The 57,671-nt window shown below is 56.3% G+C and carries 47 protein-coding genes and 1 pseudogene (2 of these 48 cut by a window edge); 28 read left to right on the top strand and 20 right to left on the bottom strand.

All coding sequences use genetic code 11. The features are described from left to right. The 3 genes from NTX17_02275 to mazG all read left to right on the top strand — a co-directional run. Positions 1 to 2,092 carry the 3' portion of a T9SS type A sorting domain-containing protein gene (locus NTX17_02275; protein ID MCX5800204.1) on the top strand. The gene continues 1,166 nt to the left of window position 1, outside the view, so the window shows 2,092 of its 3,258 coding nt (coding positions 1,167-3,258); its start codon lies off the left edge, out of view; the stop codon is at positions 2,090 to 2,092. 180 nt (positions 2,093 to 2,272) lie between these two features. Next, complete coding sequence (locus tag NTX17_02270; GenBank protein ID MCX5800203.1) at positions 2,273 to 4,300, top strand: DUF885 domain-containing protein; 2,028 nt, start codon at positions 2,273 to 2,275, stop codon at positions 4,298 to 4,300. Positions 4,301 to 4,309: 9 nt separating this feature from the next. After that, positions 4,310 to 5,134: a nucleoside triphosphate pyrophosphohydrolase gene (gene mazG, locus NTX17_02265; protein MCX5800202.1), complete on the top strand. Its 825-nt coding sequence runs from the start codon at positions 4,310 to 4,312 to the stop codon at positions 5,132 to 5,134. Between the two features lie 141 nt (positions 5,135 to 5,275). Here mazG and NTX17_02260 read toward each other — a convergent pair whose 3' ends face one another. The 7 genes from NTX17_02260 to NTX17_02230 form a co-directional block, all read right to left on the bottom strand. Next, positions 5,276 to 6,829: a thrombospondin type 3 repeat-containing protein gene (locus NTX17_02260; GenBank protein MCX5800201.1), complete on the bottom strand. Its 1,554-nt coding sequence runs from the start codon at positions 6,827 to 6,829 to the stop codon at positions 5,276 to 5,278. Between the two features lie 198 nt (positions 6,830 to 7,027). Beyond that, the gene (locus NTX17_02255) at positions 7,028 to 8,209 is read right to left on the bottom strand and encodes a class I SAM-dependent rRNA methyltransferase (protein ID MCX5800200.1); all 1,182 of its coding nucleotides are present in this window, start codon (positions 8,207 to 8,209) and stop codon (positions 7,028 to 7,030) included. Between the two features lie 44 nt (positions 8,210 to 8,253). Continuing rightward, positions 8,254 to 9,141, bottom strand: coding sequence for an agmatinase (speB, locus tag NTX17_02250; protein ID MCX5800199.1), 888 nt, complete (start codon positions 9,139 to 9,141; stop codon positions 8,254 to 8,256). Between the two features lie 43 nt (positions 9,142 to 9,184). Further along, a complete protein-coding gene (locus tag NTX17_02245; GenBank protein ID MCX5800198.1) occupies positions 9,185 to 10,231 on the bottom strand; it encodes a deoxyhypusine synthase family protein in 1,047 nt (348 codons plus the stop codon). 58 nt (positions 10,232 to 10,289) lie between these two features. After that, positions 10,290 to 10,469, bottom strand: a complete 180-nt coding sequence (locus NTX17_02240; protein ID MCX5800197.1) for a hypothetical protein — start codon at positions 10,467 to 10,469, stop codon at positions 10,290 to 10,292. Positions 10,470 to 10,657: 188 nt separating this feature from the next. Then, complete coding sequence (locus NTX17_02235; protein ID MCX5800196.1) at positions 10,658 to 11,590, bottom strand: hypothetical protein; 933 nt, start codon at positions 11,588 to 11,590, stop codon at positions 10,658 to 10,660. An 86-nt stretch (positions 11,591 to 11,676) separates the two neighbouring features. Further along, positions 11,677 to 12,507, bottom strand: a complete 831-nt coding sequence (locus tag NTX17_02230; GenBank protein ID MCX5800195.1) for a hypothetical protein — start codon at positions 12,505 to 12,507, stop codon at positions 11,677 to 11,679. A 440-nt stretch (positions 12,508 to 12,947) separates the two neighbouring features. Between NTX17_02230 and NTX17_02225 the strand changes: the two genes are divergently transcribed. The 5 genes from NTX17_02225 (at position 12,948) to nth (ending at position 21,396) form a co-directional block, all read left to right on the top strand. Then, the gene (locus tag NTX17_02225; GenBank protein MCX5800194.1) at positions 12,948 to 17,273 is read left to right on the top strand and encodes an acyl-CoA dehydratase activase; all 4,326 of its coding nucleotides are present in this window, start codon (positions 12,948 to 12,950) and stop codon (positions 17,271 to 17,273) included. 147 nt (positions 17,274 to 17,420) lie between these two features. Beyond that, positions 17,421 to 18,458, top strand: a complete 1,038-nt coding sequence (locus NTX17_02220; protein ID MCX5800193.1) for an acyl-CoA dehydratase activase — start codon at positions 17,421 to 17,423, stop codon at positions 18,456 to 18,458. Positions 18,459 to 18,528: 70 nt separating this feature from the next. Next, entirely contained in the window at positions 18,529 to 19,512 is a 984-nt protein-coding gene (locus NTX17_02215) for an acyl-CoA dehydratase activase-related protein (GenBank protein ID MCX5800192.1), read from the top strand. 55 nt (positions 19,513 to 19,567) lie between these two features. Beyond that, positions 19,568 to 20,677, top strand: a complete 1,110-nt coding sequence (locus NTX17_02210) for a hypothetical protein (GenBank protein MCX5800191.1) — start codon at positions 19,568 to 19,570, stop codon at positions 20,675 to 20,677. Positions 20,678 to 20,733: 56 nt separating this feature from the next. Next, positions 20,734 to 21,396 carry an endonuclease III gene (nth, locus tag NTX17_02205; protein MCX5800190.1) on the top strand — a complete coding sequence of 221 codons (663 nt, stop codon included), beginning with the start codon at positions 20,734 to 20,736 and terminating at the stop codon, positions 21,394 to 21,396. 148 nt (positions 21,397 to 21,544) lie between these two features. Here nth and NTX17_02200 read toward each other — a convergent pair whose 3' ends face one another. The 11 genes from NTX17_02200 to NTX17_02150 all read right to left on the bottom strand — a co-directional run bounded on the left by NTX17_02200 (position 21,545) and on the right by NTX17_02150 (position 33,719). Further along, positions 21,545 to 22,063, bottom strand: coding sequence for a ferritin (locus NTX17_02200; protein ID MCX5800189.1), 519 nt, complete (start codon positions 22,061 to 22,063; stop codon positions 21,545 to 21,547). Positions 22,064 to 22,195: 132 nt separating this feature from the next. Next, positions 22,196 to 22,768, bottom strand: a complete 573-nt coding sequence (locus NTX17_02195) for a class IV adenylate cyclase (protein MCX5800188.1) — start codon at positions 22,766 to 22,768, stop codon at positions 22,196 to 22,198. Positions 22,769 to 22,821: 53 nt separating this feature from the next. Then, positions 22,822 to 23,733 carry a hypothetical protein gene (locus NTX17_02190; protein ID MCX5800187.1) on the bottom strand — a complete coding sequence of 304 codons (912 nt, stop codon included), beginning with the start codon at positions 23,731 to 23,733 and terminating at the stop codon, positions 22,822 to 22,824. An 83-nt stretch (positions 23,734 to 23,816) separates the two neighbouring features. Then, positions 23,817 to 25,106, bottom strand: coding sequence for a DUF362 domain-containing protein (locus NTX17_02185; protein MCX5800186.1), 1,290 nt, complete (start codon positions 25,104 to 25,106; stop codon positions 23,817 to 23,819). Positions 25,107 to 25,167: 61 nt separating this feature from the next. After that, the gene (locus NTX17_02180; GenBank protein MCX5800185.1) at positions 25,168 to 25,689 is read right to left on the bottom strand and encodes a (2Fe-2S)-binding protein; all 522 of its coding nucleotides are present in this window, start codon (positions 25,687 to 25,689) and stop codon (positions 25,168 to 25,170) included. Continuing rightward, positions 25,686 to 26,630 (bottom strand): xanthine dehydrogenase family protein subunit M, encoded by a 945-nt coding sequence (locus tag NTX17_02175; GenBank protein MCX5800184.1) that lies wholly within the window; start codon positions 26,628 to 26,630, stop codon positions 25,686 to 25,688. The genes NTX17_02180 and NTX17_02175 overlap by 4 nt, the downstream gene beginning before the upstream one ends. Further along, complete coding sequence (locus NTX17_02170; protein MCX5800183.1) at positions 26,627 to 29,128, bottom strand: xanthine dehydrogenase family protein molybdopterin-binding subunit; 2,502 nt, start codon at positions 29,126 to 29,128, stop codon at positions 26,627 to 26,629. The genes NTX17_02175 and NTX17_02170 overlap by 4 nt, the downstream gene beginning before the upstream one ends. A 37-nt stretch (positions 29,129 to 29,165) precedes the next feature. After that, positions 29,166 to 30,023: an FAD binding domain-containing protein gene (locus NTX17_02165; protein ID MCX5800182.1), complete on the bottom strand. Its 858-nt coding sequence runs from the start codon at positions 30,021 to 30,023 to the stop codon at positions 29,166 to 29,168. Between the two features lie 34 nt (positions 30,024 to 30,057). Then, complete coding sequence (locus tag NTX17_02160; GenBank protein MCX5800181.1) at positions 30,058 to 30,594, bottom strand: (2Fe-2S)-binding protein; 537 nt, start codon at positions 30,592 to 30,594, stop codon at positions 30,058 to 30,060. Continuing rightward, positions 30,591 to 33,062, bottom strand: a complete 2,472-nt coding sequence (locus NTX17_02155; protein MCX5800180.1) for a xanthine dehydrogenase family protein molybdopterin-binding subunit — start codon at positions 33,060 to 33,062, stop codon at positions 30,591 to 30,593. The genes NTX17_02160 and NTX17_02155 overlap by 4 nt, the downstream gene beginning before the upstream one ends. Before the next feature lie 21 nt (positions 33,063 to 33,083). Then, complete coding sequence (locus NTX17_02150; GenBank protein ID MCX5800179.1) at positions 33,084 to 33,719, bottom strand: nucleotidyltransferase family protein; 636 nt, start codon at positions 33,717 to 33,719, stop codon at positions 33,084 to 33,086. A 358-nt stretch (positions 33,720 to 34,077) separates the two neighbouring features. Here NTX17_02150 and pyrB point away from each other — a divergent pair, with 358 nt between their 5' ends. The 14 genes and pseudogenes from pyrB (at position 34,078) to NTX17_02080 (ending at position 49,159) form a co-directional block, all read left to right on the top strand. After that, the gene (gene pyrB / locus NTX17_02145) at positions 34,078 to 35,058 is read left to right on the top strand and encodes an aspartate carbamoyltransferase (GenBank protein MCX5800178.1); all 981 of its coding nucleotides are present in this window, start codon (positions 34,078 to 34,080) and stop codon (positions 35,056 to 35,058) included. Between the two features lie 18 nt (positions 35,059 to 35,076). Then, the gene (locus tag NTX17_02140; GenBank protein ID MCX5800177.1) at positions 35,077 to 36,057 is read left to right on the top strand and encodes an ornithine carbamoyltransferase; all 981 of its coding nucleotides are present in this window, start codon (positions 35,077 to 35,079) and stop codon (positions 36,055 to 36,057) included. Positions 36,058 to 36,181: 124 nt separating this feature from the next. After that, positions 36,182 to 37,186, top strand: a complete 1,005-nt coding sequence (gene arcC, locus NTX17_02135; protein MCX5800176.1) for a carbamate kinase — start codon at positions 36,182 to 36,184, stop codon at positions 37,184 to 37,186. A 68-nt stretch (positions 37,187 to 37,254) separates the two neighbouring features. Continuing rightward, positions 37,255 to 38,526 (top strand): threonine synthase, encoded by a 1,272-nt coding sequence (gene thrC / locus NTX17_02130; protein MCX5800175.1) that lies wholly within the window; start codon positions 37,255 to 37,257, stop codon positions 38,524 to 38,526. Between the two features lie 16 nt (positions 38,527 to 38,542). Further along, entirely contained in the window at positions 38,543 to 39,922 is a 1,380-nt protein-coding gene (locus NTX17_02125; GenBank protein ID MCX5800174.1) for a pyridoxal-phosphate dependent enzyme, read from the top strand. 339 nt (positions 39,923 to 40,261) lie between these two features. After that, complete coding sequence (locus tag NTX17_02120) at positions 40,262 to 41,290, top strand: hypothetical protein (protein MCX5800173.1); 1,029 nt, start codon at positions 40,262 to 40,264, stop codon at positions 41,288 to 41,290. Positions 41,291 to 41,422: 132 nt separating this feature from the next. Continuing rightward, positions 41,423 to 41,689 (top strand): zinc ribbon domain-containing protein, encoded by a 267-nt coding sequence (locus NTX17_02115; protein ID MCX5800172.1) that lies wholly within the window; start codon positions 41,423 to 41,425, stop codon positions 41,687 to 41,689. 268 nt (positions 41,690 to 41,957) lie between these two features. Next, complete coding sequence (locus tag NTX17_02110; GenBank protein MCX5800171.1) at positions 41,958 to 43,826, top strand: P-loop NTPase fold protein; 1,869 nt, start codon at positions 41,958 to 41,960, stop codon at positions 43,824 to 43,826. Between the two features lies 1 nt (position 43,827). Then, positions 43,828 to 44,691, top strand: a complete 864-nt coding sequence (locus NTX17_02105; protein ID MCX5800170.1) for a hypothetical protein — start codon at positions 43,828 to 43,830, stop codon at positions 44,689 to 44,691. Continuing rightward, entirely contained in the window at positions 44,688 to 45,962 is a 1,275-nt protein-coding gene (locus NTX17_02100; GenBank protein MCX5800169.1) for a hypothetical protein, read from the top strand. Before NTX17_02105 ends, NTX17_02100 begins: the two co-directional genes overlap by 4 nt. Beyond that, complete coding sequence (locus NTX17_02095; GenBank protein ID MCX5800168.1) at positions 45,959 to 46,720, top strand: TatD family hydrolase; 762 nt, start codon at positions 45,959 to 45,961, stop codon at positions 46,718 to 46,720. The genes NTX17_02100 and NTX17_02095 overlap by 4 nt, the downstream gene beginning before the upstream one ends. Before the next feature lie 274 nt (positions 46,721 to 46,994). Continuing rightward, positions 46,995 to 47,240, top strand: coding sequence for a ribbon-helix-helix domain-containing protein (locus NTX17_02090; protein MCX5800167.1), 246 nt, complete (start codon positions 46,995 to 46,997; stop codon positions 47,238 to 47,240). After that, positions 47,185 to 47,325: pseudogene (locus tag NTX17_02085) on the top strand (type II toxin-antitoxin system PemK/MazF family toxin). Before NTX17_02090 ends, NTX17_02085 begins: the two are co-directional and overlap by 56 nt. Positions 47,326 to 47,482: 157 nt before the next feature. Beyond that, on the top strand, positions 47,483 to 49,159 hold the full coding sequence (locus NTX17_02080; GenBank protein MCX5800166.1) for a hypothetical protein: 1,677 nt from the start codon (positions 47,483 to 47,485) through the stop codon (positions 49,157 to 49,159). A 94-nt stretch (positions 49,160 to 49,253) separates the two neighbouring features. Here the strand turns inward: NTX17_02080 and NTX17_02075 are convergent, their stop codons facing one another. Continuing rightward, positions 49,254 to 49,466 carry a hypothetical protein gene (locus NTX17_02075; protein MCX5800165.1) on the bottom strand — a complete coding sequence of 71 codons (213 nt, stop codon included), beginning with the start codon at positions 49,464 to 49,466 and terminating at the stop codon, positions 49,254 to 49,256. Between the two features lie 122 nt (positions 49,467 to 49,588). Continuing rightward, positions 49,589 to 50,230 (bottom strand): hypothetical protein, encoded by a 642-nt coding sequence (locus NTX17_02070; GenBank protein ID MCX5800164.1) that lies wholly within the window; start codon positions 50,228 to 50,230, stop codon positions 49,589 to 49,591. A 321-nt stretch (positions 50,231 to 50,551) separates the two neighbouring features. Here NTX17_02070 and NTX17_02065 point away from each other — a divergent pair, with 321 nt between their 5' ends. The 6 genes from NTX17_02065 to NTX17_02040 all read left to right on the top strand — a co-directional run. Beyond that, positions 50,552 to 53,143: an FAD-dependent oxidoreductase gene (locus NTX17_02065; protein ID MCX5800163.1), complete on the top strand. Its 2,592-nt coding sequence runs from the start codon at positions 50,552 to 50,554 to the stop codon at positions 53,141 to 53,143. A gap of 162 nt (positions 53,144 to 53,305) precedes the next feature. Then, positions 53,306 to 54,634: a putative aminohydrolase SsnA gene (ssnA, locus tag NTX17_02060; protein ID MCX5800162.1), complete on the top strand. Its 1,329-nt coding sequence runs from the start codon at positions 53,306 to 53,308 to the stop codon at positions 54,632 to 54,634. A 183-nt stretch (positions 54,635 to 54,817) separates the two neighbouring features. Next, positions 54,818 to 55,057: an HgcAB-associated protein gene (locus NTX17_02055; GenBank protein MCX5800161.1), complete on the top strand. Its 240-nt coding sequence runs from the start codon at positions 54,818 to 54,820 to the stop codon at positions 55,055 to 55,057. 2 nt (positions 55,058 to 55,059) lie between these two features. Then, on the top strand, positions 55,060 to 55,878 hold the full coding sequence (arsM, locus tag NTX17_02050) for an arsenite methyltransferase (protein ID MCX5800160.1): 819 nt from the start codon (positions 55,060 to 55,062) through the stop codon (positions 55,876 to 55,878). Between the two features lie 147 nt (positions 55,879 to 56,025). Then, positions 56,026 to 57,669, top strand: a complete 1,644-nt coding sequence (locus NTX17_02045; GenBank protein ID MCX5800159.1) for a GAF domain-containing protein — start codon at positions 56,026 to 56,028, stop codon at positions 57,667 to 57,669. Then, positions 57,666 to 57,671 carry the start of a response regulator gene (locus NTX17_02040; protein MCX5800158.1) on the top strand. Its footprint extends 576 nt past the window's final position, so only the first 6 of its 582 coding nucleotides appear in the window; it begins with the start codon at positions 57,666 to 57,668; the stop codon falls past the right edge of the window. Before NTX17_02045 ends, NTX17_02040 begins: the two co-directional genes overlap by 4 nt.

Here is a 57,671-nt window from a genome sequence, read left to right as displayed (position 1 = left end):
GTTGATGACGTGCGAGAGGTTTGGGTACTCGCCGCTCGCCATGTACATCTTCTTCGTCTTCGAGACCAGGTATGCGCCTGCGTGCGAGTCTGGCGGTTGGAGCAGGTGGTTGAGCGACGGTTACGTGTACTACACGGGAGAGACCGCGACATGTCGTGCGGTGACCTTCGACCTATCGACGTTGATACCGCCGAGTGCCGAGAAGGCGCAGATTGCTTACGGTGTGGTCAACTACTGCGAGGAAGCGATGGATGAGCCTGTGTGTTCGTACACGTGCAACGTAACGCCGTACTTTGACAACGTGTCGTTTGGTTTGTACGGGTCGGATGTAGCTCCGTACATCAGCATGAGAGAGCTGGATTATTTCCAGGATCAGTTTGCTGAGGACGGAACGCTCAACCCGGCGAGCACGGCCGATACCAGGGTGGCGGGTTACTTGGGCGACTACCTCCTCAACCCTCCGATCTTTGGGGACACGATGGTGTGCCATGGTGGTGCGGATAACATGGAGGTTTGGCTTACCTTCCGTATGGCGGCAGTAGGGCCACAGCAGCCTGTTACCCATGCGTTCTTCACTACGTGGTTTCCGACAGCGACTGCGGGTGCATGGCAGTCTGCCAGGATGGACACGGCAAGGGTGACTGCTTCTCCCACAACGACTACCACGGTGGCGAAGACCTGGATGACGGCGTTCCACGAGGCAGATCCTGTCAGGATAGCTAACGGGTTGGCGGAAGGTACGGAGATACTTCCGAACAATTTGTTTGTACCTGGTACGAGGATTGAGTTCTTCCTCAAGGCTCGTTACACGGGTTCTGGCGACTGGTTCTTGCTTCCTGACACGGCGGGTGGAGTTGCCGAGGAGTTCGAGATTCTGCCGATGTACAGGGACGACGGTGAAGGTGGCGTGCAGTGGCCGTGCTTGATAGTTGCAGATCATTTTGGTCGGAGAGGTAACGCGGGTTTGAGGAACTCTGACAGGATCGGTCAGCATCTGACGGCTAACGGTTTCTACTACGACACGTTCAGCAAGTTGGGTCCGACGAGTGATTTGAGGAACGGTATCGGTCGTTGGGCAGCTAACGCAGGTCAGGTTGGTGGACCAGGGACCGACAAGTACAACTGGGGTCCTGGTGCCACGCTTAACCAGATGCTTGCCTACACGCACTGCATGTTGAACGCCGGTACGCAGCTCAACTACAGTATGTATCAGCAGGACGTTAACCTGATCAACAGCTGGTTGGTTACATACTCGAACATTGACACGCCCAGGTTCTTCTGGATGAGTGGTGACTGTGTTGCGAGGAATCTCTATAACAACTCCACTTGGGGTAGACCGTTCCTCAACAACATCCTGGGTGCTACGAGCTTGTACAGCAACTACGCGTCGAAAACGAGTGACTACACCTACTGCTTGCCTGTGAGAGGCGTAGCGGGCGGTGCGTTACCAGACACGACGTTGTTTGTGGCTCGTACGAACGGGTGTTTGAGCACGTTCAACGTGATCGGACTTTCTGGCTCTGCACCCAATGCGAAGACTGAAAGGAAGTACGATTCGCAGGCGACGATCAGATACGCGGTCGTCAGCAACGCTGTTAGCGTGGTTGGTGGTCCATCCTACCAGACGTTGACAGAGGGATACGACAACTGCGTGATCAGGACCGACGGCTCTCTCGGCTACCCGCTCTGCGGTAACGACAACGTCATGACCGGCTGGTTTGCTACTGTACTTGGGTGGGCAAACTATTCGGCGTCGAGCTGGTGCGATCCGTCACTCGTTGACGTCGATCCTATCAGTGGGACACCGCCGGCCGTGAGGACGTCGTTGGCGCAAGCGTATCCTAACCCGATGAACCCGACTGCGACGATATGGTACACCGTAGGCGCACCTGGCAAGGTGAGTCTGAAGGTGTTTGACGTTAGTGGTAGGGTGATCAGGACGCTGGTAGAGAAGGCAGAGGCGACTGGTCGTCATTCGGTGATTTGGGATGGTACGACGGATCGTGGAGAGAAGGTAGCTAGTGGTGTGTTCTTCTATCAGCTTAACGCTCCTGGATACAGTGGCGCTAAGAAGATAGTGGTACTCCAGTAATTAGCGACGATCCGAGCCTGCGTCTGCTCCGAAGCTGAGCGCGCCCGACGTCGCTCTGTTTCCACTGTTTCTACTGTTTGTGCTGCATCTCTTTGAACCCCGGATTCGGATATGCTAAGCTCTCCCGGCGAGTAACGATCTACACGAAAGGTCACTGTGAAATGTTGTAAGGAGGTCCCGATGATTCGGAAGAGTGTCCGCCTGATTCCGCACCATCTTTACGCTCGTAAGAGGCTTGTCGCGCGAAGGCCACTCGCTCGCGACTTCGCACTAAACCTTCGGACTGCGGGTCTGCCGGCGCCGGCTCTGCTCACGCTGGGTCTGCTCGCAGTGAGTCTATTCGCAGCCATTAGTCCATCCATCGTCCCGAGCCTCAGCGCTCAAGGGGCTGTCAGCTCCGTCCCCACAGCTTCTGAAATCGCCATCTCCTCTCGGGCGGTCCCAGAGGCCATCGTCGCCTCTTCCACGGCCCCTGAAGCTATTCTCGCCTTTCCTACGGCCGCCACGGTGACGAAGGCCGACAGCTATTTTGTGACGCTTGCCAAGGACTACTTCGCGTGGGACTGTGAGAACCACCCTGTGCACGCCACTTACATCGGCGTACACGACTTCGACGGAGAGCTTGACGACGTTAGTCCGGTGGCCATCAAGAAGGAAGAAAAGGCAACGGCCGAATTCCTGAAGAAACTCTTGTCCTTCGATCCCTCGGAGCTGAGTGCCACGCATCGCTACGACTACGTAATTCTGAAGGATCACCTCGAGTACGAACTTTTCTCGATGAGGGAGCTCAAAGAGTGGGAGAAGTCTCCGCTCGCCTACACCGACATCGCGGGCGGCGCCATCCGCTCTCTCTTGAGCAGAGACTTCGCGCCACTGGACGTCAGACTTAGAGCGGTAATCTCGCGCTTGGACAAGTTCCCTCGTCTTCTTGAGGAAGCAAAGGCGAACATCAAGTCATCTTCGCGGGTAGCCACCGAGACGGCCGCGAGGCAAAACGAAGGGCTCATATCCTACATAGAAGAAGACGTGAGACGCACGGCTTCGCTCGCACCGGCTCTGGAAGAGTCAGTCAGAGTCGCGTCCGACGTCGCAACGGAAGCGCTCGAATCCTTCGGAACTTATCTCGAGAAGGATCTCCTTCCTCGTTCGACGGCAGATTATCGTCTCGGCAAGGAGCTCTACGCGAAAAAACTGCGCTACGCTCTGGGAGGAGATGTCACCACCGACGAGCTGGTGGCAAAGGCTCGAAAGAGATACGAAGAGGTGAGGAAGGAGGCCATACAGCTCTCGCGCAAGATCCACGACGACATGGTGCGCGAAGGGCGTCTGAAAAATCATGTTCACGGCCAGGGAGTTGCGGCTGACGAGGAGATCGCCAGGGAAGTTTTTTCTGAACTTGCGAAAGACCACGCAGAGGCAGACGGGCTGCTCGATCAATGCAAGCAATACTGCGCTCAACTCGAGAGTTTCATTCGCAAGAAGGACATCATTGCGTTGCCTGCGAACCAGAAGCTGGACGTGGAGTGGACGCCGGAATTCGAGAGAGGCGTGGCGGACGGAGGGCTCGAGTCTCCGGGACCGTTTGACGCAAACCAGAAGGCATTCTTCTACGTGGCTCCTGTCCATGAAGAGTGGACAAAGGAAGAGAAAGAGTCGTTCTTGAGGGAATACAATGACTACCTCGAGATGATATTCTGCATGCACGAAGCGCTTCCGGGGCACTACGTCCAGGGCTGGTACGCCAATCGCTTCCCCTCTCTAGTGAGAGCGATGCTTGAGAACGGTGCATTTGTGGAGGGCTGGGCCGTCTACTCCGAGCAGATGATGCTCGACGCAGGCTACGGAGCTGGTGACCCCAAACTTCAGCTTTCGGAGCTCAAGTGGCTCTTGAGGGTGATCATCAACGCCATCATCGATCCGGAGCTTCACACCGGCGCCATGACCGAGAAGGAAGCCATTGATCTCATGATTCACGGCGGTTTTCAAGAGGAGAGAGAGGCCAACGGAAAGATCGTGCGCGCTTCTCTCACATCGACCCAGCTCACCACGTACTTCGTGGGGGTCGACGGAATCCGTGACATAGAGAGACTCTACAGAAAGAAGATGGGTGAGAACTACAGCCAGAGGGAATTCAACGAGAAGCTCTTGAGCTTCGGCTCTCCACCTCTCAAGTATCTGAAAGAGATGATGCTGGAAGAAACTCAATAAGAGGAAGAAATGGTCAGACGGAGACCTAGCACCAGTAAGATCGACAAACGGAAAAGCGCCGGCCTCACTCTCGACAGTCTTTTTTCTCTCTCCAGGCGGTTGCGCGGAAAGGACGGTTGCCCCTGGGACAGGAGTCAGACGATAACGTCGTTGACCCCGTACGTTCTCGAGGAGACGCACGAGCTGATCGACGCCATCGCGGCCGAAGAGAACGACAAAGTGAAAGAAGAGCTCGGCGACGTGATCTTCCTTCTCATCTTCTGTATAGAGATTGCCCAGGAGCAGGGGCTCTTCACCCTCGCCGACGTCGTCAAGAGCACCGACGAGAAGATGAAGAGGCGGCACCCGCACGTCTTCGCAAGAGAAAATCTCAAGGAACGCGAGGAAGTGCTCAAGCAGTGGGAAGAAATAAAACTCCGAGAAGAGCCGGAGCAGACGTCCTTGCTCGAAGGGGGTTCTCCGACTCTCTCTCCTCTCGTGGCCTCTTTTCGGCTTCAGGAGAAGGCGGCCGCCGTCGGATTTGATTGGCCTACCACGAACGAGGTGGTCGCCAAGATAAGGGAAGAACTCAAAGAGCTCGAGGAAGCTCTCTCCAAGGGACGCGAAGAAGAGGTAAAGAGTGAAATCGGAGACCTGTTATTTTCCATCGTGAATGTGGCGAGAAAAACCGGAGTCAATCCGGAGATATGTCTCAGGGGGACCATGGAGAAGTTCCGGAGGAGATTCGCCTCCATCGAACGCGCACTCCGAGAGAGAGGAAAGAGTCCCACCGACTCCACGCTCGAGGAAATGGACGCGCTCTGGAACTTGGCCAAGGAAAACGAGAAAAGCTAGGGTTCAGAACGACGCGCTCGGCGCGATCTCCGACGCGGTCTCTCACAACGTCCGGCCTGTCGCGCCAGCGCTCCCTCAATCTCACTCGCCGCTTCATCCACGCACCGCACCCGCCGGATCGCAGCGACTCACCTGTAGTCGCTATTTGGGACAGCCGCCGTTACTCTCCGGACCGGGCTGGTTGGGGCACTTGTCGTCCGCGTCTATGATTCCATCAGCGTCATTGTCGATGTCGGGACAGCCGTCATCATCCTGGAACCCATCTCTGTCTTCGGCGAGCGTTGGGCACTTGTCCCTCGAATCCGGCACGCCGTCATTATCGGAATCGACTTCTTTCGCCGGCGCCGGCTTCATTTCCGCCGGTTGCACGGGCTGTTCCGGCTTCACCTCACCGATCGAATCCGGACAGCCGCCGTTAGCCGTTGACCCAGGCTGATCCGGGCACCTGTCCAGCGAATCTACAATGCCGTCACGGTCGTTGTCGAAGTCAGGACAACCGTCGGAGTCTTGGAAGCCGTCCAGGTCTTCAGGCTGATTGGGACACTTATCGACCAGGTCAGGCACTCCATCATTGTCATTGTCGGGGTCAGGACAACCATCTTCGTCCTGGAATCCGTCGAAGTCTTCTCTTTCCGTCGGGCAGAGATCTTGGGCGTCGGGGATTCCGTCCCCGTCAGCATCGTTTCCGAAGACCGCGGGTGTGAAGTCAAGACCCAGGGTAATTCCCCACTCCGGGAAAGCCTCGTCGGGATTGAACACGGTATTGCGGTCGTCCACTGAGAGCCGTATGTCAACGGCTGCAGTGGCAACTAGATCAAACGGAAGTTTCACCTTCGCACCGGGAGTCAAGAAGACGGGACTCTCTTTTCTTCCCGCCACGCCGGAACCTTGAACGAATTGCTCCGTGTACAACTCCGTGAACAGGGTCACACGAGAAGACGGAAACACGAGGGCCAACCCGCCCGAGACTACGTCGTTGTTATCGAGGCTTCCTGGAATCGAGAAAAGATATGATGGAAAGCGTGCGCCTCCCTCTTCGCCGTTGATCTGGTAGCCGGCGTTCGCAATCAGTTTCAAGGGAGACAGCGCCCTCACCTGGCTCAGGTCGACGCTTGCGCACAGGCGGGCGAACAGATTCGTAGAACCGCTGGTGAACAGTTTTTCGCCAGTGGCGTTGCCCGGCAACCACAGCACCATGTCATTCCCTGTCGGCAGAGACGCTCCAGCTTCAAAGCCGAGCGAGAATACGTCACTCTCGAGAGGCAGCTTCATCTTGAGACCCAATCTGGCGTCACCCACCCCGCCATGATTCACACTCTGTTCGTCCCTATCGGGAAGCTCCTTGTACTGCCACAGCGTGCCGTTTCCTGGCAGCACCGCGAAAGCTTCGAGCACCTCGGCGAGTCCATATCTTAGGCTCAGGTCGCCCACGGCGAAGTGCTCCGTCACAGAGTGAGCGGTCGGAGACATCCTGCGATAATAGTTCCCGAAAAGCCCTACCGACCAACCACCTTGGGGCAAGATCTCAGGCGAGGAAAGCCGCGCCAGGCCATCCGTGCCTTGCAGATTGGCTCTCGCGGTCCCGGCAAAGGGATGCAGCGAGAACGCAAGGCAGGCTAGAAAGACGCACGCAAGGAAAAAGGTAAATCTCTTGGGGCTCACATTTCTTCCGGAAACTAGAGTGGATGACTTCATGACCAACTCCTTACGCCGACTCTCTTCGTGCTCCACTTTCCTCGTGGCCACTTCCGTGGTCTGGCTTTCGGACGATCTTGCTTAGCCGGACGACGCAATGCAGATGTCAGACCAAGCGATGCAGTGCCGGTGACAAACTAGAGGCTGGAACTGGAAAAGTCAACAGAAATAGGTGATGTCGACCGCCGCCGTCACCCGTTACCACACCTTTAACGTGACACACTTGAGGTATTCGCTCACGCGACCGGGCAGTTGCATCGGGTGGTCCTTCGATTGCGAGCGTATCTCAACGATCTGCACTTCCCTTCTCGCCTGGCTCGCGGCCCTGGCCAGAAGGCTGAGAAACATCTCTCTGTCAACGTTGTGCGAACACGAGCAAGTAACAAGCACTCCCCCGGGATTCACTAGCTTCATGGCGGCCGTGTTCAGCCTTTCGTAAAGCTCGACTCCCGCCCTGAGTTTCCCTCTGCTCTTCACAAGTCCGGGAGGATCAAGAACCACTACGTCGAATCTCTCTCCTGCAAAATGAAGCTTGCGAAGATAGGAGAAACAGTTCTCCTGAACAAAGGAACACCTCTCCGGCACGCCGTTCAAGAACGCGCACTGCTTGGCCATCTCAAGGGCGCGCGGTGAGGCGTCAACAAGTACGCTTTCGACGGCGCCCAATCTTGCTGCGTCTACGCCCCAGGCTCCACCGTAGCAAAAACAGTCCATCACTCTCTTGCCAAGAACGACGTCTTCGAGGACCGAACGATTCTCACTCTGATCAAGGTAGAGACCGGTCTTCTGGCTGTTGAGCAAGTCCACGATTGTTAGAAGAGACATGTCCTTGAGGAGAAGAGGGGCGCTGCAGGAACCTCTGGCCACCGTTTTTTCTTGAGGAAGTCCTTCTTGTATGCGCGCCGACGTGTCATTTCGCAGGACGATGGCAGCGGGGTTCAGCAACTCCTCGATCACGTCAAGCAGGATTTCCGTCTGCCTTTCCATCCCCAGAGTAGTTATCTGCATCGCTACGCAATCCAGGTAACTGTCCACGACAAGGCCTGGCAGGAAGTCGCCTTCACTGAAGACGAGTCGCAACGCGTCTCGCCCTGCCGCAAAGGTCTGCCTGTACTCGATTGCCCGTCTCATGCGCTCGCGGAAGAACGCCTTGTCGATTTCTTCGGGTTCGCGGGTGAGAATTCTGATCGAGATCAGGGACTGCCTGTTGATGTGTCCCCTGCCCAAAAAAGTGCGACCGTGGCTGTAGACGTCGACGAGGCCGCCGTCTTCGATAGTTCCCTCGGATTTCTCGATCTCGTTACTGAAAATCCAGGGATGGCCTATCCTCTGTCTTCTGTCCTCGTTCTTCTTGAGAAAAACTCTGGGTAGTTGGGGCACGAGTGGCCGCCTTTCCCTTTGTCTTCAGGAGAAGACTGCGGGTTTCAAGACCGCACAAAGAGACCGATGAGTCTGTAAATGAGTTTCGCCGCCAGAAAGTCGGGCGACACAAGACCAGGTATCGGCCTGAGCTCAGTCACGTCAAAGCCAACAACGTTCTTCCTGCGAGCAAGCGTTCCCATGAGGCTTACGACCTGCTCCCATGACAATCCGCCTGGTTCGGGCGTCCCGGCAGAGGGCACGATAGAAGGATCGAACACGTCAACGTCCACCGTAACGTAGACTTCGTGCGGGAGTTTGTCGAGGCATCGGGAGAATTCACGGACGCGTGAAGGCCGCAGCGAGAATACTGGCGAGGATTTTCTCGAAGATTTCAAGAAGTCATCCTCTTCCTCAGACATAGACCTTATACCAACCTGAAGCAGAGGACACATTTCTGCTAATCGTCTTCCGGTGCAGGCGTGGCTCAGCTTGGTTCCCTGGTACGAGTAGCGTAAGTCTGCGTGCGCGTCGAATTGAACGACCCCCATGGATTTCCATTTCTTCTTGAGCGCCCTGACTCCGCCCACCGATAATATGTGGTCACCCCCCAGCAGAATCACGAACTTGCCCAGCTTGACGTATTGGCTGACCGTGTCCGCGACGTCGCTCAGCATTTCTTCTGGGCTCGAAGTCACAGGATCCAGAAAAGAAAGCGTGTGGATACCGACGGAGCATGGCGAAAAGCCAAGTTCTTCGTCGAAAAGCTCCATGCTTCTTGACGCCGAGATGATTGCCTGGGGCCCCTCCCTGCTTCCGGACAAATAGGTGGAAGTGGAGTCGTACGGAACCGGAAGTATCACAATACGTGACTTCTCCAGAAGGGACAGGTCGCCCTCGAGGGCGCCGAAATTGAAAGGCACGAAGTGAGGCTCTCGTTTTTTCTTGGTCATGGAAACCGATGTCCTTGACGTGAAGGCCTGCCCTGCTGGCAGGTTACACTCTACGGCTCATGCCTAGAGTGTGACCCATTTCGAACTGCGGCTTTCTGCGTTTCTTGAGGTTGCCTTTTCTTCTGGTGGCAAGAGCCGTCGCTATGAGCGGAAGCGCTATGGTTGCGTCTGAATAGACGGTCGTCTTCAGCGCCTCGGTTGCAATTTTTCCCCAGGATTGCGCTTCCTCGAACGTGCAACCGCTCAAGCCTCCCCAGTGCGGCGGATCGGTTATGATCTGTACGGCATATTTGTGCCCCGCGGCTTCCTCTCCCAGAATGGAAATCGTGACCTCGGTCTGCTGGATGAAGTTCTTGGGCACTCCTCCTCCGACATACACGACGCCGGTAGACGAGCATGCGGAAAAAGAGGGAGTCGCCAGCCTGGCGGTTTCGAGCACGTCGGCCGCTATGTCGAACATAACCTTATTCTCTCCCCTGCTTCTGCCCACGGCCACCGCGATGCCTATGGAAGAGTCTCCGAGGGCAGGACAGTATACGGGAACTCCGGCCTTGAACGCCGATGTCAGAATGCCCTCGTTATCGGTTTTTTCTGCCAGCTTCTTGCCCAAAAGGTGAAGAAATTCGCGAGTTGTGAGTGGTTCTTCCCGCCGAAGTTCCGCTGTAAAGCGAGTGATGAAATCGTCGGTAAGCCTGAATTCGTTTTCGGAGGCGAAAGTGTCGTATATTCTGTCAATGCTACTTTCTTTCAAAACCAGATCGTCTGCCTGGTGGCTGCCTCGCCAGTGAAAGTAACCAAGAGTCTCGTGGCAATCGTGAAACAGGTTGGCCCCAGTGGAAACCACGCAGTCAACAAATCTGTTTTTCACAAGAAACGAGACGATCTTTCTCATTCCCGCGGGAACCATCGCGCCTGCGAGGCCGAAGAAGATCATTGCCTCATCGTCAAGCATCTTCTCCCATATGTCAACTGCCGTTCCGAGATTTCGTGCCTGAAATGAGACTTCGGAAAGCTGTGTCACAAACCTGTCAACCGTCGCGTCCGCCTCTACGCTGATGGGATCGACGGGCTTCTTGGAAAAACGCTTCATACGGGCTCCCTCGTATCTACCCCTTGGAACGACGAAATATCGCCATCGTCAAGGTTTCCTATTCGTATTCTTCGTAGTCTTCCTCGTCCATGAATTCTTGATTGAATTCCTCCTCAAAATCCTCGTCCACCTCGAGTTCGTCTACCCAATCCTTTTCGTCTGCCATTTCACGAATTACTCGTAGCTTCCGATTCGGACGCTCATCCTCATTATCGTAGTATCTCTTGCGCCGATTCATTGACTCTCGGACCCTCCACGATTCTTATAACTACCCATAAGCGACTTGTCGTTGCCCTGTTTCAGAGAGTTAGATGAGCAAGAAGAATCTGAAGTAGTCAACTGCTGATGGCTCGCCTATCCGGTACGGCACCCCCTTTCTCTGTCGTGAACTCGAACCCCCCTCCCCCGACTTGAACCGAAGCGCGATTAGGCTATGATGGCTCCGTTTGACACGGCGTCATCGGCCTCAAGCGTCATGAGACGCACGCCGACCGCGGCCCGCCCGGTCTCACGCACGTCTGCACTCGCGAACCTGATGACCTTTCCGTGTTTGCTGCAGAGTATGATTTCCGCGGTGCGCAACGTGCCCGCAAATGCCACCTTGCCCGTCTTATCGTTGAGCTTGGCTCCGGTCACGCCGCCAGCTCCGCGGGCCGTTTTCCTGAATTGTTCCTGCGCGGTCAGCTTACCGAAGCCCTGCTCACTGACAACGAGGACGTTCAGGCCCTCCGAGGCCGGACAGACGGCTATGGCAGCGTCCTCTGGAGACAGCCTCACTCCTCTCACACCCTGTGCGGTCGTGCCCATTACTCTGACGGCGTTTTCGTCAAAGCGAACCGCCTTGCCCGAGGAAGTAATGATCATCGTTTCGCCGGGGTTGGCCGAGACGTAGCCCGCGCGTATGCTGTCTCCTTCGGCCAGAGACATGGCGACAGTCCCGCCCACCCTGGATTTCTTGAAGTTTGATAGAGCCGTCCTCTTTATCATGCCCTTCTTGGACAAAAGCACCAGCGGCTGTTCCTCGAAGGGGCCACCGTGGGCAAGCATGAAAGTGACATGCTCTTCGGGCGTCAGTCCGAGGAGACTTGCCGCCTTCGTCCCTTGCGCATAACGTGACATCACAGGAATCTGATCGGACTCGACGAAGTAACATCTGCCGAGGTTTGTGAAGAACAACACTCTGTCCCGAGGGTGTGCGGGAGTAATGCTGAATATGGCATCCTCTTCCTTGGGTTTGCCACCGACAATTCCCTTTCCTCCCCTTCTTTGGGTCTCAAACTCATCGAGCCCCACTCTCTTGAGAAAACCACCGACGGTGAGAACTGCAAGTGCGTTGTCCACATTGGCTGTCTCTTCCAACGGCATCTCCTGTCTCCTTTCCCTGTCTGACCTCTCTTGGGTCTCGCTCTGGACTTACCCGGTAACGGCCGGTCCGGCCGTCCTCCTCAAAAAACCGACTTCTCTTGCCTGGTGTCCAAGTCATACACCATCAGGGCTCCCCCGGTTGACTCGCAGATGAGTTCCTCCATCTTGTCACCGTCTACGTCACGCAAAGCAAGCCTCGTCCCGAAGAAATCCGTCTGCCACTCGATGTTGAGGGTCCTGGCATTGAGGACGAATCCAGAATTGAGCACTATCTCTTTTTCGCCGTCGTTGTCAACGTCTCCGACGACCATGTATTCTGTCGCGTCAAACGCGTCCGCGCTCTGGTATTCCCTCAGGAACTTCTCTCCGTCCATCACCAAGAGTTTTGAATCCGCAAGAAGTATCAGTTCCTTGGCGGGATCTCGATCCAACTGCTCGATGACAAGCGTGCTCACGCTCTCAAAATCATTGCCGGTGTTTTCCCAGACCATCTGGTGAGTGTTGGTGTCAAAAACGAACATTCTACCGGCGGTGGTGATCACCACAAGGTCGACGAAACCGTCAGCATCAATGTCGTCGGCCAGAACCTCCTTCACCGGCGCGCCGAGGGAGAACGTGCTCCACGAGGGAACGAAACCCGGCCCCTTCTTCTTCAACACATGCACGTATCCCCTCACGTCACCAAATGCGATGTAACCGTGCGGAATCGAGTCGGCGGTGAAGGCGGCCATCGCTCTGAATCGGGCCGCGAACGGCTCTATGCTGAAAATAGAATCTGGGGGAGGCGTTCGCGGAGGGCTCGCGTCAGGCCGCGCCGGGTAAGAAAGAAAGACCGCGAGAAGAAGGAGCGAGGCAAAAGAACAGCGAAAAAGCCGAGTAAGGGAAGAGCAGACGCGAAAAGTTGATTCCATTTGAACCCCCAGTGCCGCGACGAGTTCGGAAGATGTGCTCTTGCCTGAAAGAATCCCGAGCTTATGAAGAATCATCTGTGCCATGGCGTTAGCTAACCCAAAAGTCAGGTTAGACTAGGCCTTATGTACGGTCAACAAAAAAGAATCTGCTGTCTCGGAGTGTGCGCCGACGAACACGAGCCTGACTGTCTCGCCGATCGAAGGCAGGCAGACGCCCGACGACAGGCCAAATTTCGTTGACAGTCCCAAACGTGATTGATAGACTCTAGGCTCAATTTTGGTAACTGATTCCAGGGGCGGTGCTCCCCTCATGTAGCACGGTGCTGGTGCCGCAGCAGACGCTCCGTGCCGCCCGGTCCAATTCCCAGTCCAGCAAGAAGCCTCAAGATGTATGACGTGGCCCCAGGGAATTCTGGGACGAGGCAGCGAGGCTGAGATGTATGGGGAAAGCCCTGAAGCACAAGAGGGAAGAACGTCGGGAAATCATGACAATCGAGGATAAGCAGAAACAGCCACCTTCGGGCGCAAGAATGAACGCTGGATCGGAAAAGGTCTGCGTAGGGATCGACGCAGGCTCCGTGAGCGTAAACATTGCAGTGGTGCGGCCTGACAAGCAGGTTGTGGAAGACAGCTACGTTCGTCACAAAGGCCATCCCGTGGCCGCCACACTCGATGCTCTCAAGGATCTTCTCAAGAAATACCCTCCTTCGCGGATAAAACTGGTGGCAGTGACGGGAGCCGCCGGCCAACTCTTCTCGGATCTCTTGAACGCTCATTTTGTAAATGAGGTCGTCGCCCAGACGGCGGCCGTGGTGCACTTGCATCCCGAAGTGCGTACGGTCATCGAGATTGGCGGCGAAGATTCAAAGCTCATCTTCCTGAAGGAGGATCCTCGGAGCCGCAGGACCGAGATGGTTGATTTTGCAATGAACACGATATGCGCCGCGGGCACGGGGTCGTTTCTTGATCAGCAGGCGCACAGGCTGGACCTCTCGATAGAGGAGTTCAGCAAGCTTGCCCTCGAATCAAAGACTCCCCCAAGAATAGCAGGCAGGTGCAGTGTCTTCGCAAAGAGTGACATGATACACCTTCAGCAGAAGGGCACTCCTCCCAAGGATATAGTGGCAGGCCTTTGCATCGCCATGGCCAGAAACTTCAAGAGCACGGTCGGTGCCGCCAGGACTTTCGTGAGGCCCATTTCCTTCCAGGGAGGTGTGGCCGCCAATCAGGGAATGATACGCGCATTCACACAGGTGCTTGAACTTGAACAAGGCGCCCTCATCATCCCCAAGTATTTCGCTTCCATGGGAGCAATTGGCGCGGTCTACAACGCGCTGGAACAGAACGTCGAGACTGTCTTTCCTGGACTTCAGAAGATCGAGGAGTTTCTCGCCAAGCAGGCCGCGGGAGACAAGGACAAGTTTCTGGATAGTCTCTCCACGGCGGAGGGTGGAAGGACGCTTCCATTCGGGAAAAAGGGCGAACCAAAACGCGATACCGACGGCAAGGTTCCTGCCTACCTCGGCGTCGACGTAGGTTCGATCAGCACGAACGTCGTGGTCATGGACAGTGAGAAGAGAGTGTTGGCGAAGTGCTATCTCATGACTGCTTCCCGTCCGATAGAGGCGGTACAGAAGGGGCTCAAGATCGTAGGCGACAAGGTAGGCCACGTAGTCGAGATTCGCGGAGCCTGCACGACCGGCTCGGGCCGCTACCTCACGGGTGACTTCATCGGCGCCGACCTGGTCAAGAATGAGATCACGGCCCAGGCTCGCGCCGCAGCCGAGATAGATTCTACGGTGGATACGATTTTTGAGATCGGCGGACAGGACTCCAAGTACATAAGTCTCGAGAACGGCGCCATAGTTGATTTCGAGATGAACAAGGTCTGCGCCGCGGGCACCGGCAGCTTCCTCGAAGAACAGGCCGAGAGACTCGGCATAAACATCATCGACGAGTTCAGCAAGATGGCCCTGGAGGCCGAGAACCCGGTATCGCTTGGGGACCGGTGCACCGTTTTCATGGAGACGGAGCTCGTACGCCACCAGCAAGGCGGCAGTGACACGAACAGCCTCGTCGCGGGTTTGAGCTACTCCATAGTCCTCAATTATCTCAACAAGGTTGTTGCCGGGAAAAAGGTTGGCAACAGGATTTTCTTCCAGGGCGGAGTCGCGGCCAACAGGGGCGTGGTCGCAGCCTTCGAGAAGATCACAGGAAAGCCTATCACGGTGCCGGAACACCACGAAGTGACCGGCGCCATCGGATGCGCAATCCTCGCCATGGAGAACGACGCCGGCAAGGGGAGCAGGTTCAAAGGATTCGATCTCAGTGACAGACCCTACGAGGTCACGTCTTTTGAATGTACGGACTGTGCCAACAGATGCGAGATCAATTGCGTGAAGGTTGAGGGTGAGAAGCCACTCTACTACGGCAGCAGGTGCGAAAAATACGACGTCGATCGCGGGGCATCGAAGGGCGAGGACCTACCCGATCTTTTCAAGGAAAGAGAAAGACTGTTGCTGGAAACGTACAAGGACTCCGGCGAAAAATCAAACGACGCGCCCAAGATCGGAATGCCAAGAAGCCTCATCTTTCACGACCTCTTTCCACTCTGGAAGGCCTTCTTCTCGGAGCTGGGATGCAAGGTAATACTCTCGGGGACAACCACAAAGAGCGCCATCCATCGTGGCTGCGAGGGTTCGGTCGTGGAGACGTGCTTCCCCATGAAAGTCGCTCTCGGTCACATAATGACGTTGGTCGACAGCAAGGTTGATTACATCTTCCTTCCCAGCGTCATAAATCTTCCCAGCAACGACGACAAGTTCACGGACAGCTTTGTGTGCCCATACATCCAGAGTCTCACTTACACGGTGCGGGGCGCCATAGATTTCGACTCGAAGGATTCGAAGCTTCTCACTCCTCACGTCTGGCTTGGCATGGGGCCGGAGCATCTGGCCGACGCGATGATGGACGTAGGAAAGCGACTGGGTGCCGATCACCGGAGTGTAAAGAAGGCCGCTCTAAAGGCATGGGGAGCCTACGAGGAGTTCCAGGAAAGATGCAGAGAGCGTGGCAGGGAGATTCTCTCGTCTTTGAGAGAGGGCCAGAAGGCCTTTGTCGTGGTCAGCCGTTCGTACAACGGATGCGACCCCGGTGCCAATCTCGAGATCCCGCGTAAGCTGCGCGGCATGGGAGTCCTCCCCATTCCCATGGACTTTCTTCCTCTGGACAGCGTAAAAATCAGCGACCAGTGGCCCAACATGTATTGGAGATACGGCCAGAAGATATTGTCCGCCGCCGAGATTATCGCCAACGATCCGAGACTCACCGCGCTCTACATCACCAACTTCGGATGTGGACCGGATTCTTTCGTCTCGCGCTTCTTCAGACAGAGAATGGGTGACAAGCCATTCTTGCAGATAGAAGTAGACGAGCACAGTGCGGACGCGGGAATTATCACAAGATGCGAGGCCTTTCTGGACAGCCTCGAGGGAGCCTCCGACAGAAGGACGGCGCCTCCGTGGAAGTTTGAGACCGTGAACATCTCCAAGGGAAATCAGCGCATCGTGCTGATACCGCGAATGGCCGACCATGCCCACGGAATCGCGGCTGCCTTCCAGGCCTGCGGTATGCCCGCAGAGGTGCTCCCCGAGCCGGACGACGAGACGCTCCACTGGGGAAGAAAATACACGACCGGCAAAGAGTGTTTTCCCTGTATCGTCACGACCGGCGACATGGTGAAGATGGCCATGCGGCCGGACTTCGACAGAAACAAGTACGCCTTCTTCATGGGAGGCTCCGGCGGTCCCTGCCGCTTCGGCCAATACAATGCTTTGCAGAGAATAGTGTTGGACGAAATCGGTTTTGAAGACGTACCCATCTACGCCCCCAACCAAGCCTCCAGCTTTTACGATGATCTCGGACTCGTCGGAAGGCGTTTCCTGGAATTGGGCTGGCTTGGAATCGTCAGCATAGACGTGCTCTACAAGTGGCTTCTTGAGACCAGACCTTATGCCAAGGACAAGAAACTGATCGAGAGGGTCTATTGGCAGCAGGTCGAAGACGTATGCGACGTGATCAGAAAGAACGGGAGTCGCAAAGACATACTGGGCGCGATTGGAAGAAGCAGAGTCGCTTTTGAGAAAATAAAGGTTGACCGTTCAGAACCGAGGCCCCTCATAGGTCTTGTGGGCGAGATATACGTGCGTTCGAACGACTTCAGCAATAACAATCTTGTCGAGCAAATCGAAGGGCTCGGGGGACAGGTGCTGATGGCCCCGGTCTACGAATGGTTCCTGTACCGCAACGTCCGGCGCCACATGCGAAGCCGTCTCGACGGTGACTACAAGCTCCTCGTGAAGAATCTCCTCAAGGACTACGTCATGAGGCGCGACGAGCATTCGTTGTCCCATCCGTTCAAGGGTCTCATCGAAACCTGGAGCGAACCTTCGTCGAAGCAAGTGTTGGACATGGCGGCTCCTTACCTCCATCCCAGTTTTGAGGGAGAGGCCATACTCACTGTCGGCAAGTCGATCGATTTCATCAAGAAGGGACTCGCGGGCGTGGTGAGCGCAATGCCCTTCACGTGTATGCCTGGAACCATCTCTCATGCTATACTCAAGTTCGTCCAGAAGAACGAGGGTGGCTTCCCGTTCCTCAACATGGTGTATGACGGCACGGAGCAGGCGAACACGTTGACCAGGCTTCAGGCCTTCATGTACCAGGCAAAAGAGTACGCGAAGAGGAAGCGAGACACCTCGCAGTAGTCGCCGAATCTCCAGAGAAACACAAAGCTAATGGAAACCGAGGCGCCGCACGAGCGAGGGTCTCTCGTAGGCCGGGCCTCGTACTTACCGGAGTACTATTCTCATTCTTCAAGGCATTCGCCGGCAATTTGACCCATCCTAAGAACTATGAACGTGTTTCTGGGCATAGACGTTGGCTCCGTGAGCACAAATCTCGCCGTTCTGGACGAGAACCTGAAAGTTCTCTACGACGCCTATTTGAGGACGTCCGGTCGCCCGATCGATGCAGTGCAGAGGGCGATTTCGCTCGCAGCCGAGGCCTTGCCCTGCAAGTCCCACGTGCTTGCCGCGGGCGCGACCGGAAGCGCAAGACGGCTCACTGGCGAACTTGTAGGCGCCGACATAGTCAAGAACGAGATAACTGCGCACTCTATCGCCGCAATTCACCTGGAGCCCGACGTCCAGACCGTGATGGAGATAGGCGGCCAGGATTCGAAGATAGTCATTATTCGTAACCAGGTCGCCGTCGACTTCGCGATGAACACGATATGTGCCGCCGGCACAGGCTCCTTCCTCGATCAACAGGCAAACAGACTCACGGTGCCCATCGAGGCCTTTGGACGGCTCGCCCTTTCCTCCAAGAATCCCGTGAGAATCGCCGGGCGCTGCACGGTGTTCGCCGAGAGCGACATGATTCACAAGCAACAGGTAGGACACAAGGTCGAGGACATTGTTGCGGGGCTCTGTCAGGCCCTCGTGCGCAACTACTTGGCCAACGTCGCCAAAGGAAAGGAAATTCTTCCTCCCGTCGTCTTTCAGGGAGGGGTAGCGGCGAACGAGGGAATCAGAAAAGCGCTCGCCGACGAACTCAAAATGGAGATCGTGGTGCCCGAGAGATTCGGAGTGATGGGAGCGATCGGCGCCGCCCTCTTGGCCCACGAGTGGAAATCCGAAACCGAGGAGACGACGCGTTTCAGGGGTTTTGCCCTGGGGAAAGTGGAGTACAAGACGACCAGCTTCGAGTGCAAGGAATGCCCAAATTTGTGTGAAGTAATAGAGGTCCTGATGAACGATACCAAGATTGCAGGATGGGGAGACAGATGCGGCAGGTATCAGACAGAGCCAAAGGAGCTATCTAAGGAGCCACCCGCGTGTGAGGAGTGCCTGGTCACGGGGCAGGGCGTGGAGATCTCGCCCCGAGCGTAGTTCCTGCCTCGAGCGGGGTGTGAGAATCCGCCTGTCTGCAAGGAATACTTGGCCGCGGCGACAAACGATCATGGCAAGAATCGGGATTCCGCGTGCGCTTCTCTACCACAAGTATCATTTGATGTGGGAGACTTTTTTCAGGGCACTGGGAGAGGAAGTTGTGATCTCCCCTCCAACCAACAAGGGCATCCTACAACTGGGCGTGCAGTATTGCTTGACTGACATATGTCTGCCCGTGAAGCTTGCGTGCGGACACGTGGCCGCCATAGCACCGAAGGTCGACTATCTGTTTCTGCCGAGAGTTCTCAGCGTCGAAAAGAACGCGTACACCTGCCCGAAAATCGTTGCATTTCCCGACATGGTGAGGCTCAACCTGCCGGGCATTCATCGAATACTCGATCCTATCATCGACCTGAGAAAGAAAGTAGTCAGCCATGAGAAACAGTTCCGCGACCTGGCTCGGGAGCTGGGCAAGCTCCAGCTCCTCAAGAAGGCTTGTCGCGAAGCGCTGGGAGCTCAGAAAAACTGGTTCTCTGCCGAACCTGAGGCCGAGAGCGAATCCAGTTTTTTGTTCAGGGAAGTCGGCAGCGCCAACTGGAAGGGTCTGAGGATCGCACTGCTGGGTCACCCTTACAATCTCTTCGACTCCTTCGTGAACTTCAACCTTCGTGAGCGACTTACGTCACTGGGGGTAGACGTCGTCACTGCCAGACATCTCGACCCATCCACAGTCGAGAGAGAGGTCAAATTGTTGGAGTGCCCTCCGTACTGGACGGCGGCCAAAGAGCTTCTGGCCGGCGCAAGATTGTTTTTCAAATCGAAATCCGTGGACGGCGTGATGTATCTTATCGCCTTCGAGTGCGGACCTGACGCCCTGCTCAAAGTGTTGATAGATTCGGAAGCAAGAAAGCATCCCGACGTTGCATACATGTCTCTCGTGCTTGACGAGCACACCGGTGAGGCCGGCGTGGAGACAAGGTTGGAGGCGTATCTCGACGCCATCGCGAGAAGAAAACGGAAGCACGCGACAGAGCCGCTGGGGAGTCCGGCGTGACGGCGGGGGAACCGGCTCGGGCGCGGCGCCGGCCGACGCGGCTGAGGTACACGAGATGATAGTAACATTCCCGCACATGGGGCCGCTCACTGTGGCAATGAAGTCGGTCTTCAAACGCCTGGGGCAAGAGATCGTCGTCCCCCCTCCAACGAGTCACAAAACCATCACGCTCGGCGCCAGGTACGCCCCCGAGCTCGTGTGTCTCCCCTTCAAGGTCACGCTCGGAAACATGATAGAAGGCCTGCGGATGGGAGCCGACACCGTCGCGATGGCCACGAGTCACGGCAATTGCAGGCTCGGTTTCTATTGGCCCGCGCAGGAGATAATCCTGAGAGACCTCGGCTTCCAATGCAAGATGATACCCGTCAACTACGACAGGCCTCTCGAATTCCTGGGCCACTTCCGTCAGTTCGGTAACAAAACCGGATGGAGAGACGTGGTGCAGGCTTTCCTCTTTGGAATCAGAAAGCTTCTCGCCCTCGAAGAACTTGAGGTTCTTTCAATGACGACTCGACCCAGGGAGAAGCTGCGAGGTCAAACCGCAAGACTCTTCAAGACGTGGCATGCCACGCTTGACTCCGCAACCGACAACAAAAGCGTGAGAAAAACGATGGAACAGGCGAGAGCCGCTTTCTCCAGCGCCAGGGCCGTCGAGAAGGAACCGTCGGCCCGGATACGAATCGTCGGTGAGGCATACATGATGGCCGAGCCCAACGTCAACTTTCACGTGCAGGACAAGTTGGGAGAGATGGGCGTGGAAGTGGAAAGATCATACTGGCTCGGGAAGAAAGTTGTGAGGGTATTGAGGTTGGACAGAAAGGGCAGACGGGAGCACGAATTCGCCATGCGCGAAGCTTCGTTGTACATGCGTTATCCTGACCTGTGCACAGGATGCCAGAGCATAGGTGAGACCATTCAGGCCGTTCACCGGGACTTCGACGGCGTTATTCTCATAATGCCCTTCACTTGTATGCCCGAGGTACTTGCGCAGAGTGTCATGCACAAAGTGTCGGAAGACTACGGCATACCCGTGCTACCTCTTCCGATAGACGAGCATTCTGACGAAGGCGGAGTGAGCACGAGGCTCGAGGCCTTCGTGGATCTCATAGTGAGAAGAAAACGTCTCGGATTCAGAAAACCTGAGTCAAGCTTGGCGAACGCGTAAGTCCGGTGGAGAGTGCAAGCTCGTCGTGGCAGACTCAGTCGGGGGTGAACAGGACAATGGCTAAGCCGGCCGAGAGAAACAAGAAAAGTCGGAGAGAAGGAAAGAGAGCGTACAAGATAGCATCGCTCATGCTAAAAGAGTACCCAGAGGCCAAGACGGCTTTGAAACACAGGTCGGCTCTCCAGCTTCTCGTCGCAACGATTCTGTCGGCTCAGTCGACGGACGTGCGCGTGAACATCGTTACGAAGGGGCTTTTCAGCAAGTACAAGACCGCGGCCGAGTTCGCTAAGGCAAACCATAGTGAACTGGAACAGGAAATCCGGTCGACAGGCTTCTTCAGACAAAAGGCCAGGAGCATAATCGAGTGTTGCAGAGACATCGTGGAGAAACATGGCGGTCGAGTCCCCGACACGATGGAAGGACTTATCGCACTCCGAGGAGTCGGAAGGAAAACCGCCAACGTTGTCCTCGGAAATTTCTTCGGCAAACCTGTAGTCGTCGTAGACAGGCACGTGAAACGGCTTTCGGAACGACTGGGACTCACGAGCAATGCGAATCCCGACCTCATCGAACAGGATCTCATGAGACTCCTGCCCGAGGAGCTTTGGAGGCCTTTCTCCGACGCCTTGATTCTGCACGGAAGGGCCGTGTGCGAGGCCAGGAAGCCCAGATGCTGCAAATGCGTTGTGGCAAGTCTGTGTCCCTCCGTAAACTGTTGAGGCAGCTTCCCAAAGGATTGTGCTTTGAGGCGAATTGGGCAAGGTGGCGTGTCGGGAAATGCTCGGAGGGCCTGCTCGAGAAGGATCGGGCCGATTTGGGGCAACTCGTGAGGCGTAGCGCTAACCCACCTGGGCTGATTGCCCAGGTCTACATTTTTTTCGTAGTAACAACTAGGTGGTCTCTCTCGATTTCTGTAAGAGCAACAAGGACTTCCCTCACTCGCTTCTCGCCGGCCTGCTTGGCAGATTCTTCATAAAAAGCCACACAAATTTGTTCTTTGCGCCGCGCTTCTGCCAGGTTTTGGGTGTCCGTCGGGTGGCAGCGCCCTTCGTGCTCGTAAGGGTAGGACCTGGGAAGCCCCAGCATCTTGCGCATTGTGGAAGCATGCTCCGCCTCTATCTTCGCCAGTGCCGAGAACATGGCCTTTACTTCTTCTTCAACGGCCACCCTTGCGGCGCAACGATAGAAACCTGAGACCTCTATCTCTAACTCCAAAGCTTTCTTGAGGTTTTTCTCCGAGACGTCGGTGAGCGTGGAGATCATGTCCTCTTTCCAGTTCTTGGCCAGAATGATGTACTTGTCGGGTGCGCCGCAACACGGGCAATTCAACGGCTTTCCCCCGCCTACGTAAGCCTCCCCACAGACACGACATCTATAAATCTTCATGGACATCCTCCTTCAGAGCCAGCTTGCGAAGAGTAACGTCGTGAGATGAGGATAGCTCCGAAAGCGACTCGTGTCAAACAGGATTTGTGGGTCACGCCCGTAACTGCATTGTTTTTGGCTGGTTGCGGCGACTCAGCTTTCGCGTGCCGCCGACTTCGCGAGGGTGCGCCGACCTGGCGAGGAGTGTTTGGCTTGACGGAGCATCATGTCGCAGTATGAATGCTTGACCAGATCGTCGGAGCGAATCCCCAGCAGGCCCATGAACTCTTCGCATTGCCTGCGAAGGACCTCCTGTCCGATGATCCCGCTTGAGTCTGTTGCCTCGATCTCGACGAAAGTGCCAAGTCGTTCTACCGCGTCCACGTGGAACTTGACGTTGTCGATGAAGTATATCTCTCTCGTTTTCTCCACGGCGACAAGAACGCCCAGAGCGTTCGTCAGAGTCTCCTTCAACGCCGAATTCGCAACGGGACCGTACAGAGTCACGATTGACTTCTTTGGGCCGGCCTGATTCTTGCGACTGTAGTGGATGAGGCAACGTTCAATGTTGCCTTCGCGGAGTTTCAACCTGCCGTTGGAGACATTGAAATACGTATCGACTTGACGATCTACACCCTTGAAGGTCGCCTGACGCTCTTTCAAAACCCGTCTAACGGCATCTAAAGAACTACACCGGGCCTTGATTTCAATGTTGATGAAGCTCACTCACGCCTCCATGAAACTCGCCCTTCTCGCTTGTCCGGCTCCTCTGAACGTTCTCATCTCTCCGTCGTCTCTGGCTTCTCTGGCAAATTGATCTTGATTTCCATGACGTCGTTCTTGAGTTCCACGGTCCCGAACTTGTCTCTGTAGTCTCTGAACGTGAATCCGTTCTCCAGCCTGCTCACTACTTCCAAGTAGGGATCCAGGTTGTTCGAGAGATTCTCAAACGCCGACAGTGCAGCCTTCGGCTCCGGATACAGGATGAGGAGTCTCGTGTAGACGCCGCCTTCGGGTCCCGCGTAGTCTCCGGTCACGCCGAAAACGTTCCCGCGTAACTGAAGAACGTCGCCACTGCCAAAGGTGAAGATCGATTGCAGCGCGTAGGGGCCGCGGAAAATCAAACCGGAGCCGGAAATGAAGTCCTTCTCCGGCAGGCGACTCAGCAACGTCACCGGAGGGCCCTTTGGAATGCTTGCGAGTGTTCGCTGCGTCAGCTTCAGCATGACCGGCATCAGTTTCCCGTCGCCGCCAAAATTGTTTACCTGGATGAAACAGTCTCCCTTGACTATGCTGAACTGATAGCGATCACCGGAGTTTCTTTCCTTTATGCCCCCGACGGGCGTTTCCTTGCCGCACTTGGTCAGGTATATTCCCAGCGCCGCTTCGGCGCTCTCCATTTGGTAGATTTCCAGCGCAATCTCGTCATCTCCCTTCGCGTTGCTTTCTTTGTAGCGCTGGACGAGTAACACGTCGAACCCAAACTCCAGGAACAGCTCAGCACCGCCGTCAATGTAGTCGAAAAGATTGCTCCTTTCGAAGCGCAGCGTCCGTTCGGATCTCACCCAGCCTGCCACATAGTTGTCTCGCGGGAAGGCGGGACCGGCTTTCGCCCCGGAGACCACATCGGCAGACGAAAGAAGAAAGACAAACAAAACTGCGACGGAATTCAAGAGCGGCGGTCTTCTCATCGTAATCCTAAGGCTGCTTACAAAACTACAACTAGCATCGTGTGCTCCCGGCACGCACCCATTCACCGCCGTCCCACCCGCCCTCAAATCCGAACGTGCTCAATCTTCTCCGGATCGGCAATGCCGAGCCCGAGGCGCTCTGCGTAACGGAAATAGTCCGTAAAGATCGGGTGCTCGTTCACTTTGACCTGCATGCTCTTCCGTTTTTCGACCATGAGACGATGACAGGTCATGTCGAGTGCAAACGGATCGGTCGCAAAGAAGAGCGTGCTCATCGGATATGCAAATTCTGCGACAGGCATGGGACCGCCGTCATACTGTGCCCTGAGGCCGTCGGTGATATTGAGCACAAGCTTCGTTCTTATTACGGGAAACGCCAGGACCTCCGTGCACACGTCGAAGAAGAGCGGATTGTGCAGTCGATTGGTGTTGCAGATCGAGCCGTACCCGAGGTTCTTCGTCGCCATTGAGATCCCGTTGCCGCTGTTCTTGAACACGGGGATATTTACAATCTTCGTCAGTCTCTGTGTGAGAAGCTTGCCGAAGTAAGAGTACTTTCCGTTGAACACGTGCTGGTTGAGATAAGCCTTGTCCTTTGGACCCTCGACGTCGGCCCAGTAGTACACATCCATGTCGAAATTCCCTGCACTAACGTGATTACCATTCTTGTCCAGCCAGCTGCTGGCGCCTTCATTCTTGCCTTCGCTCGTTGATTCGCCCTGAGTCCGGCCTTGCCCTTCACCTTCTGCCTTGCTTCCACCTTCACTCTGACCGCTCTCTTCTTCAGTCTCTCCCATCGTCTGAAGCCCGACGATCCCGACTCCGGGATATCGTTCCGAAGTGAAACCGGCTTCCTTCAGCATGAAATCGTAGCGATCCCAGATCACAATATTATCCGGCTTGATGCCGTTCTTGGTCAGCCATTCAATGGTGGCGTCCACGACTTCGAGCCGCGTATTGATGAGACCCGCGCCGACCGGGTTCACCTTTATTCCGACAACGTCTCCCTTTTCAAAGAACATCCCGAAACTCTTCTTGAGGTTCTTGCCGGTCAACTGCCGCACACCCTTCTCGAACATCGTGCGCACAACTTCCGGAACCGGCCTGTCATTCGCCATCGCCTTCTGGTCACAAACTTCTACGACCCTCCCGGGAAAGGGACCCGGCAAAGAACGCCCGGTCGTGAAAGTCTTCAGAGCGTCGTCAATGTTCGTCTTGATTTTCGCGGGCGGAGCGACCTTCTGATTCTCCTGCGCCCACGCCGACGTGTTGCCCAACAGAAGCCCGATGCCAAACGCGCCTCCGATCCTGAGGAAGTCGCGCCTGTTCAAGTCGAAACTGCTCTTCATTGAGTCATAGCTCTGGCTCTTCACACCCCTCTCCTTCTTGACGGCGGCATCCGGCCTAGATTTCTTGATTGAGGATCCTCCTACGCTACGTCTCCCGCTTCTTCCCGGAGACGAACTTCTCCAAATCCCTATCCGTGACAACTGAGGCCGCCGTCTTCACGGCCTCGATTATCTGAACGTATCCGGTACAGCGGCACAGATTGCCCGCCAGGGCGCCCTTGATCTCACTTTCGCTCGGATTCCGATTCTTCAGGAGCAACCCCACCACGGACATCACCATTCCGGGGGAACAAAAACCGCAATGAACGGCGCCGCAATCGAGAAAGGCTCGCTGTATCGGATGCAATTGTGAACCGCCACTCGGAGCCACGCCTTCGATTGTCCAGATGTCCGCACCGTCGATTTGCGACGCAAGGATGAGGCACGAGTTCATTGCCTCACCGTCGTAGAGCACCGTGCAAACGCCGCACTCTCCGATCTCGCAGCCGCACTTGGTACCGTAGTAGCCGAGGTCGTCACGCAAATAGCGCAGCAAGGTCCATCCAGAGGGTACGACCTTCTTGAATTCAACTCCGTTCAACCGGAAGCTCAAGCAGACCGTGCTCATTCCGCGGTCACCCCGCTGTTTTCTGCCGCCCGGTGTAATGCTCTTTCAAGCAGACCCTTGAGGACCGGCATCTTGTAAGGTGTCGACCAGCGTATTCCCGTTTCCTTCACGAGTAGCTCGGTGGCGAGAAGACCGGCCTCTTGGAAGAGTTTCGTCGACACAATCTGTCCGGCCAGCAATCGCTCCACTTCGAGCATTCGCTTGGCAACGGGAAAAACTGCTCCCGCCGAGACACGAGCAGACCCGATCCTACGGTCTGCTCCCACTGTGAGCAGCACTGCCAGGCTCATCCTTGAAATGTTCATCGCATTTCTCCGGCCCAACTTGAGGAAACAAGTGCCGACTTCTAATCCTAGCGCCGCGCTCGGGGCGCCACCCGGGGCACCACTCGGGACCTCACCCGCCGCGCGGGCGGCCACAACGGCCGTCGCCCCCGACGTCTTGCACACAATAGAAGTCAAGAGCTCTCCGGGTTTCCTGTCCGTAACGTAAGGCCGTTTGACGAACTCTTCCAGTTTCATGCGTCTCCTGCCGGCCTTGGAAACAAGCACGACTTCAGCGTCGTAATTCAACAGCGCGGGCACTGTGTCGGCCGAGGGTGAGGCGTTTACTACGTTGCCGCCGATAGTTCCCCTGTTTCTTATCTGGACAGCGCCGATCACGCCGGCGGCACTGGAAAGGAGCGGCAGAAACCGTACAACGTCGCGATCACAACACAGGTTCGAATGGGTAACGCAGGGACCGATCTCGAGCGCCCCCTCGGCGACCCTTACGTAGTTGAGACCGAGGCGAGCCACGTCGATCAGCGCTCGCGGCTCGCCGTCGCGCATCTGAGGGACAAGATCTGTCCCGCCTGCAATAGGTGTGAGCTCTCTCGACGCCATCAAGTCGAGAGCTTCCTCCAGAGATGCAGGATAGTAATGTGAGACTACGTTGATCATTGGTCCCTGTCCCGTGCGTTGGCTGGATCAGATTCCCCTGTCAGAGTTTCCTTCGCCTTCACAGAGCCGCGTTCTTCTTTCCTTGAGAGCTTCCTTCCGAGAAGCACTCTCTCCAGCGTGAGGGGCAACGCTCTGATTCTTCTCCCTGTTGCGTTAGCGACTGCATTTACAATCGCCGGCGCCGCCAGTTCGCAGGCGGGTTCTCCCAACGATTTTGCGCCGTGAGGGCCGAGCTTGTCAGGGTTCTCGATGAAAACGACATCCACGTCCGGCGTATCGCCCGCGGTCGGAAGAAGATATTCGTCAAGATTCTCAAGCTGGGGCACCCCGGCTTCCTCCGCGTACTCTTCGAGCAGAGCGTAGCCGAGTCCCATGGCCACGCCTCCGCACACTTGTCCCCTCGCGCCGTGGAGACTTATCACACGGCCCACGTCGTGCGAACTCACGACATTGGTTACGGCGACCTTGCCCGTCACGGCATCCACTTCCACCTCCGCCAGATTGGCGCCGTATACGAACGTGTAATAGGCAAGACCTTGGCCGTTCTCCTCGTCCCACGACGTTGACGGAGCTTTGTACCAGCCGTGAGCGTAAAGGGAAATCCCCTTCTGGAAGCAAAGGGTGGCCAGCGCAGCCAGCGACATGCCTTCCCCCTTGCGTTCACCGCCACCGGTACTTGATTCCCCTCCGCCGGCATAAACGAAATTGTCTTCAAACACAACCGAGCCCGGTGAACACTTCAGCGTCTCAGCCGCTATGGGCTTAAGCCTCTCGAGAAGCTCGTGGCAGCCCCTCCCTGCGGCGTTTCCCGCCATGAAACTTGTCCTCGAGGCAACAGTGGGGCCCGAATCCGGAAGACGCGACGTGTCTGCGTTGAGGAAAACGACCCTGTCAATCGTGACGCCCAGCTCTTCGGCCACAAGAAGCGAGATTGTGGTTGAAGCTCCTTGACCCATGTCAACAAGACCCGACGATACGATCACGGTACCGTCCGTCTGAAGCGAGACGACAACACCCGCGGCGTCCACTCCTTCCGCACCCAACGACACACCCCGGTAACTGCACGACAAGCCTATCCCCTTCTTTATGCAAGACCCTGCCCGAGGTTCAGAACCCGCCGTGGTCACGGAGTCGTGGTCACTTTCGCCCGTCGTACCCTCAGCGCTTCCTTTGCTCACTGCGCCCCCCTTGTTCTGTTCCAGACAGGCGTTCCATTTTTCTTTGAAGTTTCCCTTCCTGGCAACGTTCAGTAAGGCCTGCTCCACGCTAACCTTGTGATCCAACTTCTGCCCGGTGGCCGTTTCACAACCGTCCTTGAGCACGTTCTTCAAGCGAATTTCCAATGGACTCATGCCGAGCTCGAGAGCCAATTCATCCATCAGAGACTCTGCGCCGAAGCAAATCTGCGGCGAGCCGAATCCTCTCATCGCGCTGGTGTAACAATTGTTCGTGTATGCGGCGTAAACATCCGTCTTCACGTTGGGGACGACATACGGCCCCGTGGCCTGTACCACCGAACGCCAGGTGACGAACGGAGACATCGCGGCGTAGGCGCCCGCGTCGGCAAAGATCTCTATCTGCATCGCCTGCAACAAACCTTGCTTGCTGGCCCCCACCTTGTATCTCATCTTGTAAGGATGACGTTTGTACGACTCCCTCATGGAGTTCTCGCGAGTGTTCACCATCTTCAAGGGTCGTCCGGTAGCCAGGGCGAGCAGAGCGGCCCGGCAAGCCAGTGCGCTCATCACCTCATCTTTGCCGCCGAAGGAACCGCCGAGCGTCGCTTGCCGTATCCGTACGCGGTTCAGCGGCAGGGCAAGGACCCTGGCCAGCGCTCGCCTGATCGAATAGAGATTCTGAACCGAACCAGTAATGGTAACGCCGCCGTTCTCCCCGAGTTCAGCCAGAACGGCCTCGGGTTCCATGTACGCGTGCTCAACCTTTTGAGTGGAATATTCCCGCCTCAGAACAACATCACATTTAGAAAAGGCTTTGTCCACGTCACCCTTTCTTACTTTGTGATGAACGCAGAGATTTCCGTTCGGATGAACCGGCGGAGAGCCCTCGCGCAAAGCTTCTACGGGGTCGGTCACTACGGGAAGAGGATTGTATCTGATTTCGACAAGTCCTACGGCCGTCGACGCGACCTCTTCCGTATCCGCAGCGACTATCGCCACGACGTCACCGAAATATCTGACCTTATCGGAACACAAGACTACTTGGTGCGGAACCACACCGCCGAAGCAGTTCTGGCCTGGGATATCGACGTGAGTCAATACGGCGCGGACGCCGGGCAACTCTCTCGCACGGGTTGTGTCTATTGATACGATCTCGGCGTGGGGATAATCCGAGTGTCTGGCGGCTCCGTACAGCTGACCCTTCTGATTGTAGTCGGCGCCGTACTTTGCGCGGCCCGTCACCTTGTCGAGAGCGTCCACGCCGGGGACGGCCGAGCCAATTACGTCAAATGAGTTCTTGTCGTTCACGCAATCAGCCATGAGAGTCCTTCTGTCGTCCAGCCGATCAGCCACGCCATCAAGCCCGGGTCCCTGTGTGTGCGATTCGCGCGAGACCCCTTCGCAATAGAACGGCCACCATTCCTCGCCTGTACTCTGCGTCGGAACGTATGTCCGTTATGGGCGTTGCTTCGTTCTTGGCAATGGAACACGCGACTGAGATGGTGCCGTCCGTCAACTCCCTGCCCAGCAAGTAATCTTCGGTCCGCAATGCCCTCACCACAGTTGGAGCCACCGCACCGAGGGCAACCTTTATTCTGTCCACTTTCTCCCGTCGCACGGAGAGATTCGCAGCCACCGAGACCTTGCTGATGGCCAAGGCCCTTCTGGCCGCAAGCCGAAGATAGAACCCGTGGCTTCCGCATTTCTCAAGGATTATGGACGTGATCAGCTCGTTAGCCTTGAGAGCGGTCAATCCCGGCCCCTTGACGAAGTCTTCGATTGATACGTAGCGTTTGCCGTTGACGGACGACAATTCAAGTCTCGCCGAAAGCACGAACAGAGGAGGGATTAGATCGCCGGCCGGAGAAGCGTGTGCGACATTCCCACCGATCGTGCCGCGATTTCTTATGAGGACCGACCCCGCCAGCGAAGCCGCCTCAACGAGTTGTGGCGCGAACTTTCTCAGGCCGGCCGATTTCGCAATGTCGGCGAAGGTGAGAAGAGGCCCCAGCAAGATGCGGTCATCTTTCACCGTCATTCTGTGGAGCGGCTTGACCCCTTCCAACACAAGCAGCCTGGGCCATGGACGATCGACGACGTCGTGCAGTCTGACAAGCACGTCGGTTCCACCTGCCAGAGCGACGACGTTCTTCTGTGCCATTGCCTTGAGAGCCTGATTCAACGTCGAAACACTGATGATCGCAGCGTCTGTCATGCTCACACCATTCCTCAGAACTTTTCGCTACCAATTACGCGCGGCTCTGCCGTGCTCTCCCTCGTTTACTACGAGCGACTCTCCTCCCCGGCTTCATCCCCTTGCTCGATCCTTTCATGTTCTTTGCGGCCAGTTCCACGGCCTCGAATATCTTCTTGTATCCGGTGCAGCGGCAGAGATTGCCTGAAAGAGCCCTCTTGATTTCTTGTCTCGAGGGATCGGGATTTTCGTTGAGAAGTGCAACTGCTGAAAGCACCATTCCCGGCGTGCAGAAACCGCATTGCACCGCGCCTGTCTCGGTGAACGCCTCCTGGACCGGATGTAGCCTGTCTCTCTTCGCCAGTCCTTCTATTGTCGTGACTTCTCTGCCGGCGAGCTGCGACGAGAGCAAGAGGCAAGAGCACACCGGAGCCCCGTCCAAAAGGACCGTGCACGCACCGCACTCACCCTTTCCACAACCCTCCTTCGTGCCGAAGAGACCCAGTCTCTCACGCAAGAGATCTATCAGACGCTCGTAGCCTGAGACGTCGAGCACGGTGTCTGTCCCGTTCAACCTAAATGACAGTTTCATGTCTTCTTCCGGGTCCTTGCACCTAAGTCCGCTTTGCCGCGCTTGCCCTCGTGAGTTTCTTTCTCCTTCAGGGCTCTCCAGACCTTCTCGGGAGTGAGCGGCAGATCGGTTATTCGCACGCCCACTGCGTCGTAGACCGCGTTGGCAACTGCCGGCGCGATTCCCATGAGCGGCTGCTCGGCGAATCCCTTTGCGCCATCCGGCCCTTCGGGATAAGGGTGCTCGACGATTATCGAGACTATCTCCGGGCCATCTTCCGCGGTCGGGATTATGTAGGTGGAAAAGTCGGGGTTCAAAATGCGACCGGCGGAATCAACGGACATGTCTTCAGTCAGAGCATAACCGATACCCTGGAGCACACCGCCTTCTATCTGGCCCTCCGCAGACGATGGGTTTATCGCCTTGCCGACGTCGTGGGCCGACCACACCTTCAGAACCGACACTTCGCCCGTTTCCCTGTCCACTCTCGCCTTGACCAAGTTTGTGGCCCAAGCATAGACTACGTAGGCGTCGCCCTGCCCGGTTTCGTTATCGAAGTTTGTCGGTGGCGAAGCGTACCAACCGTCGGCAGAGAGCGGTTTTCGTTTCTGCACGCACGATTTGATCACATCATTAATAGACAGCGAGGTCTTAGTCTCGGGGAAAGCCTTCCCCTCCAAACCTCCCGCTGATTCCCCCGCTGCACTCCGCAGAGTCGCGTCCCGCAGGCTCCCTCCCGCTGTCACGACACCTTCGTCCATTCTTATCTGATCTGCCGGGCAGCCCAGCATCTCGGAGGCTTCTCCGACAAGAACGTCCTTTATCTTCCTGCAAGCGTTATTGAGCGCGTTGCCAGACATCGTGGTTGACCGCGAGGCGACCGTCGGACCGGAATCCGGCACGCGACTCGTGTCGGGAGCCGTCATGCGCACGCACTCAAACGGTACGCCAAGCCCGTCCGCGACTATCTGCGAGAGAACGGTGGTCATCCCCTGTCCGAGCTCGGTAGTCCCTACGGAAAACAGAACCGAACCATCGGAGTGCAGAATGACGTTCGCGCCGGTGCGCGCGAGATACTTTCCAGCAGCACCGAGACCAACCCCGTAGAAGATGGTGGAGAGGCCAAACCCGGTGTTGCCCTCCTCGTTCCGAATTCGGTCGTCTTCACTGCCTTCATCTCTGCGCCGGGCCTTGCCTGTATCTTTGCCGCCATCCTTGTCCGCACGCTCTTTCGCGCGAGGACACCACGCGGAGGATTGAAGCACCTTGTCGAGAGTCTCTTCCAGGCCGACACTGTTTAGAAGCCTCTGCCCGGTGGCAGTCGTGTCACCAACCCTGAGCAGATTCCTGCGCCTGAACTCAACAGGATCGAGACCGAGCTTCTCGGCCAGAATATCCATCTGAGATTCCGCGGCGAAAAGTATCTGTGGCGAGCCGAACCCACGGAATGCGCCTGTCGGCACCTTGTTCGTCGCGACGACGTAGCTGTCCACCTTGACGTTCTCGCATCTATACGGCCCCGCCGCGTGGACAGTTCCTCGAAACAGCACCGCCGGCGACAGCGTCGAATAAGCCCCTCCGTCAATGACATACTCCACTTTCACCGCCTTCAGCGTTCCATCTTTCGACGCTCCAGATTTGTAACGCACCCAACTGGGATGACGCTTGGACGAAGACATCATGTCTTCGGTACGGTCGTAGACGAGCTTGATCGGCCTCTTGAGCTTCCACGCCGGCAAAGCGGCCTGACACGCGAGAAGTGAGGGCACGTCTTCCTTCCCGCCGAAAGCACCGCCCGTCGCAGTCTGTATCACCCAAACATCGCTCTCCGGCAGCGCCAGTACTCTCGTGACGGCGTTCCGCACGTAAAACGGGCACTGCATCGAACCTCTTATCTCCATCCTGCCGTCGGGATGAGGGATGGCGATCATGGCCAGCGGCTCGATGTAAGCGTGCTCCTGATAGGGAGTGCGATATTCGTTCTCGACGATGACGTCACATGACGCGAAGGCCCTCTTCGTGTCGCCTCGCCTGATCTTGAGTTGCCTGAACACGTTATCTTCGCCGAAAAGCTTGATCGTGGGATGATTGCGAGCCTCCATGAGAGAAAGAATGGGCGGGAGTTTCTTAATCGTGACTTCGACCGCCAGAGCCGCGGCCCTGGCAGTGGGACGATCACAGGCAACGACCACGGCTATCGGCTCTCCGACGTAGTTCACATACTTCTCTGCGAGAAACGGCTGATCGTCCAGGATAATCGGGATGCTGTTGCGGCCGGGAATGTCTCTGAACGTGAATACTCCCTCGACGCCTTTCATATTGAGGGCGCTCCCGGTGTCAATCCCTTGTACGAGTCCCCTGGCGACGGGCGAGCGGACGACGGCGGCGTGCAGCATGCCCGGGTAATTGAGATCGTCGGTGAAAAGCCCCGCCCCGGTGACGCGCTCGACTCCCTCGGATCTCTTCACTCGCCTTCCGATTACGGTCATTAGATGTGTGTCCTTTCCAGTCTATCCGGCCCGCCTCAAGTCCGCCTCCGTGTCGATGTCCGTCAGAATCCCGGCATCGTCAACGGCCTGCTCGAGCACGAGGTGGTCGTGTTTTCTTATGATGTCCCGGAGCGTCATGCCATCCGGAGAGTTCACTATCTCTGTCATGACGTCTCGGGGAACAACCACCGGATGACCTCGTCTCTCCTGGTAGGTCGGAACAATGATTCTTCCCGAAAACTTCCGAGACGTTCCGACAAGAACTTGATACGTTTCTCTCTTTACGAGAGGATGGTCCACCAGCGCCACCATGGCTCCGCCCACCTGCGTACTCTTCCCCGTTCCCGCTCCCCTTCCAGCTCCCACCACGCTCGCCAGTTGTGACGTCCCGACCTTGAGGGAGGAGAACTGCCCCCTCTGCCAATTTTCGTTCTGGATGAACCGGACCCCGAGTCGCGCGGCTTCTTCACTCACGCTGTCGGCTTCAGCCCCACCCACGACTATCACCGGATCGCAACCCGCACCGCACATGCAAGTCGCCACCTTCTCCAAGGACTTGATCCCTCCGATTTCGAGCAGCGCCTTGTTCTTGCCTATGCGCTTTCCTTCTCCCGCGGCCAAGATTATCCCGGCGATGCCCGTGCTTTCAGAAGTCATAGCCCTCCGTTGCGTGTTCGAGGCTCTTCAGTGGTCCCGTAACTACTAGAAATATATCAGCGAATCCGCGTCTTGCAAGGCAATTTTCCGCGCGTCACACGGGAAAGCTCTCGGTCTCTTTGCGCCATTCCGCTCGTCCAACGATGTTCGTGTGCCGGCGCGATCACACGGTCATTAAGGTTGTCAGGACAAGCGTAATGGTCTATAATCATCCGAAACTCCGGGGGACGAGGGTTGTCTGGCAACGACCATCCCACACCTTCGGTGTCCCAACGCAGGTTTACGGCTCAGATTTGCATTTTCCGACAAGAACTGACCAAGCTCCTCGGAATGACAAATCAAACAAGGAGGATTTGCGATGCGTAGTTTTGCAGGTCGCGACATTCTGTCGCTCAAGGAGTTTGAACGCAACGAGTTCTTTCACGTGTTCGGCGTTGCGGAAAAAATGGAAGTGATCGCGCGCGGGCGCAAGAACGTCGACATGCTGAAGGAGAAAACGCTCGTCGCCGCGTTCTTTCAGGCCAGCACGCGCACGCGCCTCGCGCACGAAGCTGCGATGCATCGCCTTGGCGGGCACGTCACCGGGTTTGCCGACTTCAAGATGACGCGCGCCGGGGACTTTTATCAGGAATCGATCAAGGACACCGTCAAGATGCTCGAGTTCTACGGCGACGTAATCGCGATGCGCCATTTCCAAAAAGGCGCGCCGCAAGAAGCGGCCAAATGGGCGAGCGTGCCGATCATCAACGGCGGCGACGGCTGGGGTGAACACCCGACGCAAGTTCTCAGCGATCTCTACACCGTCTTGCGCGAAAGGGGACGCATCGATGGTTTGAAATGGCTCGCTGTCGGCGACATGCGGATGCGCACGATGCACTCGCTTGGTTACGCGCTCTCACAATTCGACTGCCCGGTCACGTTCGTCTCGCCGGGCCCCGACGCGCTCTTTCCCAAGTCACCCGACATGCGCATGCCGGAAGAGTACAAGGCCGATTTCAGACAGTACTCGCTCAACTTCCGCGAAGCCGATCACGTCGAGCAGGCGATTGCGGACGCGGACGTCATCTTGGTCGAGCCGGTCGTGCAGCCCGACTACACACAGGCGAGGCAAGAAGCGACCAAGGACAAGGCGCTCACGCCGGCAAATTACAAAATCACGCGCGAGCTGTTAGAGCGAAAAGCCAAGAGCGATTTGATTCTACTCCACTCGCTTCCGCGCATGGACGAGATTCCGGCGGACGTCGACACCACGCGCTGGGCGCGCTATTGGCAGGAAGCGTTCAACGGCGTGGTGATACGCATGGCGTTGCTTGCGATGGTGTTGGGAGCGGTCGAATAGTAAACAGGAGATGACATAATGCAAACCTTCTTACACGGTCGCGACCTCATCGGCGATCTCGATTTCTCGAAGGAAGAAGTCGAAACCGTGCTCGATGTCGCCTTCGATTTGAAACGCCAGCGCGCGCTCAATCAATTGCACCCGATACTGCGCGACAAAGTCCTGGCGATGCTGTTCTTCTTCTCCAGCACGCGCACGCGCGGCTCGTTCGAAGCCGGCATCGCGCAGCTCGGCGGACACGGCGCATTCATTGAATCGCGTACGACGCAAATTGCGCACGGCGACACGCCGAAAGAAATGGGCGAAATCTTCGGACGTTACTTCGATGCCATCGCAATTCGCCACGTGGACTGGCGCGTGGGCAACGGCTACCTTAACGCGGTCGCTAAAGCATCGCGCGTGCCGGTTCTCAACATGCAATGCGACGTCTATCACCCGTTCCAATGCCTCGCTGACTTGATGACGATCGTCGAGAAGAAGGGACGGGATTTGCGCCGCAAGAAGATGGTCGTGTCGTGGGCGTATGCCTCATCGTACCAAAAGCCGATGTCGGTCCCGCAATCGCTCATCCTGCAAATGCCGCGCTTTGGAGTGGACGTCGTTCTTGCGCATCCGCCGGAATTCAAACTGATGCCGGAGATCATGGAGCAAGCGCGCGAACAAGCGAAGAAATTCGGCGCAGGCTTTGAGGTGGCGGACGATATGGACGCTGCGTTCAAAGACGCCGATATTGTCTACGCCAAATCCTGGGGCGCGATGGTGCACTCGCCGGACGAAAAAGAGGGCGCAAAGATCATCAGCAAGTATTCGTCGTGGATCACGGACGAACGCCGCATGAAGCTGGCAAAGCCGGACGCCATTTACATGCATCCACTGCCCGCCGACCGCAACATCGAAGTCACCGACGGCGTGATGGACGGTCCGCAATCGGCCGTGTACGACGAAGCCGAGAATCGTTTGCACGCGCAAAAAGCGGTAATGGCGCTCACAATGAGTTAGTACGATAGTGTAATCCTAAAATAGTGCGTTCGTTGGTGAGTTCAGCTATCGCACTATCAAACTACCAAACTATCGAACTAACGCACCATTGCACTCAAAAGGAATTCAGATGCCAACGAAGAAGATGCTCAAGCAAACCAAACCAACAGCGAAAAAGACCGTCAAGCGCGCGCCCAAACGCAAATTGGCCGTCGTAGCGATTGGCGGTAACTCGCTCATCAAAGACGCGGCGCATCAATCGGTCGAGGATCAACATGACGCGTTGCGTGAGACCGCACGCCACATCGCCGACATGGTCGAGCAGGGCTGGGATGTGGCAATCGGTCACGGGAACGGTCCCCAGGTCGGTTTTGTCTTGCGCCGTTCCGAAATCGCCGCGAAGATTGAAGGCATGCATGAAGTCCCGCTCGATGTGTGCGGCGCGGACACGCAAGGCGCCATCGGCTACGAATTGCAGCAGGCACTCCAAAACGAGTTGCATCATCGCGGCATCAAAAAATGTTGCGCGACCATCATCACCCAGGTGTTGGTTGATCAAAACGATCCGGCGTTCAAGAATCCGTCCAAGCCCATCGGCGGATTCATGGATCAAGCCGAAGCGGCACGCCGCAAGAATGAAATGGACTGGAGCGTCGTTGAAGACGCCGGGCGCGGTTGGCGACGGGTCGTGCCGTCGCCACTGCCCCAGGAGATCGTCGAGCAGACGACCATCGAAGCGCTGCTCAGGGACGGCATCATCGTCATCACCGTCGGCGGCGGCGGCATTCCCGTCATCGACGTGGGCGACGGTGAGTATCGGGGAACTGCCGCAGTCATCGACAAGGATTTCGCATCGAGTTTGCTCGCGGCCGAAGTCAACGCCGATTTGTTCTTAATTGCGACCGCGGTCGAAAAAGCGGCGATCAACTTCGGCAAGCCCAACCAACAATGGATCGACAAGATGACGCTGGCGGAAGCCAAGCAATATCTCGCCGAAGGCACACACTTTGCCAAGGGCTCGATGGCGCCCAAGATGCAAGCGATCATCGGGTTTCTCGAAGCCGGCGGCAAGCACGCGATCATCACGAATCCCGAAAATATCGGGCGCGCGTTGCGCGGGGAAACCGGGACGCACATTGTTCGGAAGTAAGTAGGTGAACACGTAGATAGTACGCTCCGGCCTGAAACCCCGTACCTGAACCCTTGACTGGAGTCCCGATGGACTATCATTTCAAATGCACGCTTTGCGGCGCAGAGTACGACAGCAACGCCGTCCGCTACGTCTGCCCCAAGCACGGCGACGATGGCGTCCTCGACACGATTCCCGATTACGTGAAAATCGCGAAAGAGACAAACCCGCGAGAAATTTCCAAGTCACGTGATTTTTCGATTTGGCGGTACGCACCGCTTCTGCCGCTCGATGATGCGCGCAAATCTGCGCCGCCGCTTCACGTTGGTTGGACGCCCCTCTATCGCTCGACCACGCTCGGTGCACAACTTGGCTTGAGTAATTTGTATTTCAAAGACGATGGCCGCAATCCGACCGCATCGTTCAAAGATCGCGCCAGCGCCGTCGTCGTCGCCAAAGCGCGCGAACTCGGCGTCGCAGTCATCACGACGGCAAGCACGGGCAACGCAGGCGCGGCGCTCGCCGGTCTCGCCGCCGCCGCGAAAATGCCGGCGATGATTTTCGTTCCGCAGACCGCGCCGCAGGCAAAGATCGTGCAACTGTTGATTTTCGGTGCGCGTGTCCTCCTCGTCAAAGGCACGTACGATCAAGCATTCGATTTGTGCCTACAAGTATCCAAATCGTTTGGGTGGTATTGCCGCAACACCGCGTATAATCCGTACACGGTAGAAGGCAAGAAAACCGCGTCGTTTGAGATTTGCGAGCAGCTGACTCCCTCCCCTGTTGAGACGCGGGAGGAGCGGGGTGGAGATTGGAAAGCCCCCGACAGCATTTTCGTTTCGGTGGGCGACGGAAACATCATCAGCGGATTGTGGAAGGGACTCCGCGATCTGGTTGCGCTCGGTTGGATTGAGAAGATGCCCAAGCTCATCGGCATTCAAGCCCAAGGATCGGCGGCCTGCTACAACGCGTGGAAAGCTGGAACGGAGAAAATTACCGCTGTCAACGCGCAAACCGTTGCCGATTCGATCAGTGCGGACTTGCCGCGCGACGGCGTACGCGCGGTGCGTGCGGTGCGCGAAACCGGCGGTGCGTACCTCACCGTGACCGACGATGAAATTCTCGCCGCGATTCCTGAGCTTGCGCGCGGCGAAGCAATCTTTTCCGAACCCGCCGCCTCGACCGCGTATGCGGGATTGAAGAAAGCAGTCAAGCAGGGTCTCGTGAAATCGGATGAAACAGTTGTCTGTATGTTGACCGGCAACGGGTTGAAAGATATCGCCAGCGCAATGAAAGTTGCAGGTGCGGGCACAGTCATCGAGCCCACGCTGGAGGCAGTCAACCAACTAAACCTCAAGTAGAATCAAGGAGTCTCAAATGTCTAAACTAATTCTCGGCCCCTTGTTCGAAGAAATGCTCCACCCCAACAAGATTGTGCCGGAAATTCGCAAGCGCGCGATTGAAGCAAGAACCAAAGACCCGCTCGATCCGATCAACCTGTTCAACATCACGTGGCGCGACGGCAACAACAACATTTACTATCACGTGATTCCAAAAGAGTTGACCGGCGTCGACGCGAACATCGTCGTACTTTACGGCAAGGATTTTCCAAGCGGTTCGCACAAAGTCGGCGCGGCGTACTCCGTGCTGATCGAAAAGCAGATGTTCGGCGAAGTGGATCCCAGCACGCACACACTTGTGTGGCCCTCGACCGGCAATTACGGCATCGGCGGCGCGTACGTCGGTTGCCGTATGGGCTTTGACAGCATCGTCGTTTTGCCGGAGGGCATGAGCCAGGAGCGGTTCAGGCAGATCGAATCGTATGGAGCCCGCATCATCAAGACGCCCGGCTCGGAATCGAACGTCAAGGAGATTTACGACGAAACGCATCGCCTCCGCCAGGACCCCAAGGTGCGCATCCTCAATCAATTCGAGGTCATGGGCAACTATCGCTTCCACTATCACGTCACAGGCAACACGATTGTCGAACTCGCGGACGTTCTCAAGCAACAAGGCATCGGCAACGGAGAAATTTCCGCATACTGTTCTGCGATGGGGAGTTCGGGCACGATCGCGGCAGGCGATCGCTTGAAGCAGGTGTGGCACGATCACAAAATCGTCGGGCTTGAACCGATTCAATGCCCCACGCTTTACAACAACGGCTACGGCTCGCACGACATTCAAGGCATCGGCGACAAGCACGTGACGTGGGTTCACAACGTGATGAACATGGACGCGATCATGTGCCTCGACGATATCGAATGCAAGAAGGGCTTGCAGTTGCTCACCGAAGAAGCCGGGCGGAACACGCTCGTCAAACGCTTTGGCGTGCCGCGCGCATCAGTTGAAGAAATGGCGACGATTTTCGGCATCAGCGGCGTGTGCAACATCCTCGGCGCTATCAAGACAGCCAAGTTCTACGGATTCGGCAAGAACGACACCATTGCCACGATTTGTACAGACGCGATCGATCGCTATCACTCGGTGATGGGTGAAATGACCAAGAGATTCGGCAAGATGGACGAGGCCGAAGCGACCGCGCGCGTGCAGATTTTCCGCGACAAAACGATTGACTGGATTCACGAAGGCACGACCGAGATGCGCCGCCAGTGGCACAACTTGAAATACTATACCTGGGTTGAGCAACAAGGCAAGACGGTTGAAGAACTCGACGCACAGCTCGGCCAGGAATGGTGGATCAAACAACAGCAAATGGTTGGCGATATCGATGCGAGACTGAAGGCGGCTCGGGGGTAATTAGCCACCACAGAGGGCACGGAGAACATCAGGACCCAGCGTGGTTCGAGAGACGCGGTCCCTGGGCTCCGTTGACTCACTGGTATCTCTAGAGGTTTTGGTATCTCGTTAGCCACGGTTTGCGGATTCGATTCGTGGTGAAGTTCTAGTGAGGGTTGTAACCAGCGGCTGGGGCGGAAGGAAAACCCCACCACTCACCCGCGACGTTGCGCACAGGATAAACAAAACGGGAATGGGATGATTAGGATCGATGTATTGAAGATCAATGTCGAAATGTAGGCCATTCATAGCGGGGTCAGCTTGGAGAAACCTAGACCGGTAAGAGACGACTTCAATCTTATGGTGGAGAACGCTTTTGATTTTTTTCAGAAATCATTGGAAGAATTCGATAAGGAACCCAAGTATTCTGTAATCCATTTCCATGCAGCCGTTGAGCTGATAATGAAGGCCCGCCTGCTTTGGGAACATTGGACTTTGATCATTACCCGACCTGAAACAGCAAGTCTTAAGAGCTTTCGCTCGGGAGATTTTCAGTCCGTCAGCATCAAGGATGCCAAAGCCCGGCTTGAATCAATTGTCCAAGATGGCTTGAGCCAAGCGGAGTACGAGTGCTTCTTGCGCCTCTCTGACCACCGAAACCGGATGGTCCATTTTTATCACCCGGGAATTACAGGTAACAAGAGCGAGCTCGAAAAGATCGTGGGAGAGCAGTACTTGGCCTGGTACCACGTGAGCCGAATATTCAAAAGATGGAACGAACAATTTCAAAGTTACGAGAAGAGAATCGTCGAAATCGACAAGGCGATGCACGAGCGTCGAAAATACCTCGAGGCAAAGTTTCGGGCACTTGCAGAAGGCATCAAGAGACGCAAGAGTCGTGGAATACTGTTTGGTATTTGCCCTTCTTGCCGTTTTGAATCATTCGAAGAAGAGGCAGGCGGTGCGCCCATATTAGATTATAAGTGTTTGGTCTGCGACGCCGAAGAGACTGGTTTGATGGTTGAATGCCCTGAATGTGGCGAGCAAAACAAACTAATCGCGGAGCCTTGGCATGAGTGTAACAAATGCGGCCACAAATTTGACGAGAACGACGTCCAGGCGTTTCTCACCAAGGATTTCGTGTGCGACAAACACGATCCTGAACGATCAATCGTGGCTCATTGCGGGGAGTGCGGCGGATGCGAGATGGTGGTCCAAGTCAATGACACCTGGATTTGTTCACGGTGTTTTGCTAAGTATGATTCTGAAGAAGTTGGCCGATGCGCTTGGTGCCGTAGCCTCTCTACCGGCGACCTGGAGGACAGTTACTATGTTGGCTGCGTTGCATGTGAGGGGGAGTCTGGATGGGCTAGAGATAAAGGCTACTAGGGAAACATATGTGTAAGTCCTAGACAGACAGTAGAGAGAACGACCTAACCCATTCCCCAACAAGGCAATCCAGCCGACTCGTTACACTGGGGGCTGATTCTTGTGTTCGTTCGCGGAAAGGAGATTACAACAATGCAACCCAAAGGACCATTCTGTCAGAGTTGTGCGATGCCGATGGAAAGCCCAGACCTCTTCGGCACCGAGGCAGACGGAAGCAAGTCTAAGGACTACTGTACGTACTGCTTTCAAAACGGACGGTTCACAGAACCCGAAATCGCCATGCAAGCCATGATCGACAAGTGCGTCGCAGTCATGGTGCAGATGAACATCATGCCGGAAGAGCAAGCAAGAACCCTGATGACCAAGACACTCCCCACTCTCAAGCGATGGCGTGCCTGACCGCCTAGCTAGAAGGTCTCGGTGAGGGCAGCGTAAGGAAGATGCTCTACGGGCACTCATTTGGAAATGGTACAAGCCGTGGTTGGAACGATGTATTCATTATGATGGTCATGTGCAATATGCAGGACTGCTGAGGCAGGGGGATTGCCGTTCAGGCAGAAAGCGACAGCAGTGGTCCAGGAAGCTGAGTTTCAAGAACACAGGAATCTCGGATGTAGAACCAGGCTAAGAAACCATCGCGCCTGGAGATAGAAGGCAGGGATTTACAATGTGGCATGATGTTGAAACGACAAAGGATCTTCTCAACTTCACGGTTGTAGCAGATACGGCGGCACAGCTGGTGCGCGAATCTGGAGGAGAACCATTGTCCATAGGCGTTTCAGGCAACTGGGGTTCAGGGAAGTCGTCGTTAGTGAAGATGATCGGGGCTTCGCTGAGGAAATCCGATGCCGATGGGAAAAAGTACGTATTCCTCGAATTCAACGCTTGGCTCTATCAGGGGTACGACGATGCTCGTATGGCGTTGCTCCAATCTGTTGCGGACGGACTTGTCGCCGAATCCGAGCGGCGCCAGACTCATGTTGACAAAGCTCTGGAATTCGCCAAGCGGGTGAATTGGCTTCGCGTTGGAAAGCTACTGGCACCAACCGTTTCAGGTGCGCTACTAGGCGGCACCGTGGGCGGCCCGATCGGTGCGGTTATCGGGGCCGTCGGCGGGCTCTGCAAGGCAGGAGGTACACCAAGCGCGGAGGATCTGAAGAAAGTCACGGATGCCTACGCCACCCTCCAGCCGGAGCTTGCCGGTCTGTTGAAGGAGAAGGAATCCAAGTCTCTGCCGCAGGAAATCGCAGAGCTGCGAGCCACGTTCGAGGAGCTGCTGCTCAGCTTGGATGTCACCCTCGTTGTGCTGGTCGATGACGTCGACCGGTGCTTGCCAGACACCGCCATCTCGACGCTCGAGGCAATGCGTTTGCTTCTTTTCCTTCCGCATACCGCCTTCATCATTGCCGCGGACGAACAGATGATTCGTGGCGCTGTGCGCACGCACTTTGGCAACGTTGACCTGTCCGACGACCTGGTTACCAGCTACTTTGACAAGCTAATCCAAGTTCCCTTGAGAGTCCCTAGGCTGGGCGCCACCGAAGTCAAAGGGTACCTCATACTGCTCCTCGCCGAACTGGCAGAGAAACGGGGCGATATTACTAGGGAGGCACGCATTCGTGCAGAGACCGTCATTCTTGATGCAGTCCGTCGGTCATGGGCGGGTGGCCTTACGCGCAAGAGAATAGAAGAAGCCTTCGGGACGGATGCCACGAAGGTCAGCATGGAGATTGATCTGGCCGACCAGCTCGCCAGCTTGATGGTGTCTGCTGACCGCATTGCCGGGAATCCGCGCCTCATCAAGCGGTTCCTCAATAGCTTGATGATTCGGGATACGGTCGCAAGGGCGCAAGGGATGACCATTGCATTCGACCAGCTTGTGAAGCTGCAATTGTTCGAACGCTGTGCGCCCCCGGCAGCGTTCGAATACCTAGTCAAACAGGTTGCCGATCGTGAGGATGGAAAGGCAGCGTGCTTAGCCTATATTGAGCCTATTTTGGCAAAGGGCGAATCGTTCGACGTGCCAGACCCAAGCTGGGATGATCCCTTCGTTCGGGAGTGGCTCAAGCTGAATCCTAGACTGGCTGACACTGATCTGCGCCCACTTCTCTATCTGAGCCGTGATAGGGCCTTATCCCTGGCCAGTTTTGATGAGCTCTCGGCGGAAGGACGGGCACTGCTGGATGCGATCTTGGAAGCGAACAATTTTCTGCCACCTCTCGTGGAGCGGCTGAGGTCTCTGGGTGAGGCCGAAGGCGAACGAATCCTGAATCGCATGCGCCGTCGTGCCAGATCAAGACAGTGGGACTTGACTATCTTGGTCCAGGCCCTGCACGTCCCGAGAGCGTTCCCAGAGCTAGGATCTTCATTTGTGAACCTCCTTAACGATATCCATCCATCCAAACGACTGGCTCCGTTCATTCCCATGATTCGGAGTGAGCCGTGGGCAAAGGAACTGCTGAAGCGTTGGGCCGCGGATGACCAGTCACCGCAACCTGTGAAGAACGCAATCAGCGGGTTGGGCAAAGGGAGATAGTATGGGCACTTCAGGCTCGAGCAATGGTCCGGGAGGCGGGGTCCCATTTGATCCCCCGTGGCTGAACGAGATCGCGCCGCCACAGCCCAGCGACGTAATGAAGCCGAACGGCCAGGAAGACGGCGATAGCGATTCAGGGAACAATCAGCCAGAGCGACCTCCGCAACCGGCCCCCGAGCCGGCGGAACTTGCGCCACCACGACGCTTCTACAACGCCCGCCGCGCCCTGAGCGATTTCGCGCGCTCAGGAAAGCAAGACTCATTCCGAGAAGCAGTCGGACATTACTCCCGTACGGGCATGGGCGGCACACGGAACGCGGCGAACCGCCTGCGCACTTCCACCAGAACAGGGGCAAGCCTGTTTGGCCTCCTCCAATCGGCTCGCGAAGGGACCGATCCAGCGATTAACGAATGGGTCACATCCCTTACTGGAAGAAATGCAAGCGCGCAGGAGGTGGCCGACGAAATCATACGTCGGGCAGCGCCGGGCGGCGGCAGTCTGGACGAGGCCGCCTGCCGTGAATCCATGGCACAAGCGATGGGAGACTTGCTGACAGATAATCCCAACGTCGATCTTCTTCATTTGGGGGATGACAAGATCTGGGCGCTCATCGAATCTTTTCTTGGCTACGAAGCATTCAATCGTCTGTGTCTGGACATCGGGCAGGTATTCGAGGACTCGGCGCTCAGTCCTCGCGACCTAGTGACACGGATGAATGAAATGCAAGAGTACCTCAAGGCAGAGCTTTGTGCGCAGATCGAAGTCCTCCGGGAGAAAACTCCAAACGCCGGATCGGACGAGCTTCAGTCTATACTGCAAAGTGCTGCGCAGAACACCTTCTTGGTCTATGAGGGTTCACTATGAAGAGAGTCATGTGTTGCCCTATCTCACTCCTTCCGGACGCCCTCGACCCTGATGTCGAGTATTTTGCCCTGTATTCGTACGCTCCTTCAGGATGTGAAAGTGTCGGGCACATTGCGCCTTCCTTGCCGACAGATATCCGACGAGCCGGTCTCGCGCCGTCAACTCAGGCATGGGACTTCGCAACTATCGCCTCGTCGGTTGGCGCCGCTGATAAGGCCATTCCGCGAAAGGACAGCGCGGACGGATGGACCCGAATGATCGAACTGAGTGTCTGCCTCAGACAGCCTGCTGTTTGGGATGCCAGGCGCGCCGAGTTGGAGTCACTTCTCCGTTTCTTGACCGGTGATTTCTGGAGTTTGCACTTTCTAGAGGGAGGCGTGAAGCCCCCCAAGGCGAAGAAGCCACAGAAGAGTGATGCGGATTGCGTATGCTTGCTTTCGGGCGGAATCGACAGCCTGGTTGGGGCTCTCGATTTGACTTCCGCGGGCAGGAACCCACTATTTGTTTCGCAAGTGGTTAGAGGAGACCGCGCAACCCAAGAAAAATACGCAGTGGCCCTGGGCGGCGCGGGTCGGCATTGTCAATGGAGTTTTGCTGTAAACCATCCGGGACCCTCAGAGAAATCGACAAGAGCTCGATCGATAGTTTTCTTCGCGTTTGGAGCGCTCGCAGCATCGGCAATTTCGTCGACTGAGAATCGACCTGCGGAGCTTGTTGTGCCAGAAAACGGTTTCATTAGCCTCAATGTCCCTCTTGGGCCGGGTCGTCTCGGAAGTCTGAGCACGAAAACTACACATCCTGTCTACATGAAGGGCATTCAGTCACTCTGGGATGGGCTCGGCATCCAAGCGAAGATGTCTTTCCCGTACCGTGACAAAACCAAGGGAGACTTGCTCGTGGATTGCTCGGACCAAGCAAGACTCGCGAATCTGATAGGAGACTCCATAAGCTGCGGGAAGTACCAGCGACACAAGCTCACGCACTGCGGTGAGTGTGTCCCGTGCATGGTTCGGCGCGCCGCGTTCCTCAAGGCGAACCTACCCGATACGACAGCTAAGGGATACTGCTGTCAGCGACTTGCCCTCTCAGAATCCAGCGATGTGGCCGCAGCGGCTACCGCATATCTCCGTTACCAGGACAAGGGAATACGTCGATTCACAGGCGGAGCACTGTCTTTTGCTCTTCCCGACGAACGGGGCCGATACGAAGACGTTGTGGCGCGCGGCATGGATGAACTGGGCCAGCTCCTCACCAGCCACGGCGTCATATGATTGACTTTCACTGCCACCTCGACCTCTACCCTGACGCGCTGAAGATTTTACCCAGAGTTGCGGCCTGCAACGCCTTCACTCTTGTTGTCACGACCAGTCCTCGGGCGTGGCAGGCTACTTCGCGCGTGTTTGCCGGCTATGACAACATCAAGGTTGCTGTGGGGATGCATCCAGAGGTCGTCGGCAAGAAGGCAGGTGAACGCGCATTGCTGATGTCCTGCATTCCTAAAGCTGGGTTTGTGGGTGAGATTGGTCTTGATGGATCTCGCAGGCATCAGGAGAGCATGCCATTGCAAGAGTCGATTCTCAGGGAGGTACTGAATAAGTGCGAACGGGTCGGAGGGAAGATCCTAAGCATCCATTCGAGAAACGCCGCAAGCCGCGTCCTTGATCTCGTTGAACAGTATTGTCGAGAGAGTACGCCGGTATTGCACTGGTTTTCAGGCACTGTTGAACAGGCCCGCCGTGCAGTAGCTCTCGGATGTTGGTTTAGTGTTGGGCCTGCTATGCTACGCGGGGCGACAGGCTGTGCAATACTTCGGGAACTACCCATGGACAGAATACTTCCAGAGACAGACGGACCGTTCGCGAAGAATCGCACTGTCGCTCTGATGCCTTGGGAAGCGATCAGTATCGCAGACGCTGTCGCACTCTTGTGGGGAACGACGACGGACGACGTATGCCTGCAGATGAAGCGCAATCTACTCGCATTGATCGGAAACGAAAGAGCTCGCATGTTACGCACTAGGGAGACTTGATGCCGCTGGAGAAACCCAATACGGGGAGGATTGCGCCCCGACTCTTGGGGGTGGAGCGTATGGACGGTTCTTGAAGAAGTGATGTTGTTGGCTTCCAAGGCGTAGCAAACTCCTCATATGAGATTATGCATAGAAATGGAACGTTCTGACAGAGTACACATAGAGGGTGTTAGTTGCTGACGCGCCGAACCCCTTGCCGGAGCCTTTAGGTTCATTCAAGCTCTCCACTTGACAGACTCCATGGTATGATATGTGGTAATACCAGGAGGTGCCCATGGGAAAGGCGAAAGTAGCGATCACATTGGACGTGGCCTCGGTTCAACGCATAGATCAACTTGTCAAGAACCGTGTCTTTCGCAGCCGTAGCCGTGCGATTCAGGAGGCAGTGCGTGAGAAGCTGGAGCGGATTGATCGCAACCGGCTTGCGCGGGAATGTGCAAAGCTTGATCCCGCTTTTGAGAAGGCAATGGCCGAAGCGTTCATGGGTAAAGACAAGCCAGATTCGAACGCTCTCCGTTGAGAGGGTTGGCAAGAAGATCGGGGTTGTTTCCCCAGACGAGTTGAGTCAAGCCGTTGATGGCTTGAATGAGATTATCGGAACCTAAGCCGTCCGTGACCTGACGGTTGGCTTCACCACATCGGTCCCAGGGCGGACAAACGGACACGGGATGCGAGGCGGGAATGTACCGACGCTCAGTGATCCTTCTCGTGTTGTTACTGATACTTGGAGCTTCCTGTGAGTGCGTTTTCGCGGAACCGAGCGTGCCCGCGGTGCGCGCGGAAACGGATTCCGTCGAGGTTGAGCAGAGCGAGCAGGGACCTGCGCTGGAGCGGAGCGATCGGAAATTCCTCCGTTATGCGGGAAAGCGCGTCCGGAGGATCCTGGTCACGAACCTTGATGTATTCGGCCCGTCGGTCGACGATACTACCCGATCGACGAAATCGCGGCTGGAGAGGACCCTCAACCACCTGAACTTCCAGACCCGCGAGACCACCATTCGCCAGACCCTCCTCTTCAAGGAGGGGGACGCCATCGATCCCTTCCGGCTGGCAGACAGCGAGCGCATCCTCCGGAACCTGGCGTTTATCGGAGATGCCCGAATCGTCGTGGTGCGGATTCCCGAAAGCCGCGATTCGGCCGACGTGCGGGTCATCGTGAAGGAAACATGGACCCTCCAGCTCTCAGGAAGCCTGAAAGAGGGAAACCGCCTGAAGGTCAGCCTGGCCGAGAAAAACCTCCTCGGGCTGGGGCACCAGGTTTCCGTGGCGGCCACTCTGGACCCCAACGCCACCCCCCGGTTGGGATTCGACACGAACTATTCCATGCAAAACATCCACGGCTCGTTCATCACCGGAAAACTGGAGTACGTGAAAATGCCCGGCAAGGAAACGGCGGGCCTCGTACTCTCCCGCGAGCTTATCTCTCCCGTCCTCCGATACGCCGGAGGGTTGGACCTGAGGCGGACCTCGATCGCAGTACCGGATTCACTACTTTCCGCAGCCGATAACACTTCCGATCTGATCGATCTCTGGGCGGGAAGACCGGTCCATCAATGGCGCATTCAGAAAGCGACCGGGCGCCGCCCCACCCTGTTCCTTTCGGGCCGGGTCCGGCATCTAAAGTTCACCAAACGCCCGCCGGTCACGCCATTCACCTTCTATCAGTATCACGACATGGACCACGTTCTGGGAAGCCTCACCTACATCCAGAGCTCGTATTACCGCGCGAATCTACTGTACAACTTTGGCCGGACGGAGGATATCCCCTACGGTTTTCTCGCCCGCGTCACGTACGGATTGGCCAACGAGGAGTTCACCCAGAGTCATTATGCATCCGCCACGTTGGCGGCGGGAGAGAAGATCGGCCGACTGGGATACGGGGTCGTTGAGGTGCGCATGGGTGGATATCCCAAAGGCAGAAAGATCGAGCAGGGAGTAATCCGACTGCAGACCCTTTACTTCAGCAATCTTCTGCAGGTCGGAGGGTTCCGGTTCCGTCAGTTCGTCAAAGCGGGATACACCACCGGGATCCACCGCTACGCGGACGACAGCATTAACTTCAACGGCGACGAGAGCATTCGTGGCGTGGTCTACAACAGCACTGTGACCGGAACCAGGCGCCTCCAGCTCAACCTTGAATCCGTCGCATTCACCCCTTGGAGGGCGAAAGGAGTCACCTTCGCGTTCTTCACCTTCGCGGACCTGGATTTCATCGGCTCCGGGCGCAGGAGTATCCTCGCGCAGAACTGCTACTCGGGGCTGGGGCTGGGGGTCCGGTTACACAAGGATAGCTTCGGGATCGGGCCGGTGCAACTGCGCTTCGCCTGGTATCCGAGACTCCCGATCGATCATGCCGCGTTCTCCTACACCGCGTTCGGAGAGAAGCGCTTCCGGTCGATCGAGTTCATGGGAATCAGGCCGGAGATCGTGGAATACTAAGGCGCGGCCGGGGCGAGAAGATCGACATTCCTCTGAGACCCGCACGGGCTCTTCATGATCGCCCGCTGCGATGTCCCGTCGAGGATCACAGAGACTAGGAACGGCGCTTGCCGGTCACCAGAAGTGCGACACCGCCGATCAGCACAACCACACCGACGACTGCCGGGACTGGAATGCTCTTGCGCTCCGTGGCGGTAACGCTCATCGAACCCATCTGGAGGACCGTCCGGTTCTTGTTGTAGTTGATTCCGCCGTAGACCAGCGCGAGGACTCCAAGGACCACGAGCAAGATTCCAATGGATTTCATTTCACTTATCCTTTCCTATCCACGCGCCGCCTGCACGTGCCCCGGCCCGAGTCAGCCGGAGACACGAGACAGCAACGGCGACGACGAACAGAAGGTGAATCTGACCACCACACCACTCGTTATCAGCGGAGGTAGAAAGCGATGCCGGCGCCCGCATAGCTAAACGAGTTGTCGTTGAGCCCGATACCAATCTCGCCGACCAGGTCGACTACGTCGGACAGGTGGTACTCGATTCCGGGCACGAGGTGCAATCTCGTGAACGTGTCGTCGACCCCCGGCGGGGCATCATTGATCGACTCGAACGAGACATCCAGCGCACCGCACAGCTCTATCTTCTCGTTCACGTGCCCGCTCAACAGCGGCGTGACGTCGAGCCCCATGGTGTCGAAATTCCCTTCCCCCGCGAACATCCAGTGGACGCCTCCCGTCAACGAGAAATCCAGGCCGGTATCCATTTCCTTGCCGCTCAGAATCCACCACTCGCCATCCGCGCCGACGTACGTACTATTCTCGAAGAAGCCCAGCTTGGCTTCGGCGTCGAAGCGGTCGGTGAATCCATACCCACCACGAGCCGCGACTCCGAACTCGTCGTCTGCTCCGTTCTTACCGAATACCATGATCGGGGCAACCATGAGCTTGAAGGTGCCGCGATCGTTCGTCTCGGCGGACTGCAGAACACCGATGTACTGAGCTGCGACCGGTAGCGCAAAGCACAGGCCTAGACCTGCAACAAGAACGATTAGAACGATTCGAGAGATCCTCATGTCGCATCCTCCTGGATAGAGATAGAATATTACCGGGAAGCGAGAGGGACGGCGCCAATCGACGGCGCTCCTCTTTGCCCCACGGCTAGTGATAGAACGTCCTGACCCTATAGGAAATTCGATTCCGTGTCAAGATGTTTGGGTATCGAAGGAGTTCCCCCAATTTTCCAACGGCAAAATCCAAGAACCAACTCTGCCGCTCGTCGGATTCACTCACACCTTCTGGTTGAAGTATCGTCCGGAATCCTTTAAGGTTCAGAAACAACAGCCTGTGCAGGATCTCCGACCCGATGATAATGTCGATAGCTCATTGAGATCATCATGGACTACGTCAGTAAAGGAGAAGAGCACATCATGGCGAGCGATGTCATCCGGAGACGGACGAGGTTGCCCAGCGATCGCGGGGACTCCATTTACGAAGTCAATTTATTTATGACAGAGGCTCAGTTACGAGCCGAGCTGGAGAAATGCGAGTATTGCGAGGATAAGCCATGCATGGGCGCCTGTCCGTGCGATTGCTCACCGGCGGACTTCATCCTTGCTTCTCAGGTTGGATCGCCGTCAGACATCAGGCACGCGGCTGCCTTGATCATGGGGAAGAATCCGTTGGGCGGCATCTGCGGGCAGGTGTGTCCGGACAAGCATTGCATGGCGGCCTGCGTGCACAAGAAGCTGGACGGCGCGGTAAATATCCCGATGGTGCAGGCCACGCTCATCGAAAAGGCTAAACGATTGGGGGTCATGCCGGTGATGGAGGCAGTGAATCCCAATGGCAAGAGGGTTGCCGTGATTGGCGCAGGTCCGGCAGGTTTGGCTGCCGCCTCGATGCTGGGGCGCAAGGGCTATGCCGTGACCATCTTCGAGAGGGATTCCACCCCAGGCGGCATGTGCAATCTCATCCCCGACTTCCGCCTTGACAAAGAGGTTTTGAAGACCGATTTCGACTGGAGCCTCGGATTAGGCGATATTCGGGTCGAGCTGAACAAGGAGATCACCGATCCGCTGGCACTTCTGGGTGCCGGGTTTGATGTGGCGATCGTCACGGTGGGATTGTGGTCGCCGATCCCCCTAGGTATCCCAAATGAGGATAAGGCGATCATGGGGATTCCGTTTCTCAAGAGGCCCGAAATATATGAAGTGAGTGGCAACGTGGCGGTGATCGGCGGCGGCGCCACGGCCTTCGACTGTGCGATGACCGCATTGACGCTGGGTGCCGGCAGGGTCGAGCTGTTCGCGCTTGAGAACCTCAGTGAAATGCCGCTCACCAGCCGAGAGATGGGCGAGCTGACCAAGAGCGGGATCGATGTGAACGGCAGGATTCGGGTAAGCGAGATCCTCTCTGAACATGGCACTGTCAGCGGTATCTCGACGGTGAAGGTAAAGCTGCAAGCGGGCGTGAAATTCCGGCCCGGTGCAGTGACGCCGATTCCTGGCAGCGAAGCGATCCGGCGTGATATCCAAAAGGTTATCATTGCCATCGGGGCGCGCTGTGCGATGCCTCGGGTGCAGCATCCGGCGGTATTTTATGCAGGTGATTGCGTGGAAGGCCCGACCACGGTGGTGGAAGCTTCGGCTGCCGGCAAGAACGTCGCTGAACAAGTGGATGCTTACGTCCGGAGAACGCCGATTCCTCATTTCGAGCGAAATACTAACGGATTCGTCAAGAGCTACATCCAGATCCCTGGCTACAACTTCAGGCCGGTGCCGCTCGAGACCGACTTCTTCGGGCGAACGATCGCTTCACCCTTCTTGCTCTCGGCAGCACCGACGACCGACGGATTCGATCAGATGAAGAAAGCATACGAAGCAGGATGGCCCGGCGGCATCATGAAGACCTCCTTCGACAACGTGCCCATCCATATTCCGGCGGAATACATGTTTGCTTTCGGCGATGCAACCTTCGCCAATTGCGATAATGTCTCCGGTCATCCACTGGATCGAGTGAGCCGCGAGATCGACCAGCTGATCAAACTATATCCCGACCGCCTAACCGCGGCATCGACCGGCGGTCCCGTGACCGGCAACGATGAGAGCGACAAGCGCGGTTGGCAGAGCAATACTCGGAAGCTGGAGAATGCAGGTGCGATGGCCATCGAGTACAGCCTCTCCTGCCCGCAAGGCGGCGACGGCACCCAGGGAGATATTGTGTCTCAGAACGCCGAGCTGTCTGCCAAAATCATCGATTGGGTGCTGGCGGCCGGTGACGGTTCGATCCCCAAGCTCTTCAAACTGACCGGTGCAGTCACCTCCATCGCCCCCATCGTTTCCGCCATCAAGCAGGTTTTCGACCGCCACCACGGCAAGAAAGCAGGAATTACCCTGGCCAATACATTTCCGACCCTGGTGTTCCGGCCCGGAAAAAAGAAAGAATGGGAAGAAGGCGTGATCGTGGGCATGGGGGGAGAAGGCGTCTTGAATATCAGCTACCTCTCGCTGGCAAAAGCAGCGCCGCTGGGCGTTGAGATCTCAGGCAACGGTGGGCCGGTCAACTACAAACACGCTGCCGATTTCCTCGCACTTGGCTGCAAGACCGTCCAATTCTGCTCGCTGGTAACCAAGAGCGGCTACCGCATCATCGATGAGTTGAATTCGGGACTCAGCCATCTCATGTTCGAACGCGGCCTGCGTTCCGTGCGGCAACTCATCGGCATCGCCTTGCCGGAACCCGTCACGGACTTCATGGCGCTTTCCTCGGTGAAACGGATTTCCCAGGTGGATCGCGAGGTGTGCCTGCAATGCGGCAATTGTAAGCACTGTCCCTATTTGGCGATCAGCTACGGCGATGACGGCTATCCCGTGACCGATCCGGAAAGATGCATCGGCTGTAGTATGTGCAATTTCCTCTGCTTCGCACTGGCATTGAGCATGCGGGATCGAACTCCGGAAGAGACGCAGGCGCTTCGCGAAGCTTGATTCCGCTGAATAGGGGCGTTTCGATCGTTCCCGGCGCCGGGCAGGTCGAGACTCGAAGGTTCTCATACTTGATTTGATCGCCATGATCTTAAGACCGGGATGCCGGAATCTGTCGTCGTGGCATGTTGGCGAAGCGGTAATATCGTGATGAGGAGGACACGCATGAGCGACTACTTGATTGCTGGAGGAATCGTTATAACTCTGGGGCGGAACAACCAAGTCATCAACGATGGTGCAGTATATGTCAAGGATGGTTTGATTGCGGATGTAGGGCAGGCGAAAGATCTCAGAGAACGCTATGCCTGCGAAGTCAAGGTAGATGCTCGTAACAAGGTGGTCCTGCCCGGCTTCATCTGCGCTCACCACCATCTTTACAGCACCATGGCGCGGGGATTTGCGCCGCCTGGTGAGCCCGCGCGCTGCTTCGGCGAGATCTTGGAGCGCCTCTGGTGGAAGCTGGACAGGGCACTCCTCGAAGATGACGTATATCTGAGCGCACTCATTCCACTCATCGAATGCATCCGCAACGGCACCACCGCCATCATCGATCACCATGCCAGCCCCTCATGCCGTGACGGCAGCCTCGACTTGATCGCAAAAGCTGTCCTGGAGAGCGGCATTCGCGCCTCCCTCTGCTATGAAGTGTCGGATCGCAACGTACCGGCCGGTGGCCTGGCGGAAAACGAACGGTTTCTCAAGCGGATGGCTGCCGAAAAATCGCCATTCCTTACCGGCATGATGGGCCTCCATGCCTCCATGACCGTATCGGACGATACGCTCGCCGGGTGTCGCGCCGTGGCTGAACGCTACGGCGTCGGTTACCATATTCATGTGGCTGAAGGCCTCGAAGACCATACGGATTCCTTGACGAAATACGGGATTCGCACCGTCGAGCGCCTGGTAACTCGCGGCATCTGCGGGAAGAACTCGCTCTACATTCACTGCGTCAACATCGACGAGCGGGAGATGGATCTTGTCAAAGATACCGGGACGATGGTGGTACACAATCCGGAATCAAACATGAACAACGCGGTGGGAGTAGCCAAGGTGCTCGCGATGATGGCCAAGGGAATTCTGGTCGGTTTGGGCACCGACGGCATGGCGTCCGATATGCCGGCTCAAATGCGATGCGCCTACCTGCTGCACCGGCTCGACAATCGTGATCCACGTGTCGCCTTCTGCGAAGCACCCCAGCTCCTGCTCTGGAACAATGCCGCGATAGCCGCCAAGTTGTTCCCCGCGCGGCTCGGCGTCATCGAAAGAGGAGCTGCTGCGGACTTCGCGATCCTCGACTACATCCCGCCCACCACGCTGGAGGCGGGCAATTTCCTGGGGCATTTCATCTTCGGCATGGTTGATGCCGTCGTGGATACCACCATCGTCGCCGGAAAGATCCTCATGCAGAACAAACAGATTCTCTCCCTGGACGAGGAGGAGATCGCCGCGAGATCACGGAAGCTGGCCGCCAAGGTTTGGTCTCGAATTCAATAGTGCCGCTTCTGAGACCGCCACGAGAGGACACCGGCGCGTCGGACTCAATTGATGCCTCCGGTCGTGTGAAACAATTGACAAACAGAGCAATTTCCGAATTGACTTGACAAATCGTTTCAGGTGGATTAGAATATTCAGCGTTATCAGTAAGCGCTGATTACACTGATGAAGGGAGACTTTGCCATGAAAAGAAAGAAATGCGGTTCTAATTGCTGCGAAGTAGAGGCGGTTGTTACCGTCGACGAGAGGGGCCAGATCGTGATCCCGAAGGAAACCAGACAAAAGGCCCGATTGAAATCGGGAGACAAGTTCGCATTGGCCCTCATTACAAAGGAGGAAGAAGTATGCTGTATTGTACTAACAAAACTCGAGTTTCTTAACGCACCGATAAAGAGCCTCTTGGTGATCAAGAAAGGGAGTTGAGAATGAATACGTTTGACGAAAGAGAAGAAGTTAGAAGAAGATATGCCAAGATTGCCGTCCACAGTAAGTCCTGCTGCTCGTCATCGTGCTGTTCATCGGCGCAGCCCAATCTGTCGGAAATCGTGGGCTACAGCAAGAGGGAAATGGAGCAGGTACCGGCCGGCGCGGATCTCGGACTCGGCTGCGGGGCTCCTGTTGCCTTTGCCGACATCAATGAAGGAGAAACAGTGCTTGACCTTGGCTCGGGGGCAGGGTTTGATGTGTTTCTTGCCGCCAAGAAGGTCGGCCCTAACGGACTTGTCTACGGGCTCGATATGACGGAGGAAATGATAGGGAAAGCGACAGAAAATGCAAGAAAAGGCGGTTTCGGAAACGTAAAATTCATCAAGGGCTTCATTGAAGACATTCCTCTTGAAAATGAAAGCGTTGACCTCGTCATATCAAACTGTGTGATCAATCTGAGCCCGGAAAAGGAAAAGGTCTTTAGGGAAACATTCAGAATCCTGAGAAGTAGAGGAAGAATCGTTGCATCCGACATTGTTCTGAAAAAACCTCTTCCCAAGATACTTCTGGAAAATCCCGACGTCTACTCTTCATGCGTATCCGGAGCCATGCTGAAGGATGATTATATTTCTGCCCTGGAAACGGCCGGATTTCAAAAAATTGAAATCCTGACTGAAAGAAGCTTTCCTTTTGACCTAATGGCAAACGATCTGAAAGGCTCATCCGTTGAGAAATGGGCTAAGGAAAATCCAGATAAAGCAAAGGACACAGCCGAATCAATACTGAGCATAACCTTTAGGGCGCAAAAGGCCTTGTAAGATTAAGTTGCAGGCGCGGTATGCAATAGAATTGTCTGACCTGAGCGTGACACCATATGGTATAACTTGCTGACAGGGTAAAGGCGCTTGCCCAAGGCGCCGAAAGTATAGTATATACAGACATATACGGACACATACAGGTCACCTATGGGCGAGACATTGCACAACTTAGAACAAAAAACTGCACAACTGCGCGCAGTGGGTCAAATCAGTGCAGCCCTTGCGGCCGCGTGGAAACTCGAGGACACACTGGACGCGATCACACGAATCACGTCCCAGGTTTTGGGTGTGGACTCGTGTTCCATTTACCTCCAGGAAGAGGCAGGCGGCCGGCTGGTTCTCAAGGCGACTACCGGGCTCGCGCCAGACGCCATCGGTCAAGCTTCTTTGGGCATCGGCGAGGGTTTGACCGGCTGGGTCATCACGCACGGTCAGTCCGTGGCGGTCCGCGATGCGCTCAAGGATCCACGCTTCAAGCTCCTGCCCGAAACGCACGAAGAGGCGTTGAGGTCGCTCATGGCCGTCCCGCTCAGTGTGCAGGGACGCGTCATCGGCGCCATGAACGTGCAGACGGCGGAAACACACGATTATACCAACGACGAAGTAGAGCTTTTGTCGCTCATCGCCAACTTGGCCGCCGGTGCGATAGAGAAGGCAGCGCTCTACGATCGCCAGCGGCAGCAGATACAGGAACTCTCCGCCCTCGCGGAGGTGAGCCGCACGGTGACTTCGCCGCTCTACCTCGACGAAATGCTTGGAATTGTGATGGAGATGGCGGCCCGCGTGATGGGTGCGAAAGCCACCGTGCTCCATCTGCTGGACGACGCCAGCGGCCAACTGGTGCTGCGCTCGACGCACGACGTCATCGCCAAGGAACAGCAATTCGCTTCGATCGCGGTCGGACAGGGCATCGCCGGGCAGGTGGCGGCAACCGGGCAGCCGATCTTTATTCCCAACGTACAGACAGACAAGCGCCACTTGAATCACGCTCTCGCGGAGCATGAAGGATGGATTTCGATGTTGAGCGTCCCGCTCATTGTGAGAGATCGAATCGTGGGCGTTTTCTCTTGCTACATGGACGCGCATCACGAATTCACTCCAAAGGAGATGGAACTCTTTCGGACTCTGGCCGACCAGACTGCTCTCGCCATTGAGAACGCGCGCCTCGTCATAAATGCAGCCGTGGTTCGCGAGATGCACCATCGCGTGAAGAACAACTTGCAAACGATCGCCATGCTGCTCCGCCTGCAAAAGAGTGCGGCGGCGAACCTGAGCGCCGAAGACGTACTCGCCGAGACGATCAATCGCATCATGAGCATTGCGGCGATCCACGAGGTTTTGAGCGAGCAGGGTCTGCGTCTGGTCGACGTGAAAAACGTTCTTGAGCGCGTGACTCTCTCCATCGGAGAGACGATGTTCACGTCGGGACGAGCCATTACTATATCTGTCACCGGTGATCGGCTCGTGCTTGCGTCGCGAGAAGCCACGTCACTGTCTCTTGCAACCAGCGAGCTCGTCCAGAACGCGGTGGAGCACGCGTTCGCCGGGCGCGATAAAGGCCGGATTCTTGTCCAACTGAAGGTCGAACCGGGCGAAAGCGCGGTCGTCGTCGAAGACGACGGCGTCGGCAACGCGCTGACGGAAGCTCCGATCAAGGGCCTCGGGTTACAAATTGTGGAAACGCTGGTGAGCGATGACTTGAGAGGGCATTTCGAGTCGATCGCTTCACCGGCGGGTACGCGTGCCGTCATCCGGTTTCCGAACCCTGCCGGGACGGGAGCGAAGCCTTGAAG

Source organism: Candidatus Eisenbacteria bacterium, assembly GCA_026388185.1.
Lineage (GTDB): Bacteria > Eisenbacteria > RBG-16-71-46 > JAFGJU01 > JAFGJU01 > JAPLKG01.
Note: the sequence above shows the minus strand (reverse complement) of the source record. Positions and strands in the feature narration are given on the sequence as shown.

What these genes read in the sequence shown, in the direction of transcription:
- NTX17_02180 (MCX5800185.1), bottom strand. Translation starts at nt 25,689, where the DNA reads ATGAGCACGGTCTGCTTGAGCTTCCGGTTGAACGGAGTTGAATTCAAG.
- NTX17_02260 (MCX5800201.1), bottom strand. Translation starts at nt 6,829, where the DNA reads ATGAAGTCATCCACTCTAGTTTCCGGAAGAAATGTGAGCCCCAAGAGA.
- NTX17_02115 (MCX5800172.1), top strand. Translation starts at nt 41,423, where the DNA reads ATGCAACCCAAAGGACCATTCTGTCAGAGTTGTGCGATGCCGATGGAA.
- NTX17_02110 (MCX5800171.1), top strand. Translation starts at nt 41,958, where the DNA reads ATGTGGCATGATGTTGAAACGACAAAGGATCTTCTCAACTTCACGGTT.
- NTX17_02190 (MCX5800187.1), bottom strand. Translation starts at nt 23,733, where the DNA reads ATGAGAAGACCGCCGCTCTTGAATTCCGTCGCAGTTTTGTTTGTCTTT.
- NTX17_02075 (MCX5800165.1), bottom strand. Translation starts at nt 49,466, where the DNA reads ATGAAATCCATTGGAATCTTGCTCGTGGTCCTTGGAGTCCTCGCGCTG.
- NTX17_02240 (MCX5800197.1), bottom strand. Translation starts at nt 10,469, where the DNA reads ATGAATCGGCGCAAGAGATACTACGATAATGAGGATGAGCGTCCGAAT.
- arsM (MCX5800160.1), top strand. Translation starts at nt 55,060, where the DNA reads ATGAATACGTTTGACGAAAGAGAAGAAGTTAGAAGAAGATATGCCAAG.
- NTX17_02210 (MCX5800191.1), top strand. Translation starts at nt 19,568, where the DNA reads ATGATAGTAACATTCCCGCACATGGGGCCGCTCACTGTGGCAATGAAG.
- NTX17_02220 (MCX5800193.1), top strand. Translation starts at nt 17,421, where the DNA reads ATGAACGTGTTTCTGGGCATAGACGTTGGCTCCGTGAGCACAAATCTC.
- NTX17_02125 (MCX5800174.1), top strand. Translation starts at nt 38,543, where the DNA reads ATGTCTAAACTAATTCTCGGCCCCTTGTTCGAAGAAATGCTCCACCCC.
- nth (MCX5800190.1), top strand. Translation starts at nt 20,734, where the DNA reads ATGGCTAAGCCGGCCGAGAGAAACAAGAAAAGTCGGAGAGAAGGAAAG.
- NTX17_02045 (MCX5800159.1), top strand. Translation starts at nt 56,026, where the DNA reads ATGGGCGAGACATTGCACAACTTAGAACAAAAAACTGCACAACTGCGC.
- speB (MCX5800199.1), bottom strand. Translation starts at nt 9,141, where the DNA reads ATGACCAAGAAAAAACGAGAGCCTCACTTCGTGCCTTTCAATTTCGGC.
- NTX17_02230 (MCX5800195.1), bottom strand. Translation starts at nt 12,507, where the DNA reads ATGGAATCAACTTTTCGCGTCTGCTCTTCCCTTACTCGGCTTTTTCGC.
- NTX17_02215 (MCX5800192.1), top strand. Translation starts at nt 18,529, where the DNA reads ATGGCAAGAATCGGGATTCCGCGTGCGCTTCTCTACCACAAGTATCAT.
- NTX17_02155 (MCX5800180.1), bottom strand. Translation starts at nt 33,062, where the DNA reads ATGACCGTAATCGGAAGGCGAGTGAAGAGATCCGAGGGAGTCGAGCGC.
- mazG (MCX5800202.1), top strand. Translation starts at nt 4,310, where the DNA reads ATGGTCAGACGGAGACCTAGCACCAGTAAGATCGACAAACGGAAAAGC.
- NTX17_02070 (MCX5800164.1), bottom strand. Translation starts at nt 50,230, where the DNA reads ATGAGGATCTCTCGAATCGTTCTAATCGTTCTTGTTGCAGGTCTAGGC.
- NTX17_02225 (MCX5800194.1), top strand. Translation starts at nt 12,948, where the DNA reads ATGGGGAAAGCCCTGAAGCACAAGAGGGAAGAACGTCGGGAAATCATG.
- NTX17_02065 (MCX5800163.1), top strand. Translation starts at nt 50,552, where the DNA reads ATGGACTACGTCAGTAAAGGAGAAGAGCACATCATGGCGAGCGATGTC.
- NTX17_02165 (MCX5800182.1), bottom strand. Translation starts at nt 30,023, where the DNA reads ATGACAGACGCTGCGATCATCAGTGTTTCGACGTTGAATCAGGCTCTC.
- pyrB (MCX5800178.1), top strand. Translation starts at nt 34,078, where the DNA reads ATGCGTAGTTTTGCAGGTCGCGACATTCTGTCGCTCAAGGAGTTTGAA.
- NTX17_02140 (MCX5800177.1), top strand. Translation starts at nt 35,077, where the DNA reads ATGCAAACCTTCTTACACGGTCGCGACCTCATCGGCGATCTCGATTTC.
- arcC (MCX5800176.1), top strand. Translation starts at nt 36,182, where the DNA reads ATGCTCAAGCAAACCAAACCAACAGCGAAAAAGACCGTCAAGCGCGCG.
- NTX17_02095 (MCX5800168.1), top strand. Translation starts at nt 45,959, where the DNA reads ATGATTGACTTTCACTGCCACCTCGACCTCTACCCTGACGCGCTGAAG.
- thrC (MCX5800175.1), top strand. Translation starts at nt 37,255, where the DNA reads ATGGACTATCATTTCAAATGCACGCTTTGCGGCGCAGAGTACGACAGC.
- NTX17_02170 (MCX5800183.1), bottom strand. Translation starts at nt 29,128, where the DNA reads ATGGCTGATTGCGTGAACGACAAGAACTCATTTGACGTAATTGGCTCG.
- NTX17_02150 (MCX5800179.1), bottom strand. Translation starts at nt 33,719, where the DNA reads ATGACTTCTGAAAGCACGGGCATCGCCGGGATAATCTTGGCCGCGGGA.
- NTX17_02120 (MCX5800173.1), top strand. Translation starts at nt 40,262, where the DNA reads ATGGTGGAGAACGCTTTTGATTTTTTTCAGAAATCATTGGAAGAATTC.
- NTX17_02245 (MCX5800198.1), bottom strand. Translation starts at nt 10,231, where the DNA reads ATGAAGCGTTTTTCCAAGAAGCCCGTCGATCCCATCAGCGTAGAGGCG.
- ssnA (MCX5800162.1), top strand. Translation starts at nt 53,306, where the DNA reads ATGAGCGACTACTTGATTGCTGGAGGAATCGTTATAACTCTGGGGCGG.
- NTX17_02100 (MCX5800169.1), top strand. Translation starts at nt 44,688, where the DNA reads ATGAAGAGAGTCATGTGTTGCCCTATCTCACTCCTTCCGGACGCCCTC.
- NTX17_02200 (MCX5800189.1), bottom strand. Translation starts at nt 22,063, where the DNA reads ATGAAGATTTATAGATGTCGTGTCTGTGGGGAGGCTTACGTAGGCGGG.
- NTX17_02270 (MCX5800203.1), top strand. Translation starts at nt 2,273, where the DNA reads ATGATTCGGAAGAGTGTCCGCCTGATTCCGCACCATCTTTACGCTCGT.
- NTX17_02055 (MCX5800161.1), top strand. Translation starts at nt 54,818, where the DNA reads ATGAAAAGAAAGAAATGCGGTTCTAATTGCTGCGAAGTAGAGGCGGTT.
- NTX17_02090 (MCX5800167.1), top strand. Translation starts at nt 46,995, where the DNA reads ATGGGAAAGGCGAAAGTAGCGATCACATTGGACGTGGCCTCGGTTCAA.
- NTX17_02160 (MCX5800181.1), bottom strand. Translation starts at nt 30,594, where the DNA reads ATGAAACTGTCATTTAGGTTGAACGGGACAGACACCGTGCTCGACGTC.
- NTX17_02175 (MCX5800184.1), bottom strand. Translation starts at nt 26,630, where the DNA reads ATGATCAACGTAGTCTCACATTACTATCCTGCATCTCTGGAGGAAGCT.
- NTX17_02105 (MCX5800170.1), top strand. Translation starts at nt 43,828, where the DNA reads ATGGGCACTTCAGGCTCGAGCAATGGTCCGGGAGGCGGGGTCCCATTT.